This window comes from Mesorhizobium sp. M1322 (genome assembly GCF_040318085.1).
Lineage (GTDB): Bacteria > Pseudomonadota > Alphaproteobacteria > Rhizobiales > Rhizobiaceae > Mesorhizobium.
The window spans coordinates 1-55,756 of record NZ_JAMYLP010000031.1 but is presented as its reverse complement, the minus strand read 5'-3'; the positions used below and the strand labels follow the sequence as shown (position 1 = coordinate 55,756).

The following is a 55,756-nucleotide window of genomic DNA, read 5'->3' as shown; positions in this document are numbered from 1 at the left end:
TGGCCTCGAGGCGATCCATGCTTCTCCCGGAAAATGGAAGGATCGGTTGCAACTATGACATCTACATCCGAAAGATGGAAGGCATTATTTCTTGCGGCTATGGCTCGAAGCTCTGCCGTCAAAGGAGGCTTTCATGAACGCTCACGTCTTCACCAGCGACGTCGCCTTTACGCCAACCGTCAAGGCGATCCAGGCCCGCAAAGGCTCACGTGAGGCCTATGCCCGCGTCGAGCAGCGCGGCGGCTGGCAAGCTGATATCACGCCCGATCTCGCCGCCTTCATCGAGGCGCAGACCAGCGTCTTCCTGTCGACGGCCAATGGTGACGGCCAGCCCTACATCCAGCATCGCGGCGGGCCGGCCGGCTTCCTCAAGGTGCTCGACGAGCGGACGATCGGATTCGCCGATTTCTCCGGCAACAGGCAATTCATCACCCAGGGCAATCTGGACGACAACCCCCGCGCCTTCCTGTTCCTGATCGACTATGCGCACCGGCAGCGCATCAAGATCTGGGGCAGTGCGCGTGTCGTCGAGGACGACGCCGAACTGATGGCGAAGCTGATGCCGGAAGGCTACAAGGCGCGCCCCGAGCAAATCATCCTGTTCACGGTTTCGGCCTGGGATTCCAATTGCCCGCAGCACATTCCACAGCGTTTCGAAGCGGCCGATGTGGCCTCGGCGCTGGCCGAACGGGACAAGCGTATCGAACGTCTCGAACAGGAGATCGCGCGCCTGCGTGGCGGTTCAAGCGCCACGGTCAAGGAATAATAACGACAGGCTCAGTTCGGCGCAGCGGCCTCGGCCAGCGCGATGCCGGTTGGCGTTGGCTTCACCGGCACGATGCCGCGCGCCAGCGCCAGCAGATATTTGTTGTATTCGGTGAACAGCACGCGCAGCGCCCTGGGCTTGATCAGCCAGCCGCCATTGCCAAGATTGCTGTTGACCACCGGATAGGGCTCGAGCTTGGCCTTGTGCAGCAGCCGGCCCATTTCCAGCAGGCTGCGCGGCATGTGATAGTTGTTGGTGACGAGGATCACAGTGCCATAGGCATGGTCTTCCACCCACTTGGCACTTTCCTCGGCATTGCCGATCGTGTCGAGCGCGGCGCGGTCGATGTCGACGCAGCAGGAAAACAATTTCTTGTCGCCGCGGGTCGCGACCTGAAGCTGGCGGCGGCTGGCGGAAGGATGGACGCCGCTGATCAGCAGCCGCTCGCCCTTGCCGGACGCCAGCAGACCCATAGCGGCATCGAGACGCGAATGGCCGCCGGTCAGCACGATGATGGCATCGGCTTTTGCCGGATTGGCGGGCGTCGCGAGACGGCTGACGGTATTGGCGAACCAGCCGAAGCCGCCGGCAAACAGCGTTGCAAGCACGAGCAGAAAGAAAGCGGAGATGCGCAACGCGCCCGCCAATCGGCTGGGCTTGGCGCGCTCGCGAGAAGGCGCAATCACCAAGGGCAATTGTCCAGCCGTTCCGGTCGACTCGCGCGCGTCCATTATCTTATCGTTAACCCTGAAATGCGGCGTTTAGTAGGTCAAAAAGCACACATTACGTTACGCTAATTCTCTATTCGTGATCACCCCGCGTCCGGCTGGCGGACATCGATGTCGCTGAGATAGGTGACGACGGTGACATGGGAGGTTGCCGCCGTCAGCGCACCGATGACCAGCACCATGAGGACGACGCCGAGATAGCCCGCCGAACCGATGGCGAAATTGCCGAACAAGGCGGTCGCCTGATCGGCCTCAGGCGTTGCCATGTTGCGCGACGACCACCATGAGAAGACGATGAAGACGAGCACCGCCGCCGCACCCCCGGCGGCTGCGCCTTTCATGCCGGTGACGAGAAAGTGGTGGCGGAATTCGCGCGCGATGAAGCGCGCTTCGGCGCCGACGAAATGCAGCACCTCGATGATATGGCCGTTGCCGGCCATGGCGCCGCGCGTCGCGAACACCACAGTCAGCACGGTTGCCGACAGCATCAGCGCGAGCACGGCGATGCCGATGATCACCGTGGTGCGGGCCATGGCCACCAGCCGGTCGACCCAGGTGCGATGGTCGTCAAGTGCTGCGCTGGGCAGTTTCGGCGTGATCGCGGCGCGCATGGCGGCGAAGTCGGGCGGGTTGCTCTCGTCTATGGTGACGATGATCAGACGCGGCACCGGCAGGTCGTCGATGTTGAGACCCGAGCCAAGCCACGGCTCCAGCAGCCGCGCCGTGGCGTCGCGGTCGACGATCCTGGCGCTCTTCACGCCAGGAAATTCGCCGGCGATCTGCGAGGCCTGGGCAAGTGCTGCCTCCATGTCGAGACCATCTGCCGGCTTGATCTGGATCGTCGCCTCGCGGGAGATCTGGTTCTCCCAGACCGAGGCGGCGTCGCGCACCAGCGTCACCGCGCCGAAGGTCAGGCAGGACAGGAACGTCATGATGGCAATGACCAGGACCAGCGCCCGGCCGGCGATGTTCTGCGCCGGCACGATCGGCGCCATCTTGCGCTGAACGCGCTGCGTCGCAGCCTTCCCGGCGTGCTGGTCTTCGACGTGTTGAACGGAAAGGTCAGTCATAGATATCCAGTCTTCCGCCGGCCAGGATCATGCGCCGCGCGTCGACCTGTTCCATCAGGCCGAGGTCGTGCGTCGCGATCACCACCGCGGTGCCCAGCCGGTTGAGTTCGATGAACAGGCGCAGCAGGCGTCGCGCCAGCGGCGGATCGACATTGCCGGTCGGCTCGTCGGCAAGCAGGATCTCGGGCTGCTCGATTAGCGCCCTGGCAATTGCGGCACGCTGTTTCTCGCCACCCGACAGCACCGGCGGCAGCACATGCATACGCTCGCCAAGGCCGACCCATTTCAAGAGCTCGGTCACGTCGGTGCGGTAGCTCGCCTCCTCGCGACCGCGCACGCGCAGCGGTAAGGCCACGTTCTCGTAGGTCGTCATGTGGTCGAGCAGGCGAAAGTCCTGGAACACGACGCCGATGCGCCGCCGCAGATGCGGCAGCTCGGTGCGCGAGATGCGCGAGCGGTCCTTGCCGAAGATGGTGATCAGTCCGCGCGTCGGCTTGAGCGACATGAACAAAAGCCGCAGCAGCGTCGTCTTGCCGGCGCCCGAAGGGCCGCTCAGGAACTGGAAGGAGCGCTCCGGTATGTGCAAGGAAATGTCGCGGAGGATTTCCGGACCCATGCCATAGCGGAGGCCGACATTTTCGAAGCGGATCACGTTCGACGACCTGAAACCTGCGGCGGCGAGGAGCCAGCCATCTCTGAGAAAAGACCATCGGCCGGCATGGTTAACCGGCGGTTAATTCTGAGGTTTTTTGGGCGCGTCACAGGGGTACCGATGGGGAAGCGTTAACCATTTCCGTTTACGCAAAAGAAACGAAGAGCGAACAAGTGCCGTAGTGCTGGAGCCATGATGGCTGAGGATCGAACCGCGCGCCCGGTTTCCGGCGAAATCATGACCGGTGCGGCCGCCGCGCCGGAACGCATCATGCGTGATCCGGCCGACGACATCGTCGATGCCGACTACGAGGTGCTGCCGCGCCGCACCGCCAGCATGGACCCGTCACCGCCGCTTTCGCGCGCGATCGCCACGCCATCGCTCGAAGGCATGGACATGCTGCGCAAGCCCAAAGCCGCGATGGAAAGGCTGCGGGCGCGCGGCGGGCCGATCTTCTGGATCGCCGGCCTCAGTGCCGTGTTTGCAGCCTTCTGGGTCTCGGGCGGGCACGCGCTGGTGCGCCAGGCGCCGCTTCTTCTTGCGGCACAGGAAACGGGCGCTGCACTCACCATTTCAGGCGTTACGTCGCGTATCGATGCGTCCGGGCCGAAACCTGTCCTGTTCGTCGGTGGCGAGGCCGCGAATGACGGCGCCAGTCCGTCGCCATTGCCGCCGCTGGAAATCCGGGTCACCGGCAATGACAGGCGCACAACCCGTTATACGCTGGGGACATTCAACCGTTCGCTGGCGCCCGGCGAAAGATTTGGCTTTTCGAGCCGGCTCGACGTGCCTAGAAACGGGGTCAAGACCGTCTCGGTCACCTTCGCCAACTAGGGCGATCATTTCTGGAAAGGCTGCCAATGCCAGTCGTGCGCGGCAAGGATATCGAGGTTCTGTTTTCGGCGTCGGCGATTGCCCGCCGCAATCTGGAGCTCGCCAAGGAGATCGCCGAGCGCGACTATCAGGACCTTCTGGTGATTTCGGTGCTGAAAGGATCGTTCATTTTCGCCGCCGATCTCATCCGCGCCATGCACGATGTCGGCCTGTCGCCCGAGGTCGAGTTCATCTTCATCTCCAGCTACGGCGCCGGAACCACCAGCGGCGAGGTGAGGGTGCTGCGCGACATCGATAATGAGGTCGCCGGCCGCGACGTGCTGTTGATCGACGACATTCTCGAATCCGGCAAGACGCTGTCCTTCACCCGCAACCTGATGCTGTCGCGCGGCGCCAAAAGCTGCGCCATCGCCGTGCTGCTCGACAAGCGCATGCGCCGCCAGACCGCGCTCAACGCCGACTATGTCGGCTTCGACTGCCCCGACTATTTCGTCGTCGGCTATGGCATGGATGTCGCCCACGCCTTTCGCGAGCTGCCGTTTGTCGGTGTCGTCAAGGGCGACGCCTGAGACCTTTTGATAATTCTACTGCGGTGGTTGCCACGCCATCTGACTCGCCGGAGGAGTTCTGAAAGGCCTCACTGATCTCGGCGCCTTCAGAAAAAGTCAACTTTTCCCCGCCAAATGTTCCGCTATGGCAAAGCTCCTGATCGTCGAGGACGAAGAGTCCGTCCGCACCCTCGCCGCCCGCGCGCTCGAACGCGCCGGGCATATGATCGACATCGCCGCCGACGGCGCGCAAGGGCTTGCCCTGATCCGCGCAGCACGTGGCGGCTACGACCTTGTCGTCTCTGATATCCGAATGCCGGAAATGGACGGCATCCAAATGGCCAAGGCGGCGGCGTCGCTTTTCCCGGCGGTGAAGATCTTGCTGATGACCGGCTATGCCGACCAGCGCGAGCGCGCCGAGGAATTGAACGGTGTCATTGTGGACGTCGTGCAAAAGCCGTTCACGCTGGCCGAAATCCGCGCGCGTGTCGAAAAGGCGCTCGCCTGTTTTGCCTAGAATCCAAGCCTGACCGCGGTCAGGCCGGATCGCAGGTCGCCGCGATTGCCGGCGCGCTGCTCCGGTGCCGGCTGGCATGGAGCGCGAACAGACCGGCGCCGATGATGAGGGCGGCGCCGACCACGGTGGTCGATCGCGGCACTTCGGCAAAGAACAGGAAACCCCACAGCGGCGACCAGATGATGCCGGTATATTCGAAGGTGGCGACGCTGTTGGCGGGCGCCAGCCGGTAGGCCTGCGACAACAGGATCATCCCGGCCGAAGCGACGAAGCCGCAGGCGGCCATCGTCAGGAAATCGATCGGCGTCGGCCAGATCCATGGCCTGACCAGGAATTCGAGGCTCGGATGGGTGGCGTGAGCAATTCCTGCCAGCCAGAACAGCCCGGCGACCGCTGCAGCGCCCAGGAGATAGACGCCGTTCTGATAGAACGCCATGACCGTGGATGATTCGGTGTCGCCGATCTTGCGGGCCATCAACTGCGAAAAACCGTACAGCACCGCCGAGGCCAGCGACAGCAGCGCCGCCCAGTCAAACAGCCCGGCACCGGGCCGCAGCATCACCAGCACGCCCAGCATCCCGACCATGACGGTGACCAGCGTCTGCCACGCCACCCTTTCGCCGAGATAAGGGCCGGCAAGCGCCATGATGAACAGCGGTGCCATGAAATAAAGCGCCACCGCGTCGGCAAGCGGCAGGGCGGCGATCGCCAGGTAGTAGACCGTGTAGGAGGTGAACAGGATGAAGGCGCGCATCGTCAGCATGCGAAATCGCTTCGAAAAGATCGCCCTGAGCCCGACATCGGCATGAACCAGCACGAGAAGAATGGGCAGGGCGACGATCGAGCGGATCGCCATCACCTCGGTCACCGGATAAGTGCCCGATACGGCCTTGATCAGCGGATCCTGGAGCGAGAACACCAGAACGCCGAGGCAAAGGCTTGCCATGCCGAGGACGATCCGGTTCTGCATGTTTTCGACGGCTCCTTGCGTGTGCGGCCCGAGAGCCGGGCCCGCGTAATTTTTGTTTTATGCATGTCCCAAAAACCGCTGAGCACTTTTGGGCGACATGCATCAAAAAGAACCCGCCACCGTTTCGGGCAGCGGGTACGAGTGAGGACTGATTGGTCCGCAGCCGATTTCGCAGCCGCATATCCAATGGGTAAAGCGACTATTATCCGCCGTTTGACATGTTGCAAACGAATTGGAATGATGCCAGCAATCAGATTTTCTTATGGCGGACAAATGAAGCCCACGCTCGACAGTGATCTGCTGCGCACCTTCGTCGCGGTTGCGGACACCGGCAATTTCACCAAGGCAGCGGAGCGGGCCGGCCGTACCCAGTCGGCGGTTTCGATGCAGATGAAGAAGCTCGAAGATCTGCTCGGCGACAGTCTGTTCGAGCGCGGCTCGCGTGGCGTGGCGCTGACGCGCCGCGGCGGCGAACTCATCGTCAACGCACGCCGGATCGTATCGCTGCTGGACGAGACGGCGGCCTCGATGGTCGCCGCGCCGCTTGGTGGACCGGTGCGCATCGGCATCCCGGAGGAATATGGCCACGCGATCCTGTCGCGCGCGCTCGGTTCTTTTGCCAAGCGCCATCCTCAGGTCGACGTCACCGTCCGCTATGCGCATTCCGGTGCGCAGATCGCGGCGCTCGCCGCCGGCGAGCTCGATCTGGCGGTGGTGTTCGAATGGCAGGACCTCTCCGGCGGTGAGGTGCTGATGCATGACCCGACCGTATGGGTGACGTCGGAGCTGCATCATATGCATGAGGAGCGGCCGATGCCGATCGCACTCTACAACCGTGCCGGCTGGTGCAAGGATTTCGCCATCAAGTCGCTGGAGCAGCGCGGTCTCGCCTATCGTGTCGCTTATACCAGCGATACCAATGGCGGCCTGCGGCTCGCCGTCACCTCCGGGCTGGCGATCGCGCCGATCTCGCGCAGCAACATCCCGTCCGGCTGCCGCGAACTTACGGCCGCCGACGGGTTCGGCGACATCGATTCCTCGAACGTGGTGCTGCGGCGCAATCCGAACGCGTCCGGCGAGGCCATCGACGGCATGGAGGAGGCGATCCGCGAGGCGTTCACCAACCGCTAAATCCGATGCTCAAACAAAACATAGAGGGCCGGCACGGTTCGACTTGATAGTCCGCCGCTCTGAGCCGACTAACGGAATGTGCAGGTAGCGCCACTTGCCGACCTCAGCACCTCTAAGCGCGAACGCCTGGTGTGATGCCCGATGCGGGCGTTCGTAGGCATCTCGCTGTTACATCGCGGTGACAAAAGCACCGCCACGGTGGCGTCAACCGGTTACACAGAGCAGGAAATATCTCCGGCCTTCTGGGAGTGGTCAGCGTCCCCAGAGGCTGAGTTAGCGTGTCGTCGGTTGGCTGTTAGCGCTGCGACTGGAACGCTTCACGCCTCGCAAGCGGGGATAGCGAAGTCTAGTGAAGGCAAGGTCAAGCTGCGTTCTCCGTTCTGTATCGGCGACGGGCGGCGACTGGGAGAGATGGATACCATGCACGTAGGGCGTCCGGAAGTTGGCAGGACGTGGACGCGGGGCGGCCCGCGTGCAGGCGCTTGGCTGAGCGGTGCAATGACCACACAGCGCCGCCTCGCAGCGATCCTGGCTTGCGACGTGGTCGGCTATTCGCGCCTGACGGAGCGCGACCAGCGCGGCACGCTCGAGCGGCTAAAGATCTACCGCAAGGACCTCCTCGAACCGCTGGTCTCCGAGCACGGGGGTCGGATCGTGAAGCTCACCGGCGACCGCATGCTTTGCGAGTTCGCGAGCGTCGTTAACGCGGTGACCTCGGCGATGGCGATCCAGCAGGCCCTGGCAGAACACGAGGCGGAGACGCCCGAGGAAGAGCGGATTCGCTTCCGCATCGGCGTCAATCTCGGCGACGTGGTCTGCGAGGAGGACGGCGACCTCTACGGCGACGCGGTCAACATCGCCGCCCGCCTCGAAAGCATCGCCGATCCCGGCACCGTGGTCGTCTCGGGCACCGCCTACGACCACCTTCAGGGCAAGCTCGACTGCGGCTTCACGCCGCTCGGCAACCTGCGCCTCAAGAACATCGAGCGGCCTGTGCGCGCCTACCGCGTCGAGACCGACGCCAGCGCCTCGGTGGCTGCACTGCCTCCACTGCCCGAGAAACCCTCGATCGCGGTTCTGCCTTTCACCAACATGAGCGGCGATCCCGACCAGGAATACTTCGCCGACGGGCTGGTGGAGGACATCATTACGGGATTGAGCCGGGTGAACTCCTTCTTCGTCATCGCCCGCAACTCGTCCTTCACCTACAAGGGCCGGGCGGTGGACCTGCGCCAGGTCGGGCGCGAGCTGGGCGTCCGCTACGTGCTCGAAGGCAGCATCCGCAGAGCAGGATCGCGGGTGCGCATCAGCGGGCAGTTGGTGGACGCGATCAGCGGACACCACGTCTGGGCCGACCGCTTCGAGGGCGACGTGAGCGACATCTTCGACCTGCAGGACAAGGTGACCGAGAGCGTCGTCGGCGCTGTCGAACCGACCATCCGGCTGGAGGAGATCAGGCAGGCGCGCATGAGGCCGACCGACTACATCAGCGCCTACGACCTCTACCTTCGCGCGCTGCCGCGCTTCTACAGCATGACGCGCGAAGGCTTTGCCGACGTGCGCCGGCTCACCAACGAGGCGCTCAGCATCGACCCTGGCTTCAACTTGGCGAAGGCACTCGGCGCCTATATCCGCAGCCTATCCGTGAGCCAGTGCTGGCACGAGCCCGACGATATCCGAGTCGCCGCGCGCATGGCGCGCGAGGTACTGGCGGAAGCGCGCGACGACCCCACGAGCCTACGCTTCGCCGCGCAGGTGATCGCCTACAGCGCGAAGGACTACGAGATGGCGCTGGGCACGATCGAACGATCCCTGCTGCTCAACCCCAATTCGGCGCAGGGCCATACGGGCAGCGGCTGGGTGAACGCACATTCCAGCCGCCCGCTCGTCGCGATCGAGCACTTTCACAGGGCAATGCGGCTGAGCCCGGTCGACCCCGAGAAGGGCATCGCGCTCTCCGGCATCGGGATGAGCTACTTGATGCTCGAGCGCTACGAAGAGGCGCTGGCATGGGGAGAACGCGCGCTGCACGAGATGCCGAACTACGGCTCCTCGCACCGGGTGGTGATCATGGCGCTGGTCAAACTCAACCGGCTGGACGAGGCGCAGGCGGCGGCGCGGCGGCTGATGGAGGCATTCCCGACCTACACGCTCACCCTGCAGAGACAGATCAACCCGTGGCGGGACAAGGGGTTCGCCGAGAGTTACGTCGAGGCGCTGGGCATCTCCGGCGTGCCGGAGTGATCGTCGCGGTTGCAAAGATGCCCTCTCCTGCGCATCACGTCCGGCCAGGCGACGTCCCTTGATCCCGCGTCGCTTCTGGAAAGGATTGTTCTCTGGCCGGCTTGTCCGAGGACTCAGCGCGTAGAGCAGCCGTGAACAGCCGGCGAGCTCTCTGTTAGGTTCGCGTCGAACTCCGGTTTCCACCCTGACGGGACCTTCCGACGGTCCAGGCAAATGTCGCCGTTGGGTCGTGGTATCCCCTTCAACCTCTCCGATGGAACGCCAGAAAAGGGTCGAATTCGGTCGTTCAGAGTGATTGGGGTTTGACACTGGAGCATATCGCCCAAAAGTGTGCAGCCCGGCGATGGCGGCCACCTGGATCCGCGCACGGCGATCTTCCTGACATAGAGGGCGGCTTTACTTCAGCTCCAGCAGCCGCTCCAGATAGCTGCGCTCGATGTCGGGGCTGAGCGCGTTGCCGAGCCGCTTGCGGATCGCTTCGAGGATCTGGCGGGCGCGCTGCACGTCGATCTCGTCCGGCACCTTCACCGACTCGCCGAAATCGGGACCCTCGGTGGCGCGTGGCCGGCCGAGCGGATCGCGGTCGGCGTTCTGCTGGCGGCCGCCCCGCTCACCGTCGCCCTCGTCGCCCTGCATGGCCTGCAATTGCTTCATCATGTCCTTGGCGCCCTGGCGCAACGCTTCCAGCGCGCGGCCCTGGTGACCGACGGCCTGGTCGCCATCGCTGTCGCCAAGCGCCTGTTCGGCGTTGCCCATGGATTTGCCGGCCTCGCCAAACCCTTCATTGGGCTCGAGACCCATGCCTTCGAGACCTTTTCTCAGCTGGTCGAGGTCGCCTTGCAGCTTGCCCTGGCCTTCCTGCAACTGCTTCAGCGCGTCGGCGAATTCCTGCGGCGTCATCGGCTTCGGCCGGCCGAGCGGATCGCGGTCTTCACCTGGGCCGGGCTGTTCGCCCTGTTCGCCCATTTGGCCCTGCTCACCGTTCTCGCCGAGCTGCTCTTCACGATTCTGCCCGCGCTGGCGCTGGCCGCGCTGCATCTGGTCCAGGCGGAAGGTCTCGTTCATCATCTCCTGCTGGCGCCGCATGATCTCGCCGAGCTTGTCCATCTGCTGGCGCATTTCGCTGTTCTGCTGGCCACCCTGCTGCTGACGTCCGGCCTGCAGATTGTTCATCATGTCCTGCAGTTGCGAAAGCAATTGCTGCGCGCTGTCGCGGTCGCCGGACTTCGCCAGATTCTCGATCTGGTCCATCATCCGTTCGATGTCGCTCTGGCGCAGTTCCTGGCCGTTCTGCTGCATCTGCGGCGCGTTCGGATTCTGCTGTGCACGCTGGGCGAATTCCTGCAGGAACTGGTTCATCGCCTCGCGCAGTTCCTTCATCGCCTTGTCGATTTCCTCGTCGCTGGCGCCGTTCTTGATCGCGTCCTGCAGCGCCTGCTGCGCCTGGCGCAGCCGCCTCTCGGCTTCGGAAAGATTGCCTTGCTCGATGCCGAGCGCGATCTCCCAGAGGTAGGCGACCTCGTCGCGCAACTTGTCGTCGTTGTCGGCCATCTTCAACCGGGTGCGGGCGCTCATGATGGCAAGGTAGTGCGCCATGTTGTCGAACGTGTCTTCGGGCCTGAGCGTGATCGCGTCCATCAGGTCGAGCACGCGGCTCTTGGCGTTGGCGTCGAGCGCCAGCACGCAGCGCTGCTCGATCACGGCCCTCGCCAGGGGGTTGGAGAAAGGCCGCTCCGGCATCACCAGCGCCTTGGTTTCGCTGGTTGCCGTATGTCCGGCATCGTCGGTGGCGACAAGCCTGAGCTTGATATTGCCGCCGGCCCAGACATGCTCGGTCAGGTCCTTCGTGGTCTTGGCGGCATTACCCTTGGCGCCGCGGCGCGGCAACGTCAGCGGCATTTCGGGCGGGCCATAGAGCGGATGCGCATTCGGCGCCGGTGGGTCGGCCAATACGAAATCCGCCTTGGCGGAGGCCGCGCCATAGTCGTCGTCGATCTGGTAGTTGAGTTCGAAGGAGCCGTTGACGGCGCGTTTCGGCTCGCCGACGAAGCGGATCTGCGGCGGCTTGTCGGGGATCACCGCGAAGGCCCAGTTTCCGAGTTCGTCATTGCCCGATTGCAGCGTCAGCGTGCCGTTGGACGTCAGCTTTCCGCTGAACTGGCGCACCGTGGAAGGCGTTGCCGTGGTGGGCTTTGCCGACGCCGGCTTGGCTGCGTCGGCCTGCTGCCCGGCCGGCGCGATGGGGCGGGCGGTGGCGTCGGCGGCGGCGTAGCTCAGCGTTTCCTCGCCCGAACCGCCGGTGACGCGCAGCGAAACATCGCTGCCTTCCGGAACGGTGAAGGTGGGCGCAGCCTGATTGCCATTGTCGGCGAGGGCTGGGTTGGCGAGGGCTGGGGACGTGAGGAAGACCGGCGGCCTGCCGGTGTAGGCCGGCGGCGTCACCCAGGCGTCGATGCGCGGCGGCACCGCGTCGCGCGCCGCGTGGGCACTGAACCCGTCTGCGATGCGGCCGCCAGACGGCCCGAAGGAGAAGGCAAACGCGGTGACCAACAAAAGCGCCGCCACGGCCCGCAGCCCCCATGGGTCGCGCTCCGGCACCCGTGTGCGCGGCAGGTCGCCACCGAGGTTGCCGAGTTTTTCGGCCATGCGTTTCTGGTGCTCGCGCCACAGCGCTTGCGAAAAAATGCTCTCCCTGCCGCTCGGCCGGTCGGTCTGAACCAGCACCGGACTGTGCAGCAATTGGTTGGCCGCCTCGATGCGCCGGTCGATCTCGGCACTGGACGGCACCCGGAAGAAACGCAGGGGATAGAGCGCGGCAAGGGCTGCGATGCCGAACACTGCCATGAGGCCGATGCGCGCCGTGTCGGGCAGCAGAAGGAAGAGGCCGAGCCACGAGACGCTGAGGAACAGGCTGGCGACAATGACCAGCGGAAGCAGCAACGGCCAGCCACGCTCGACCGTCATCGAAACCCGCGTCGCCAGCCGGCTCAGGGCAAGGCGCCCGGCCAGGCTGTGATCGCTGGTGAAGGTGGGTCGTTGCGTCATCGGCCCTTCCTGATTCAGGCGGGATAACCCGAACCTCACAAATCTATCGCACCGGCCCGAAAATCGGATGCGAAGGACTCAAAGTCTTAGATGCACTTCACTCGAAGCATATCAACAAACACGGCGAAGGCGAGGCGGTTCCCGAAAACGTGAACAGGACTGCCCCGTTATCGTCAGAATTTAGCCGGATTGGCGTTTGCACCGCAGACCAGCACGGCGACACGCTCGCCCGCGGCCGGCGCGTAGCGGCCGGACAGGATCGCCGCGAAGGCCGCGGCGCCGCCCGGCTCGGAGATGATTCGCACCCGGTCCCAAAGCGCCGCCTGCGCGGCGATGATCTCGTTATCGCTGACCAGTATGGAACGCTCGACGAAGGCTTCGGCGATTGGAAACATCATTTCGCCGACGCGCTTCGGCGCCAGCGAATCGGCGGCGATGCCCTCAGTCGGCGCATCGACGGGCCGGCCGGCCTCGAAGGCGCGATGAAGCGTCGGCGCACCCTCGGGCTCGACGGCGATGATCCTGATGCGGCCGGCAAACCAGGCGGCGATGCCGCCAATCAGGCCGCCGCCGCCGACGGCGACCAGCAGCGTGTCGAGCTCAGGCAGGTCGGCCTCGATCTCGAGGCCAAGCGTGCCTTGCCCGACCAGCGTCTCCTCCTGGTTGAAGGCGTGGATCTGCAGGGCGCCGGACTTTTCGGCGAAGCTTTCGCTCGCGGCCAGCGCCTCGGCATAGCGCGCGCCGCCGACAACCAGTTCGGCGCCGTAGCCGCGGATGCGTTCCAGCTTGGCCGGCGGGCTCACTTCGGGAACGAAAATTGTTGCCTTATGGCCGAGCCGCATGGCGGCATAGGCGACCGCGGCACCATGATTGCCGCCCGATGCGGCGACGACGCCGGCCGCGGGAACCGGCCGTTCGAGAAGATTGGTGAATGCGCCGCGAGCCTTGAACGAGCCGGAATGCTGCAGACATTCGAGCTTCAGGTTGACGGCAAGAGGCGGACGGCCGAAATCGGCCATGTCGACGCGCAGCACCGGCGTGTGGCGCACGAATGGCCGGATGCGCGGCTCCATTGCGGCGATGCGTTCGCGTGTGATCCTATTGCCGTTCAGCATGGTCTGCTCCCAGGGTTGACATCTCTTAGTAACTTAGCAAAATGGCTAAATGCAAGAGGTTGATGTCTTCAAGGCGATCGCCAACGAGCGCAGGCTGCAAATCCTCGATTGGCTGAAGGACCCGCGCGCGCATTTTCCACGCCAAGCGGATGGCGATCTGGTCGAGGATGGCGTCTGCGCGCTGCTGATCGCGGAAAAGCTGGGGATCACCCAGGCGACGCTCAGCGAGCATATGCGGGTGCTGACCCAAGCCGGCCTTCTGCGCAGCAAGCGCATCAAGCAGTGGACATTCTATCGCCGCGACGAGGATAGGATCGCCGAGATGAGGGCGCTGATTCAGCACCGGCTGTAGCGCTGCAGGCGCTCTATTCTTGCTTGACCATGATCTTTTCCGAAAACCGGTTCCCACTTTTCGGGATCATGGTCTATTCCAGCCAGTCCGGCAGCGAATCCAGCCCGATCAGCTCGTCATACGTCTGGCGCCGGCGCACGATATGGAAACGGTCGCCGTCGACCAGCACTTCGGGCACCAGCGGCCTGGTGTTGTAGGTGCCGGCCTGCACCGCACCATAGGCGCCGGCGGTGGCGACAGCGATCAGATCGCCGGCCTTGAGCCGCGGCAGGTCGCGGTCGAGGCCGAGATAATCGCCGGTCTCGCAGACCGGGCCGACGACGTCGACCGTCATGCGCGGCGCCGCGGCCGGCTGCTGCACCACCGGTTTGATGTCATGGAAGGCGTCGTAGAGTGTCGGCCGGATCAGATCGTTCATCGCGGCGTCGACGACCAGGAAGTTCTTGGCGTCGCCCTCCTTCACGAAGATCACTTGCGAGACAAGGATGCCGGCATTGCCTGATATCAGCCGGCCCGGCTCGAACATAACCTTTAGCCCGAGCTTGGTGACGTGCTTCTTGACGATCTGGGCATAAGCGTCCGGCAACGGGGGCGGGCTGTTGTCGACCCGGTAGGGAATACCGAGGCCGCCGCCGAGATCGATATGCTCGATGGCGTGCCCGTCGGCGCGCAGCACGCCGACCAGTTCCACCAGCAGCGCGAAGGCATCATCGAACGGCTGCAATTCGGTGATCTGGCTGCCGATATGGGTGTCGATACCGGTGACCTTGATGGCAGGCAGTTCAGCTGCGCGAGCATAGACCTGGCGCGCCTTCTGCCAGGGAATGCCGAACTTGTTCTCGGCCTTGCCGGTGGAGATCTTCTTGTGGGTCTTGGCATCGACATCGGGATTGATGCGCAGCGAGACCGGCGCCACCTTGCCAAGCGCCGTGGCGCGGGCCGACAGCAATTCCAGTTCCGGTTCGGATTCGACGTTGAAACAGAGAATGCCGGCCGAGAGTGCAAAATCCATTTCGCGCGCGGTCTTGCCGACGCCGGAAAACAGGATCTTGTTGGCCGGAATGCCGGCGGCCAGCGCGCGGCGCAATTCGCCTTCCGAGACCACGTCGGCGCCGGCGCCGAGTTTTGCCAGGATCTTCAGCACCGCCTGGTTGGAATTCGCCTTCATGGCGTAGCAGACCAGCGCGTCGAGCCCGGCAAAGGCCTGTGCAAACACGCGGAAATGTCGGGTCAGCGTCGCCGTCGAATAGCAATAGAACGGCGTGCCGACGCTTGCGGCGATATCTGATAGCGCCACGTCCTCGGCATGCAGCACGCCGTCGCGGTAGTCGAAATGGTTCACAACAGAGATTCCGGAAGTTGGAGCACGATGAGATCGGCCGATCTCATCGGCTCTAGATCAACGGGTCGAGAATGAACTTCTTGTCCTTGACCGGTTTTTCCGGCTCGGGCGGCACGGGCTGCTCGGCCTTTTGTGCGTCCTTGCGCGCCTGCACAGCCGCCTCATAGGGCGTCTCGAGCCCGGCTTTCCTGCCGCAGGCCGTTACGGTTGCCAGCGCCGCCAGCAGCGTCAGCGTCACCAAAATCCTGCTTGCGGTCATCGATCCATCCGTCTGAAACTTTTGCCCGCCGCTTCTAGCCGAGTTTTTCTGGCATTGCACCTAATCACGCCTTGGCGATGTGCTTTTTCCAGTATCGGATCTGCTTTCTCACTTCCGACGGCGCGGTGCCGCCGAAGCTCGTGCGGCTCTTCACCGAATTCTGCACGGCAAGCACGGAAAACACGCCCGCCGTGATGCCGGGGTGAATGGACCGCAAGTCTTCCAGCGGCAGCCTGTCGAGCCCGATCTTCTTCTCTTCGGCCAGCGCCACCGCGCGGCCGGTGACATGATGCGCCTCGCGGAACGGCAGGCCGAGGGTGCGCACCAGCCAGTCGGCAAGATCGGTCGCGGTCGCATAGCCTGACCCGGCGGCCTTCTTCATGGCGGCGGCGTTCACCGTCATGTCGCGCACCATGCCGGTCATCGCCGCCAGCATCAGGTCGAGCGTCTCGGCGGCGTCGAACACCGATTCCTTGTCCTCCTGCATGTCCTTGCCGTAGGTCAGCGGCATGCCCTTCATGACAGTCAGCAGGCCGACGAGATGGCCGGTGACGCGGCCGGTCTTGCCGCGCACCAGTTCGGCGGCGTCGGGGTTCTTCTTCTGCGGCATGATCGAGGAGCCGGTGGAGAATGAGTCCGACAGCCTGACGAAGCCGAATTGCGGCGTCGACCAGATGATGATCTCTTCGGCCAGCCGCGACAGATGCGTCGCGCAGATCGCCGCCAGCCCCAAAAACTCCAGTGCGAAATCGCGGTCCGAAACGCTGTCCAGGGAATTGCGCATCGGCTCGCGGAAGCCGAGCGTCTTGGCCGTCTGGTGCCGGTCGATCGGAAAGCTGGTGCCGGCAAGGGCGGCCGCACCGAGCGGGCTTTCGTCCATCCGCTCGATGGCGTCGCGAACACGCGACAGGTCGCGCGAAAACATCTCGACATAGGCCATGCAGTGGTGGCCGAAGGTCACGGGCTGCGCCGCCTGCATATGGGTGAAGCCCGGCATCACCGTCGCCGCATGCTCCTCGGCCCGTTCCAGGAACGCCGTGATCAGGCCCTTCAGCGCCTCGGCGACGCGAAAGCATTCGTCCTTCACCCATAGCCTGAGATCGACCGCCACCTGGTCGTTGCGGGAACGGGCGGTGTGCAGGCGACCGGCGGCCGGCCCGATCAGCTCGGCAAGGCGGGCCTCGACATTCATGTGGATGTCTTCGAGCCTGGTCGAGAACACGAACGTGCCGGCTTCGATCTCTGCCAGGATCGTGTTCAGCCCGTGAGCGATTTGTCCTTGATCAGCCGCCGAAATAATGCCCGTTTGCGCCAGCATCTCGCTATGGGCGATCGAGCCTCTGATATCCTGCGCGTAGAGTTTGCGGTCGAACGAGATCGACGCGTTGATCGCTTCCATGATCGCGGCCGGACCCGAGGCAAAACGTCCGCCCCACATCTGGTTGCTGGCCTTCTTGTCGCTCATCGCTATAACCCGTGCTCCGGAGCAGTTTTTAGAAAAATGGCAGACGGCAATAAATTTTTTCCGGCCCCGCGCCTCATCCTCGCCGCTTTGGTGGCGGGCGTGCTGGCCGGCGCGGTCGCGGTATATGTCAGGGAGAGCGGTTCTGGCAACAACGCGCCCGCTCAAGTCGCCGTTGACGAAAGCAAGGACGATGTCGCCTGCGCCGCCAAGGCTGATCGCGCCAAGACGGTCGCGGCGGCTGCCACCGGCCAGGTCGCCGCGCTTTTGCCGGCCGATCCGCCGCAATCGCTGAAAAGCCTTGCCTTCAACGACCCTGGCGGCAAGCCGATGACGCTCGCCGACCATGCCGGCAAGACGGTGCTGCTCAATCTGTGGGCGACATGGTGCGCGCCCTGCCGTGCCGAAATGCCGGCGCTCGACGCGCTGCAGAAAGAAATGGGCAGCGACGCCTTCGAGGTCGTCGCGGTCAATGTCGATGTCGGCGACGACACCAAGCCGAAGAAGTTCCTCGAGGAAACCGGCGTCGAGGCGCTCGGCTATTACCGTGATTCGACGATGGCGCTGTTCAACGATCTCAAGACGCGCGGCCTGGCGCTCGGCCTGCCGGTCACCATGCTGATCGACGGTGAAGGCTGCCTGATCGCTCACATGAACGGCCCTGCCGAGTGGTCGAGCCAGGACGCCAAGCGGCTGCTAGAAACGGCGCTTGGCAAGTCGGACTAGGCGCCGGCGATTTTTGCCGGTCTCCGCCTTTGTTCGAGTGATAAGCCGGCTTGGCAAATTCCTTTCCATCGGCTCTCATGCGGAAGCGTGCACAACTTTGAGCCGAGATCAGTTCATCGATCCGCAACAAAACCGTTGTCCAATTGTCACGAGCGACACATATTGCCTTTGCGAGAGTGCCCTTTCGCCAATGACAAAACGGGAGATGAAACATGAATTTCTTCGGCTTCGCGGCCGGTGTCGCCGCCACCATGACCCTGCTTTCCACCACCTCCGCTTTCGCCGTCACGCAGATCAGCTGGTGGCACGCCATGACCGGCGCTAATGCGGAGGTTGTCGACAAGATTTCCAAGGATTTCAACGCCAGCCAGAGCGACTATGAGCTCGTTCCGGTGTTCAAGGGCACCTATCCGGAGACGCTGAATGCCGGCATCGCTGCCTTCCGCGCCGGACAGGCACCCGATATCCTCCAGGTGTTCGACGTCGGCACCGGTGTGATGATGGCGGCCGAGGGTGCGATCAAGCCGGTGGCCGAGGTGATGACCGGTGCCGGGATGACCTTCGACAAGAGCCAGTACCTGCCCGGCATCGTCGGCTATTATTCGAAGCCGGACGGCACCATGCTGTCCTTCCCCTACAACTCCTCCTCGCCGATCCTCTACTACAACAAGGACATCTTCCAGAAGGCGGGCCTCGACGTGAACAGCCCGCCCAAGACCTGGAACGAGGTGTGGGAAGCTGCCAAGAAGATCAAGGCAAGCGGCGCCTCATGCGGCTACACCTCGACCTGGCTGACCTGGATCCATCTGGAGAATTTTGCGGCGTGGAATGATGTGCCCTGGGCCACCCAGCAGAACGGCCTGGCCGGCGGTGATGTCGAACTCAAGATCAACGCGCCGATTTTCGTCAACCACTTCCAGGCGCTCGCGAATCTCGCCAAGGACGGCACCTTCAAATATGGCGGGCGCACCTCCGAAGCCAAGCAGATCTTCCTTGCCGGCGAATGCGGCATCTTCACCGAATCCTCGGGCGGCCTCGGCGACATCGTCAAGTCCGGCATGAATTATGGCATCGGCCAGCTTCCCTACGACAGCGATGCCAAGGGCGCGCCGCAGAACACCACGCCGGGCGGCGCCAGCCTGTGGGTGTTCGGCAACAAGTCGGACGAGCAATACAAGGGCGTCGCGGCCTTCTTCGCCTACCTGTCCAAGACCGATGTGCAGGAATATCTGCACCAGAAGTCGGGGTACCTGCCGGTGACCCTCGCCGCCTACGAGGCGACCAAGAAATCGGGGTTCTATGAAAAGAACCCCGGCCGCGAGACACCCATCCTGCAGATGACGGGCAAGGCGCCGACCGATAACTCGAAGGGCGTGCGCCTGCCGAATCTGCCGCAGGTGCGCGATATCCAGAACGAGGAGTTGGAGAAGATGCTGGCCGGCCAGCAGACCGCTCAGCAGGCGCTTGACAATGCGGTCACGCGCGGCAACGCCGCGATCGAGGAAGCTCTGGAGAACTGACGAGATTATCCCGGTTGGTATCGGTTTGAATATCGCCCACGCGAGCTCGCGTGGGCGTCTCCTGAGGTAGCGAGGGAAATCAGCCTGTCTCCACGCATCGTCTTTCCCCACAAGATCCTGCCCTACCTGCTGGTGGCGCCACAACTCGCGATAACACTGGTTTTCTTCTACTGGCCGGCCGGTCAGGCGCTTTACCAGTCGATGCTCAGGCAAGATCCGTTCGGGCTGAGGACCAAGTTCGTCTGGTTCGCCAATTTCCGGAAGGTGCTGGCTGATCCGGCCTACCTCAACTCGATCAAAGTCACGGTGGTGTTCTCGCTTGCGACTGCGATCGTTGCCATGGGTGTGGCCCTTTTGCTTGCGGTCATGGCCGAGAAGGCGGTGCGCGGCAAAGGCCTTTACCGCACACTGCTGATATGGCCTTATGCCGTGGCGCCGGCGATTGCCGGCATGCTGTGGCTTTTTCTGTTCAATCCTTCGATCGGCTCGTTGGCCTATTTGCTGAGAAGCCTCGGCATCGCCTGGGATCCGCTGCTCAACGGCACCCACGCCATGATCCTGCTGGTGTCGGCGGCTGCCTGGAAGCAGATCAGCTACAATTTCCTGTTCTTCGTCGCCGGGCTGCAGGCGGTGCCGAAAACGCTGATCGAGGCGGCGGCCATGGATGGCGCCGGCGAGACCAAACGCTTCTGGACCATCGTCTTCCCGCTTCTTGCGCCGACCACCTTTTTCCTGCTGGTCGTCAACACCGTCTATGCCCTGTTCGACACTTTCGGCATCGTTCATGCCGTCACCGGTGGCGGGCCGGGCAAGACCACCGAGACGCTGGTCTACAAGGTCTACAACGACGGCTTCGTCAATCTGATCCTGGGTGACTCGGCGGCGCAGTCGGTCATCCTGATGGTCATCGTTATTGCGCTTACCGCCATCCAGTTCCGCTACGTGGAACGCAAAGTCCACTACGGTTGAGGGCAGCGATGATCGGCCAATCCCCGCTCCGCACCTTCATCGCCCATGCCGTGCTCATCCTTGGCATATTGATCGTGGCTTTTCCGATCTACTACACTTTCGTTGCCTCGACACACACGTTGCAAACGATCCTTAGGCCGCCGCTGCCGCTGTTGCCCGGCGGCCAGCTCTGGAACAATTACAGCGAGGCGCTGTTCGGCGGTATTGGCCGCATCGGCGGTGTCAGCGTCGGCAGACTGCTCCTCAACACCACGGTCATGGCGCTCGGCGTTGCGGTGGGAAAGATCTTGATCTCGATCCTATCGGCCTACGCGATCGTGTTCTTCCGCTTTCCCCTGCGCATGACCTTCTTCTGGCTGATCTTCATCACCTTGATGCTTCCCGTGGAGGTGCGCATCCTGCCGACCTACAAGGTGATGGTTGATCTCGGCATGATCGACACCTATGCCGGCCTGATCATCCCGCTGATCGCCTCGGCCACCGCGACGCTGCTGTTCCGCCAGTTCTTCATGACCATACCGGGCGAATTGGTCGAGGCGGCGCGTGTCGACGGTGCCGGGCCATGGCGCTTTTTCTTCGATATCCTTTTGCCACTGTCGCGCACCAACATCGCGGCGCTGTTCGTGATCCTCTTCATCTATGGCTGGACGCAGTATCTCTGGCCGCTGCTCGTCACCAACAGCAATGATATGAACACCATCGTTATCGCGCTGAGGAAGATGGTTTCCTTCGCCGATGCCGATACCGAATGGCACCTGGTCATGGTCACGGCGATGCTGGCCATCGTGCCACCGATCCTGGTGGTCGTGCTGATGCAGCGCTGGTTCGTGCGCGGCCTGGTCGAATCCGAAAAGTGAGAAGCCGATGGCGACCGTCGATCTGAAGGACGTGAAGAAGGTCTATCCCAGCGGCGTCGAAGCGGTGAAGGGGGTCTCCATCGCCATTCCCGACAAGGAGCTTTGCGTTCTCGTCGGCCCCTCCGGCTGCGGCAAGTCCACGCTGCTGAGGATGATCGCCGGGTTGGAGACCATTTCTGCCGGTACGGTCGCCATCGACGGCAAGGTGGTCAATGCCATCGGCCCGACCGAGCGCGACATCGCCATGGTGTTCCAGAACTACGCGCTTTACCCGCATATGAAGGTCTACGACAACATGGCCTATGGCCTGCGCAATCGCGGCACGCCGAAGGACGAGATCGACAGCAGAGTGCGCTCGACCGCCAAGGTGCTGGAGCTTTCGGCGCTGCTCGACCGGCGCCCGCGCGAGCTTTCCGGCGGCCAGCGGCAGCGTGTCGCCATGGGCCGCGCCATCGTGCGCAATCCGAAAGTGTTCCTGTTCGACGAGCCGCTCAGCAATCTCGATGCCAAACTGCGCGGCCAGATGCGGGTCGAGATCAAGAATTTGCAGCGCACGCTCGGCGTCACCTCGGTCTATGTCACCCACGACCAGCTCGAGGCGATGACGCTGGCCGACATCCTTGTTGTCATGAACGCCGGACTGGTCGAGCAAACGGGCGCGCCGCTCGACATCTACGAAAAGCCGGCCTCGATCTTCGTCGCTTCCTTCATCGGCGCGCCGCCGATGAACCTTCTGGCGCTGACCGGAAGTTCCTCAGGCCCGATACTGGCCGACGGCACGGCGATCGGCTTCGCGGCCCCCGAAACACCAGCCGTGACGCTGGGGTTTCGCCCTGAAGATGCCGACGTCACCTTCAATGCGGAGGCGCTGCCCGGTGCGCTGGTCCTGCCGGCGTCAGTCGAAGCGGTCGAACCGGTCGGTGCTGAAAGCTTTCTCCACTGCGCCGCAGCCGGCAGCCGTATCATCGTGCGCGTCTCAGGGCGCGCCACCGCAAAGCCCGGTGACCAGTTGCGCGTCGTGGCCAAGGCCGAAAAGCTGCATTGGTTCGATCAGGCCGGAAAGCGGGTCGATTGAAGCCAGCCTGTCGTCCTGACCAGCGAACTGCGAGAGACCCGAGAGCGTTCAGGCGAACACATGCGCCTTGCCCGACACCGTCAGCCGGACGATCTCGCCAACCACCGGTGTATCCATGCCCGGCTTTCGCAGGACCAACGGCGTGTTGCCGATGGCTGCCGCGTCCGGCGGATCGGGACTGTTTAAGAGCCGCACTGCGATGGTGCACATCGAGCCGGCGAATTCGGACTCCGTGACCTCGCCGAACAGCATGTCCGGCGTGCCCGACATGCCTTCACGCGATGTCCGTTTCAGCAGCACCTGTTCCGGCCGCAGCATGATGCGGGCGATATCGCGCCGCTCGGTGCTGTCGACGGCGATGCGGCCGAGCGGCGAGCTGGCGAAACCGTCCGCGATCTTTGCCGGCAGGATGATGGCATCGCCGAGGAACTCGGCGACCATCCTGTCCTTCGGTTTGAGATAGAGCTCGTGTGGCGTGCCGACCTGCGAGAATTTGCCATCGCGCATCACCGCCACCTGACTGGCAAAGGACAGCGCCTCGGCCTGGTCGTGCGTGACAAGGATCGTGGTGATGCCGGCGGTCTCCAGAAGTTCGGCCACCGCCTTGCGCATCGAGGCGCGCAGCCCGGTGTCGAGCGCCGAGAACGGCTCGTCGAGCAGCATCAGCCGCGGCTTCATGGCCATGGCGCGGGCCAGCGCCACACGCTGCTGCTGGCCGCCGGAAAGCTCGTGCGGCCGCCGTTTCAGGATCGCCTTGTCGAGCCCGACGATATAGGCGAGCTCGACGATGCGCTCGGTGCGCTTGTCCTCGTGATGTCGCATGCCGAAACCGATATTGGCGGCGATGCTCAGATGCGGGAACAGGGCGCCGTCCTGCGCCACCACGCCGATGCCGCGCCGATATGCGGGCACCGCGGCGCCGCCATTGGCCAGCACCTCGCCGTCGAGCACGATACGGCCCTGGTCCGGCGCCTCGAAGCCGGCGATCAGCCGCAGCAAGGTCGTCTTGCCGCAGCCGGACGGCCCGACGATCGCGGTGCGGCTGCCGCTGGCGACGCTGAGATCGACGCCGGCCAGTGCGGCCACCGGGCCGTAGTGCTTGTGCACATCGGTGAGTTCGAGGAAGCTCATCGTCCGGCCATCCGCTTCGACTGGACATAGAGCAGCCAGGTCAACGGCAGCGACATCGTCACCATGATAAGGGCGTAAGGTGCCGCGGATGCATAATCGATCTCGCCGCTGTGCGCCCAGAACGCCATCGCCAGCGTGCGGGTGCCGTTGGGCGCCAGCATCTGCGTGGCGGTCAATTCGTTCATGATGCCGAGCGCCACCAGCGCCATGCCCGCCGCGGCACCCGGCGCCGACAGGCGGATCGTCGTCGACCACAGCGCCTTGAGCGGTGACCGGCCGAGACTGGCGGCAGCGCGTTCGAGTTCGACCGGCGCCTGCGCGATCGACGCCCGCAGGCTGATCAGGGCGCGCGGTAGGAACATCAGCGTATAGGCAACGAGGATTGTGAACAGGGTCTGGTAGAGCGGCAGAGCGATGCGCACGATGATGGTGACCAGCGCCAGCGCCACGACGACGCCGGGCAGCGAGCCGACGATGTAGTTGCAGCCCTCCAGAAGCCGCTGCAGCGGTCCCGGCGCGCGGATCGAGATCCAGGCCATCGGCATGGCGGCGACGGTGGCGAGCAGGGCACCGGCGAGCGCCAGGAACAAGGTCTGGCCGAGCGCCAGGCCGATCTCATCGAGGCGCCAGACATCGGCACCGCCGGCGGTAAGCCAGCGGCTGATGGTAACGAACGGCACGCCCAGCGCCAGCAGCGCCGTGACGACCGGCAGCAGCAGGCACGGGATCGTGGCGCGGCCAAGCCTTGTGCGTTGCTGCTGGCGCGCGGCGCCCGAGCCGACTCGGGCATAGCGCTCCTCGCCGCGCACCAGCACTTCGATCCCGAGCAGCACGAAACAGCATGTCACCAGCACCGCAGCCAGCATGTTGGCGGCGGGGCCGTTGAAGGTCGACTGGAACTGGTCGACGATCGCCGTGGTGAAGGTGTCGAAGCGGATGAACACGTAAAGGCCGTATTCCGCCAGGAGATGCAGGCCGACCAGCAGAGAGCCGCCGCAGATGGCGAGCCTGAGCTGCGGCAGCACGACACGCCGGAACACGCGCCACGGCCCGAGGCCGACGGCTGCCGCGGCATCTTCCAGAGCAGGATCGAGCCGGCGCAAAGCTGCCGCAACCGGCAGATAGAGGAACGGGAAATAGGCGAGGACGGAAACCAGCACGCCGGCCCACAGGCCATGCAGTCCCGGCACCAGGGTGATCCAGGCGTAGCTGTGGACGAAGGCGGGGATCGCGAGCGGCGCCACCGACAGCCAGGCCCACAAGCGGGCGCCGGGAAGACTGGTGCGTTCCGTCAGCCAGGCCAGCGCCACCGAGAGCACGATGCAGATCGGTAAGGCCAGCACCACCAGAAGCAAGGTGTTGACCAGCAGCTCGCCGACGCGCGGCCGGAAGACCAGTGCCGATACGGTTTCCCAGCCGGTTTGCACGGCAATCCAGATGATGAAGGCGAGCGGCAGCAGGGAGAAAAGTGAGATCAGGATGGCGGCGAGCGAAATCCAGGAGATGGCCCGCCGGCGCGCCCATTGCCCAGCCACCATGCCGGTCGGCAAGCCTGAACGTGCAAGGTCGGCCGCAGACTGCATCAGCTCAGGCGCCGCGCCGCTGCCGCCCGGTGGCGGAAACGGTCGAAGGGCCGTAAAAATGGCCAAAAACGCAGTCTGTCGTCATCGACGAATGCCATCTCGAAAAACAGAGCGCTCCTGCCGAAAGCGAAATCCCGCAGGAGCGCAGTCGGTTGCCCTTTTAGGACGAACGCCGACTAAAGCAAGCCGGCTGCCGTCATCAGATCGGTCACCTTCTTGGAGTTCAGCGTCGTGGCGTCGATCTTAGGCGCCTGCAGATCGGCCAACGGCACCAGCGCCGGATTGGATTCCGCGCCCTTGCCGACAGCGTATTCAAAGGAATTGCCGGTCTTCAGCACATCCTGGCCACCCTTGCCGGTCACCCATTTCAGGAAGGCCTGGGCCTCCTTCGGGTGCTTGCTGGAGGCCAGCACGCCACCGCCTGAAACCGAGACGAACGCGCCAGGATCCTGGTTCTTGAAATAGTGGAGCCCGATGTTCTTGCTGTTCTCGCCGGTCTTGGCCTGGTCGCCGTAGTAGTAGTAATGATAGATTACGCCACCTTCGACCTCGCCGGCATTGACCGCCTTCATCACCGTGCTGTTGCCCTTGTAGGCCGTGAAGTTCTCTTTCATCGCCTTCAGCCAGTCGGCCGTTGCGGCCTCACCCTTGAGCTGCAACAGGGCGCTGACGATCGCCTTGAAATCGGCGCCGGAGGGCGAAGCGGCCCAGCGTCCCTTCCAGCTCGGATCGGCGAGATCAAGCAGCGACTTGGGCAACTGCTCGGCGGTCAGCTTGGTCTTGTTGTACACAAAGACGGTGCTGCGCGCGGCGATTCCCACCCATTTGCCGCTGGATGGCTGGTACTCCTGCGGAACCTGGGCCAGCGTCTCGGCATCGACCGGGGCGAACAGGCTGGCGGATTCGACCAGCACCATGGCCGGGGAGTTTTCTGTCAGGAACACGTCGGCCGGCGAGGCGGCGCCTTCGGCGACGATCTGGTTGGAGAAATCGCTGTCGCCGCCGTGGCGAACCGTGACCTTGATGCCGGTTTCCTTGGTGAAACCTTCAACCCAGGCATCGGTCAGGCTTTCGTGCTGGGCATTGTAGACGACGATGCCGCCGTCCTGGGCCATTGCCGGGCCGGCGATCAGGCTGATTGCCAGTGCCGTGGCACCGGCAAGGGCGGAAAGAGCATATTTCATGGACGTTATCCCTCTCGGTCTCGATGGTCTTTGATTTAGCAAGGCTGCACCTATCAATTCCTGATCGGTCTAGTCAAGATTGATGAGCGGCGTAATCGGGCGCCGGAGGTGAAACCTTCGTGATATTCCCATATTCTGGCTTGGACATTATTCGCCGGCCACGTAACAAATCAGCGCCGAGGCGCGAATATCGGGGAGTGAACTCTTGTGACCGGCAACGACGAGGCCGAGCTTTCCCGGCTGATGCGGGCCGCGATCGCAGGAGATGAAAGGGCTTACGCCGACTTTCTGCGCCGGACGGCTGCTCTCGTTCGCGGCTTTATCAGGCGCAAGATCGTTCAGGGCGGGGTCGATCCCGAGGATGTCGTGCAGGAAACCTTGCTGGCCATTCATGTGAAACGGCATACCTGGCGCCAGGATTTACCTATGCTGCCCTGGGTCTACGCCATAGCGCGTTTCAAGCTGATCGACGCCTTCCGGCGGCGCGGGCGGCGCATCGAGATCGACGAGATCGCCGAGACCTTCGCCGAACCGGAGGCCGAGACGGTCAGCGAGCGCGATATCAATCGGGCCCTGGACGGCCTGCCGCCGGCGCAGCGTTCCGTGGTCTCGTCGGTGTCGGTCGAAGGCCGTTCCATCGGCGAGACGGCGGTGAAGTTCGGCATCAGCGAGACGGCGGTGCGCGTGTCGCTGCATCGTGGGCTCGCAGCCATTACCAAACGGTTCGGGGCCAAACAGTTCAAGCGGGAATGACATGAGGACCGACGATCTCATCAAGGCGCTCGACGCCGATGCCCGCAGCACGGCGATGCCGCTTGGCTCGGCCTGGTGGGCAGGCGCCGGTGCTGCTACGATTATCGCGGCTGTGGTTTTCTGGCTGGCGATCGGTCCACGCACCGACATCGCCACCGCCGTGCATACGATGCGCTTCCTTGCCAAGTTCGTCTTCACGATGGCTCTGGCCATCTGCGCCTTCGCCTTGATCCGCGCCCTGTCGACACCCGGTGCATCGACGAGCAGGGCAGCGGCCTGGATGATTGCCGCGCCGCTGCTGGTGCTCATTGCGGTGATGCTGGAACTCCTTTCCGTGCCTGCAGCCGACTGGGGCACGCGTCTGATCGGCAGCAATCTGGTTGTCTGCCTGACGTTCATTCCGCTGATCGGCATCGGTCCGCTTGCCGTCTTCCTGGCGGTGCTGCGCTATGGCGCGCCGACGCGGCCGGTGCTTGCCGGAACGGTGGCCGGGCTGCTCGCCGGTGGGCTGGCGGCAACTTTCTATGCCGCACACTGCTTCGACGACTCACCGCTTTTCGTCGCCACCTGGTACACGATCGCGATTGCCATCCTCGCCGCGCTCGGCGCGCTCGGCGCCCGGATTTTCGTGCGCTGGTAGCGACGGCCCGCGATCGGAGACCGTGATGCTCTAACGTCAAAACTCATTCATTTCTGAACGACCTGGTTCGACCCTTCTCGGCCTTTCGTTCGGAGAACTTCTACGGCAAGCCCTGACCCAATCGAGACTTTACCCGAGGGTAGACGATGGGCAAATCCTGACTCCAATCCGGACCTTGAAGCGGTCTTAAGCGACCTCGGAACCGGACCTTTGCCGCTGGTCGAGAACGGTCGCAGCCTGATAGCCGAGCCCAACAACGGACATGGCGGTGGCTAAGATCGTTCCGGTTCGATCCGCCTTTCCCCTTTATTTCTACGCGGCCAAGGGAGCGGCCGCGGGCGCGAATGCAATGCTAACTGGCCCCGCTGGCCGCCTCCGTCCCGGGGGCTGGTATGGCTGCGATGCGGGAAACCACATTAATAGTGTCGCCTAGAGATCGAACACGTGTTGCCGTGCCCGATGGTTCTCGCCACCACTGGCCCGAATTCGACGCCGATTCGAATCTTTGCGTTCTTCATCTACGACCGCTCACAAGATTGTCAACAATCTTTAAAAGTTTTGTTGACAGGTGATTGATTTGAGCCTTCACTCACAAAAGTCCGCGTATCGGTCGAGTTCTGTCGCAACAATGCGCGGCCTCTAAGGGGAAGAACAATGATCAACAGACGTACAATAATCACATTCGCCGCGCTCGGCGCCGTCTCCGCGCTGGCAATCATGGCCGGCGGCACAATCACGGTGCACGCCGCCAACAAGGAGCTCAAGATCGGCTTTGTCGGCGTGACGAGTGGCGCGGCCGCTGCGTGGGGCACATCCAACGTCCGCTCGATGCAGACACGCGCCGCCTGGATCAACGAAACCGGCGGTGTGAAGATTGGTGACGAGACCTATGACATCAAAATCGTCACCTTCGACGACCAGAAGGACCCGAAGCGGGCGATCGCCGGCATGGAGAAGATGGCCCAGGAGGGCATCCACTATGTCGTCGGTCCGAATGTCGACGACGGCGCGGCGGCGGTGCGTCCCGTGGCAGAATCCAAGGGCATCATCTATTTTCCCTACGCATTCCCGAAGGAACTCTACACCCCGCCGGCGTCCAACGCCGTGCTCGGCATGATCGCCAACTACCAGTCGGCTCCGGCGATCTACAAATATCTCATGGAAAACAGAGGCGTGAAAAAAGTTGCCTTTGTCGCCGCCAACGAATCCGATCCGCTGAGCCAGCGGGATGGCGGTGTTGCCGCGGCAAAGGCGCTCGGGCTCGAGATTGTGGCTGCCACGGATGTCTACCAAAACGATACCCGCGATTTCACGCCGGTACTGACGCCGATCGTTTTGCAAAAACCGGACCTGCTGGTGCTTTCGGGTGTCGCGCCCGGCAATGCGCCGTTGCTGATCCGCGCCGCGCGCGAGCTCGGCTACGAAGGTCTGATCTCCACCGAAACGGCGCAGGATGCCAAGGTGCTGGAAGAGGGCGCGGGCGAGTTGGCCAACGGCTTCATCTCGGTCGGCGGCGCATCGACGCCCGAAATCGCGTCCGACACGATGAAGGAGTTCGTCGACCGCTATACGAAAATGTTCGGCGAATACAATGACGAGTCCAACACCAAGGTCTACGCGCTCGAATACATCATCGAGACGTTGAAGGCGAACCCGGCCGCGATCGACAATGTCGAGGAGTTCAAGAAGACGATCGACACTTTCTCGGCGCCCAATCCCTATCTGAAGGGCGATGCCAAGCTGACCTATGTCGGAATGACGTCGTTTGGCCAGAAGCGCCAGCTTTCGGTCCCGATGGTGGTCACGGAATACCGCGACGGCAAGTTCGAGACGCTGTTCGTCGCTCAAGTCGATTGACGCAACTGCACTGAAGCGGATTGCCGCAGAGGCTCGTGCATTCGCCTTGAGCCTCTGAATGGCCGGGAACCATCCTGATGGAACAAGTCATCGCCAACGGGCTTTATCTTGGCGCGCAATACGCCTTGATCGCGCTCGGCCTGACCCTGATCTTCGCGCTGATGAATGTGCTTAACTTTGCCCATGGGCAGATGTACGTTCTCGGCGGCTTCGTCACCTACACCGTCTATGGCCAGCTCGGCATGCCTTTCGTCGTCGCGCTCGTCGCGTCCGGGATCACGCTGCTGGTCATTGGAGCGCTGGTCGAGAAATTCCTTTTCAGAACGGTGATTAGGCGAAGCGTGCGGGAGGAAAGTACGATGCTTCTCGCGGCGGCGGTCGCATTCTTCCTCGACGCGGTGATCCTCCTCCTGTTCGGTGAAAAGCAGCGCGGCGTGCCGAAGATCGTCAACGGCGTCTTCGTCTCCGACAGCCTCATAATGCCTTACGACCGGCTGCTGGTCGGCGCACTCGCCATACTGTTCATCGCCTCCTTCGTGCTTTTCATGCAGTACAGCAAGCCGGGACGCGCCATGCGGGCGCTGGCGCAGGACCGGGTCGCGGCGCAGCTGATGGGCGTCGAGGTCGACCGCTATTCGATGATCGGCTTTGCGCTCGGCGCCATGCTTGCCGGCATAGTCGGCGGGCTGCTGGTCGCCATCACCGGCGTCAATTCGGGCATCGGCGGGCCGATCTCGATCAAGGCGTTCTTGATGGTGATGATCGGCGGGGCCGGCGTGGTCAGCGGAGCGATCGCCGGCGGCTTCATCCTCGGCATGATGGAATCGGTCGGCCTGACGGTCCTACGCCAATATGGCGACGTCACTTATCTCGTCATCTTCGCCGCGCTGATGGTGTTCCTGAGCATCCGCCCGAACGGGCTCATGGGTAAGCCGTGGGGATGATGGACATGAAGCGTACACGCAACATCCTCGCCGTCGCTATCTTCCTGCTGGTCGTACTCGTCGGCGTGCCCTGGCTGATCGAGGCGACCGGTCGGCTCGACCTCTACTACACGCTGACCTCGGTCGCGCTGCTCAGCATCGCCAGCGCCGGGGTGTGGGTGACTTTCTACATCGGCCGCATCAATATCGGCCAGGGAGCCTTCGCGCTTATGGGCGGCTATGTTTCGGCCATTCTTGTCGTCCAGTACGGTGTGTCGTTCTGGCTGACACTGCCGCTGGCTGGGCTATTCTGCGCCGCTGCAAGCGTGCTGATCGGACTGCCCATCCTCAGGCTTCGCGGCGTCTATTTCGCCATGGTCACGCTGGTTTTGACCGAAGTGGCGCGGCTGCTCGCGCTGGCACTGCCGATCACCAACGGAGCCAAGGGTATGGTCAGCATTCCGCTCCCCGGCGGCATCTCGATCTTCGGGCTGACCATCCTTCCAGATTTCGCGACGCTCGCTAATCCGCGTCCCGCCTTCTATCTGGTGTCGGTTGTGCTGATGGTGCTGTGCTTTGCGGCGCTCTACCGCCTAGTCCATTCGCGCATCGGCAAACTCTGCCAGTCGTTGCAGCAGAACGAGGAACTGGCCTCCTCGATCGGCGTCAACATCGCCTATCTGCGCGTTATCGCCTACGCCATCTCCTCATTCCTCGGCGGTCTCGGCGGTGCGATGTTCGTCGCCATCTCGCAGTCGATCTATCCGTCGAGCTTCACCGTCACCGACTCGGTGAACTTCATGCTGAACTGCTTCCTCGGCGGGCTCGGCCACGTCTTCGGGCCGATGATCGGGACCTTTGTGCTCTATTTCGGCTGGGATTTCCTGTTCGAGACCGGCGAGTTCCAGTTGCTGATCTTCTCTTCGGTGCTGATCGCGCTGATGCTGTTCCTTCCCAACGGCCTACTCAGCCTCAGGCTGTTCGGCAAGAAGCAGGGCTAGGACCATGACCGAGCTTCTCCAGATCAAGGCCGTGACCAAACGCTTCGGCGGACTGGTCGCGGTCAACAATGTTTCCTTCGCGGTCCGCGAACGCGAAATCCTCTCCGTCATCGGCCCCAACGGCGCCGGCAAGTCGACGCTGTTCAAGCTGATTTCCTCTTTCCTCAATCCGACCTCGGGCGAAGTGCTGTTCCGAGGAGAGCGGATTTCAGGCCTGGCGCCGCATATCGTCGCCCGGAAGGGCGTGGTGCGCACGTTCCAGGAGACGACGATCTTCAAGGGCATGACGGTGCGCGACAATGTCATCATCGCGCATCACCTGCGTTCCAATGCCAGCCTTGCCGGCTTCTATCTCGGCACGAATACCGCACGGCGCGACGAGGATGAATTCGGCCGCTCGGCCGACGAGATCATCGACTTCCTCGATCTCGGCGCGCAACGGCATGGGATAGCCAGCACGCTGCCGCACGGCCATCTGCGCGCGCTCGGGATTGCCATCGGGCTCGCCACGAACCCGACCGTGCTTCTGCTCGACGAGCCCTTCGCCGGCATGAACCATGACGAAACCGTGCGCGCGGTGGAGATGGTGCGCGGCGTGCGGAAGCGCGGCGTGACTGTCCTGCTGGTCGAGCACGATATGCCCGCCGTCATGAACATTTCCGACCGCATCGTCGTCCTGAACTTCGGTGTGAAAATCGCCGAGGGAACGCCAAAGGAAATCCAGGAGAACGAAAAGGTCATCGAGGCCTATCTCGGCGCCGAAGATGAGACGATCGGATTTTAGCCATGGGCGAACTGCTGAAAATCTCCGACGTCGAACTCTACTACGATCATGTCTATGCACTGAAGGGCGTGTCGCTCAACGTCAACGAGGGCGAGACCGTCGCGCTGATCGGCGCGAACGGCGCGGGCAAATCCTCGATCCTGCGCGCCATCACCGGCCTGAAGAAGGTCCGCAGCGGCGAGATTCATTTCCAGGGCCACCGCATCGACGGAACGCGCCCGGACGAGCTGGTCAGGATGGGCATCGCCATGGTGCCTGAGGGTCGGCGCGTCTTTTCCTACATGACAGTGCGCGACAATCTGATGATGGGTGCCTTCACCCGCACCGACAAGGCCGAAATCGCGATGACGCTGGACATGGTGCTCGGGCGATTTCCGCGCCTGAAGGAACGCTATTCCCAGACGGCGGGCACGATGAGCGGCGGCGAACAGCAGATGCTGGTGATCGGGCGGGCGCTGATGGCCAAACCGAAGCTTCTGCTGCTCGATGAACCCTCGCTCGGCGTCGCGCCGAAGCTCGTCCAGGACATCGCCCGCTCCATCGTGGCGATCAATCGCGACGAAAAGGTCAGCGTTCTCTTGGTCGAGCAGAATTCGCGCATGGCGCTGCGCATCTCGCAGCGCGCCTACGCACTGACGACCGGAAAGATCGCGCTGGCCGGACATTCGGCTGAGCTGCTTGGCGACGACCGGGTCAAGAAACTCTATCTCGGCGGCGAAATATGAAAGCGCAAATGGACATACTCGTCGTCAATCCCAACACCACCGCGTCCATGACCGAGAAGATCGGCGAGGCGGCACGCGGCGCGGCTTCCGCCGGCACCAGGATCATCGCGATCAATCCGAAGGATGGGCCGCCGAGCGTCGAAGGCTATTTCGACGAGGTCTTCGCCATCCCGGGAATGATCGGCGAGATCCAGAGACACCCGGCGGCGAGCGCCTGCGTCATCGCCTGCTTCGACGACACCGGCCTAGACGCAGCGCGCTGCGTCGGGGAGATGCCGGTGGTCGGCATCGGCGAAGCGGCGTTTCACATGGCGAGCCTGATTGCCGGCAGGTTCAGCGTCGTGACGACGCTGTCGCGTTCGGTGCCGGCGATCGAGCACAACCTGGTGCGCTACGGCCTCGCCAGCCGTTGCGCCAGGGTGCGGGCAAGCGACGTTCCCGTTCTGGAGCTCGAAGTGCCCGGCTCCAACGCCCGCCATAGAATTTCTGAGGAGATCGAGTGCGCCATCCGCGACGACCGGGCCGAAGCGATTGTGCTGGGATGCGCCGGCATGGCCGATCTCGCCGCCGCGCTCAGCCGCGAACATGGCCTTCCCGTGCTCGACGGCGTCGCCTGCGCGGTTAAACTCTGCGAGAGCCTCGTCGGCCTTGGCCTGTCGACCTCGAAGCGCGGAGGTTACCAGGTTCCACTCGAAAAATCCTTCGCCGGAATCTTTGCGCCCTTCTCGCCCTCCGGCCGTGCATCCTGATGCGTGCAAATTGTTGACATTCCCGCACAGGATGTTCGATGTCCAGCCCGAAGCGCGGTGTTCGCGCCGCTATGCGATCCGGCCGCCGGGACAATGAGACGATGGACCTGCTTCGACCAAAGACACGGGACAGCAAGCCGGCGATGCGCTGGTTTCCGGTCTATGCCGGCCTGCGCGACGCCATCGTCAGCCACCGCCTCGCACCGGGCACAAAACTACCCGAGGACGAACTCGCCTCAATCTATTCGGTGAGCCGCGCGGTGATACGCGCGGCGCTGCAGGCGCTGTCGCATGACCGCTTGGCCCGGCTCGAGCCGAACCGCGGCGCGTTCGTCGCCCAGCCGACCAAGCAGGAAGCGCGCGAGGTGTTCGAAGCGCGGGCGCTGATCGAGCCCAAGGTCGCGGCGCTTGCCGCCGACGTGGCAAAGCCGGCCGAGATCGCGCAACTGCGGCTTCATCTCGAAAAAGAGCATGAGGCCCTGCATGCCGGCCGCGACAGCGACGCCATCATGCTGTCGGCAAAATTCCACGTCGGGATCGCCGAAATCGCCGGCCATTCGATCCTTACCGGCTTCGTCAAAGACCTGCTGTCGCGGTCGTCGCTGATCATCGCGCTTTACTGGCGCCGCCGCGACACCACCTGCGAAAGCCAGGCCCATCACGCCCTTGTCGATGCCATCGAAAAACACGACGCAAAAGACGCGTCCGACCTGATGCGAAGTCATCTCGTCGACCTGCTGTCGGGCCTTGATCTGTCGCTTGGTGAGAAGAAGCCCGAGAGCCTGTCGGACATCTTGCGCTGATCTCCGCTGGCAAACTCTTCGCCGGAGTTCGCCGATGTCCGCCATGCTGGGCGTGATTGAAGGCATAGATTCGGCCCATGCCTGCTGCTTCTTCGTTCCTGCCGTCATAACGGTAGCGCTCGTAGAGTTCGCGGCGCTGCCCTCCAGCCGCAACTGCTCCTGCTGGGCCATAGAGTCAATATCAGTCCCTCCCGCACAACGAGCCGGTCGGGCAACGCGCCCGGATCAGAGCTTGAAGCGGCAATCCTAAAGCGTGTGTATGCCAACCAACCCGCGAAAAACAAAGCAGATCGCTACGAAGATCCGCTCACCCACCCGTAACGAGACCTCCGCTGCTGTGTCGGCGAATGCCCGGAAATGGCGCTGCCTGCTCGTTCCGATTGGCGAGGCGGATAGTGTCCTGAAGGTTCTGCAAAAAGCTTTGGAGAGAGAACAGCCCTTGCTCTGAGACTAGGGGCGGCCATGGCACGCTGGTGAGGTTGCGATCACCGATTCCCGTGGAAAGGGAAGTGCCATGACCAACCGAGAAGTTAGACTGAGCAGAAGCGAGTTGAAAGCGTTGCTGTTGTCGGATGAGGACGGCTTCCGCAGAGTTTTGCAGACTGTCGTGCAGGAGGCTTTGGAAGCCGAGATGACGGAGGCTATCGGGGCCGAGAAAGGCGAGCGGACGGCGGAGCGGGTTGGTTAGCGGTCCGGCTATTATGAGCGCAAGCTTGTGACGCGGGTTGGGGTCCTGGAACTTCGCGTTCCGCAGGATCGGGCCGGCCGGTTCTCGACGGAATTGTTCGAGCGTTATCAGCGCTCGGAGAAGGCACTGGTATCGGCGCTGGTCGAGATGTACGTGCAAGGCGTGTCGACGCGCAAGGTGAAGGCGATCACCGAGGAGCTGTGCGGCCACGCCTTCTCGGCCTCGACGGTGAGCGAGGCGACGGCGCGGCTGGATGACGCCCTGAAGGCGTTCTTTGAGCAGCGGCTTGCCGAACCTTACCCGTACCTCATTCTGGACGCGCGCTATGATCGGGCGCGCGAGGCTGGCGTGATCGCCAGCCATGCGGTCTTGGTGGCGATCGGCGTGGACTGGGAGGGCCGGCGCCAGGTGCCGGGCGTGGAACTGGCCAACCGGGAGAGCCATTCGAGCTGGCGCGCGTTCGTGGCAGGGCTCAAGCAGCGCGGGCTCGCCGGCGTCGAGTTCGTCGTCTCCGACGACCATCCGGGGCTCAGGGCGGCGATCCGCGAAGTCCTGCCCGAGGCAGTCTGGCAGCGCTGTTACGTGCACTTCCTCAGAAACGCGCTCGACTACGTGCCGCGCAAGGTCGATGACGACTGCCTGATGGAGCTCAGATGGTTCTATGACCGGCGCGACCTAGCCGAGGTCAAGCGCGACCTGGCGCAGTGGATCGCCAAATGGCAGGCCAAATACCCGAAGCTGGTGGATTGGGTGGAGAACCACATCGAGGAGACGCTGAGCTTCTACCGGCTGCCGCTGCCGCATCACAAGCACATGAAGTCGACGAACATGCTGGAGCGGCTAAACCAGGAGATCAAGCGGCGCACCCTAGTCGTTTGCATCTTCCCCAACCCGCAGAGCTGTTTGCGGCCGGTTCGGGCATTGGCGGTGGAGATCCACGAGAACTGGCTCGAGGCGACCCGCTACCTCAACATGGATCATCTGCGCGAGCACAAGAAGGAGAACCTGAGGGCATTGGCCGCCTGAGACGCAGCCCGCCATGTCCGCCGCTCCGCTAAACACGGGGGCTGCGCGGCGGACACGCCAACGTCACCGCTGAATGCCACGCCATTTTGCAGAACTTGACGCACACAACTGTCGCAGCGCCCAGTCCCGCTCGGCGAACCGGGTACTAAGCCGCGCCACCCTGTCCATACGGACTTGCCCGTCAAAGTCATCTACGAGACGGCGCCCGAGTAACTTGCGCCGTGTGGCGCTGCGCAACAGCGGCAGTAGCTTAACTCCTTGATGGAGCTTGCCGTTGGGACTGGAGCAAGATGAGATTCTCCGCCACCGAGCATGACCGCGGGCTGTAGGCGCCGGATCAGATCACGAAAAAATCGTCGGCCAGCAGCGTCGGCCTGTTCGTCAGCGTCGCGAGCTGTGTCATGCCGCCTGCGACGTCTCCGTTGGAATCGTAAAACAACGCACCCGTAACGTTGTCATAGACGATGTGGTCGTCGGCGTCGTGCGCGCTAGTCCCAGCGAAGAAGTACCTTGGCTCGAGGGCTCCCGTGGTGGCTCCAAGCCCCTGCATTACCGAATTCTGGAGCCTGAATGCATCGGCCGTATGGTCGAAATCCGTGATGATGTCGCGGTTGGCCACTGAGAGCGGCGCGCTGAAAACGAAGGAATCGTTGCCGGCGCCACCAGTAAGCCAGTCAATGCCCAGGCCGCCCGTTAGTGTATCGTTGCCACCCCACCCAAACACGGTATCATTGCCTCGGCCGCCGTCCAGTTTGTTGTCGCTGTCGTTGCCGTCGAGCACGTTGTCGAGGGAATTTCCCGTGGCTCCGACGTTGGCGTTTCCGGTCAGACGCAGATTTTCTACCAGCCGGCGATCGACCGCCAGTGAATACGTGACCAAGCTGAAAATCTGGTCGAGGCCCGCTTCGTCGATGATGTTGTCCAGTACATTGTCCACATAATAGGTATCGTTGCCGGCTCCGCCATTCATCTGGTCGGCCCCGGTCCCGCCATCGAGAAGGTCGGCGCCATCATGGCCCGCTAACCGGTCGCTACCCGCCCCGCCCCTTATGGTGTCGTTGCCGGCAAGGCCGTCCAGCGTGTTGTTCCCATTGTTCCCGGTCAGCTCATTATCGGAAGAATTGCCGCGACCATTGATAGCGCCAAGGCCGATGAGAGTCAGATTTTCGACATAGCTTGGCAGTGAATAGGTGATCGAGCTGAATATCCGGTCGTTGCCCGCCGCGTCGCCCTCGACCACGCGGTCGAGCGCATTGTCAACATAGTAGGTATCGTTGCCTGCGCCGCCCTCCATCTTGTCGATTCCGATCCCGCCGTCGAGCAGGTTGCTGCCAGCGTTGCCGACCAGCGTGTTGTCGAGTTCGTTACCAATCGCATGGATGTCGGCAACGCCGGTGAGTGTGAGCTGCTCTATTTGCTGGCCGGACAGCGAATACGTCATCGAGGTGATGACCAGATCGATTCCGGCGCCATCAGCCTCAATGACTACGTCGAATGCGTCATCGACGCTGTAGGAGTCGTTGCCGAAACCGCCGGACATTTTGTCAGCACCAGCTCCGCCGTCCAGAACGTCATCAAAGCTGCCGCCGTTCAGGATATCCGCCGCATCCGTCCCGGTCAGGTGCTGCTCCATCACGTCCGGCGCGGCATAGGCGCGCACGTAGTCGATGACCATCTTGTAGGTGCCGGACGCCCGCTCGACCTCAAGGGGATTCATGGCAAGCGAGGCCAACATATAGAGCGGCGTGCGGAAGGACTCGCTCATTGGAAAGCGGCTCAGCTCCTTGCCGTCATAGTATACGGTGATCCAGTCCGTCGTGATCCTCGCGCCGTAGGTGTGAAACGCCCCGTCGAACATCGAACCGGGGAGGCCCGTATAGTTGCTTTCCCAAGCGTGGCTTTCCTTATTGCTCAAGTGCACCGCCTGGTGATGACCATCGGGATCGCCCCCATACGCTTCAACGATGTCGATCTCGACGCGTGGCACAGTCTGATCGGGCGACAGCATCCAGAAAGCCGGCCAGGCTCCCGCCCCGCCGTGAAAGGCTGCACGCATCTCGAAGTACCCGTACTCTTGCGCGAAACCCTGACCGGCGCTGTTAACCGTTTGCATCGTTCCAGACTGCCAGACGCCGTCCACCTGCTTCATGGTAATGGTCAGCATCCCGTCAGAGACGGAGAACGGATTCGTTGCCCCCACCGGCGACATGAACGTGGCGGCCCCATAGGGGGCGTGCACAGGCGCGAACCACTTGCCGGTGCCGTTGTTCGGCACGACATCCATCGTATTGAACTCGTCAGAAAAGGAGAGGTTGAAACCGGAGAGGTTCAGCTCCGATCCCTTGTACTGTCCGGTCCAATCGCCAGGAAGAGCAATCGCAGCCATTGATGGGCTCCTCGTTCGCGCAACATTTTCGCGGTGACCCCCACCAGATCTAATCGTTAATTTGTTAACGGAACGGTAATGGACACCGATTCCGCCGCAAATGGGTCAGTGCGGTTATCCCAACGCTTCACGAGAAATTTGGGAGAAGTCGCAAATCGGTTGACGTAGCCGGCACACGATACCGCGAATCCTCCGATACCGTGACGCCGGGCTCGAACGTCGCCGCAACCAATCGCTCCTTCTCCGCCCGCGACCGGCGCCGCCGGCGCTGCACCGAGGTGATCACGTCCACGCGCGCAATCGTCATAGGACTCCTCCCAGGATTATTCCCCGGACTTGCAATGTTCGTCCTAAGGCGACAAGGCGGCCTTCACCGTAGGGTTACGGTTGTTGGCCGGCGGAGGCGGCCTTCCGTCGGGTTTCAAGAGGCTCACGGCGTCTCGCCGGCGGGGTGGCGCAGATAGGATGGCCGAACGTCCGTTTTCTCAATCCGATTCGGACCTGCAATCTCGCCTCGGAATGACCATTAGGGGTCAGGTCACGGCAATACTGACACCGGACTGAATGTTCGCTCTTGAAGATCGGCGGCTGGAAGCTGCCAGTCCGCTGTCGGCCCGAACGCGGTCTTCGATCCGCGGCCACGAAGCTGTCGCCGGAACAGCCGCATGGTGTTCACTCAGCGCGACCGCGATGTCCGTTGGCTCGTATCGCCGGTCAGCGGGTCGGAACCGGATGCTCGCCGCGATAGTCGTAGAAGCCGCGCCCGGTCTTGCGGCCGAGCCAGCCGGCCTCGACATATTTCACCAGCAGCGGGCAGGGGCGGTATTTCGAATCCGACAGGCCGTCATGCAGCACCTGCATGATCGACAGGCAGGTGTCGAGGCCGATGAAATCAGCGAGCTGCAGCGGTCCCATCGGATGGTTGGCGCCGAGCCGCATGGCGGTGTCGATCGCGTCGACCGAGCCGACGCCCTCGTAGAGCGTGTAGATCGCCTCGTTGATCATCGGCAGCAGGATGCGGTTGACGATGAAGGCCGGAAAATCCTCCGAGACGGTGATCGTCTTGTCGAGATGGTTCACATAGGCCTTCGCCGCTTCGAAGGTCTGGTCCTCGGTGGCGATGCCGCGCACCAGTTCGACCAGCTTCATCACTGGAACCGGATTCATGAAATGGATGCCGATGAAACGCTCCGGCCTATCGGTCTGCGCGGCGAGACGGGTAATCGAGATCGACGAGGTGTTCGTCGCCAGGATGGCTTCCGGATTGAGCTGCGGGCAGAGCTGGGCGTAGATCTTGCGCTTGACCGTCTCGTCCTCGGTGGCTGCTTCGATCACCAGATCGGCAGCGGCAAGGTCTGCCATGGTGGGCGCTGCCGAAATGCGCGCCATCGCCTCGTTGCGCAGCTTTTCCTCGAGTTTGCCGGAGCCGACCTGGCGGGCCATGTTGCCGCTGATCGTGGCGATGCCCTTTTCAATGCGGTCGGGTGAGATGTCATAGACCAACACCTTGTAGCCCGCAAGCGCGGACACATGGGCAATGCCGCCGCCCATCTGGCCCGCGCCGATGATGCCGATCGTCTCGATCTTGTTCATTACACCGATCCCGTCAAAAGGCCTTTGCGGCCTGCTTTTTGTGCGGTGCAAACTAAAAGGGCGGGGCGACTTCGTCTACCCCGCCCTTCACAATTTAATACGCTTTGGCAGAAGGCGTCAAAGCGCCTTTTGCAGTTCCGGCAGAATGACGAATAGGTCGCCGACTAGGCCGTAGTCGGCGACCTGGAAGATCGGCGCTTCCTCGTCCTTGTTGATGGCGACGATGACCTTCGAATCCTTCATGCCGGCAAGATGCTGGATGGCGCCGGATATGCCGACGGCGATGTAGAGATCGGGTGCCACGACCTTCCCGGTCTGGCCGACCTGCCAGTCGTTCGGCGCGTAGCCGGCATCGACGGCGGCACGCGAGGCGCCGACGGCCGCACCGAGCTTGTCGGCGATCGGCAGGATGACTTCCTGGAATTTCTCCGAAGAGCCCAGCGCGCGGCCGCCCGAGATGACGATCTTGGCCGAAGTCAGCTCCGGACGATCGGTCTCGGAAAGCTTGTTCTCGACGAAGCTCGACAGGCCGGGATTGACTGCTGCCTGAACCGTCTCGACCGCGGCAGAACCGCCCTCGGGTGCGGCCTGGAAGGAGGCGGTGCGCACGGTGATGACCTTCTTGGCATCGCTCGACTGCACCGTCTGGATGGCGTTGCCGGCATAGATCGGGCGCTTGAAGGTGTCTGATGACACCACTTCGATGATCTCGGACACCTGCGCGACATCGAGCAGGGCTGCCACGCGCGGCGCGACATTCTTGCCCGACGAGGTCGCCGGCGCGATGATCGTGTCATAGGCGCCGGCTATGCCGACGACGAGCGCGGCCAGCGGCTCGGCGAGACGCTCGGTGAGCTCGTCGGCTTCGGCGAGCAGCACCTTGGTGACGCCCTTGAGCTTGGCGGCGGCGTCCGCTGCCGGCTTGGCGCCCTTGCCGGCGACCAGCACATGCACGTCCGAGCCGATCTGCAATGCCGCCGAAAGCGCCTTGGCGGTCTGGTCGGAAAGCGTCGCATTGTCGTGTTCGGCAATCAGAAGAATAGCCATTATGATGTCCCTGACTTTCGTTTTCGAGACACCCTGAAATCCGGTCAGGCCGAGTCGAAAACGGTTGGTTTCGACAACCGGAGCGGAGCGTACTTCAGTACGTGAGCACCGGAAGCGGAGAAACCGGCCCTTTGCAGGCCGGCCTCATCGGATTTCCTTAGAGCACGCCGGCTTCGTTCTTCAGCTTGTCGATCAATTCGGCGACGCTCTTGACCTTGACGCCCGCCTTGCGGCCGCCCGGCTCCTCGGTCTTGAGCACCTTCAGCCGCGGCTTGACGTCGGCGCCGTAGTCGGCCGGGCTCTTCTCGTCGAGCGGCTTCTTCTTGGCTTTCATGATGTTGGGCAGCGAAGCGTAGCGCGGCTGGTTGAGGCGAAGATCCGCGGTGACAATCGCCGGCATCTTCAGCTCCACCGTCTGCAGGCCGCCATCGACCTCGCGCGTCACCTTGGCCTTGTCGCCATCGATAACGACCTTGGAAGCAAAGGTGCCTTGCGCCCAGCCCAGAAGTGCGGCCAGCATCTGGCCGGTCTGGTTCGAATCGTCGTCGATCGCCTGCTTGCCGAGGATGACGAGACCGGGCTTTTCCGCCTCGACCACGCCCTTCAGCACCTTGGCGACGCCCAGCGGCTCGGTCTGCTCGTCGGTCTTGACCAGGATGGCGCGGTCGGCGCCCATGGCGAGGGCGGTGCGCAAGGTCTCCTGCGCCTGCTGCGGCCCGATCGAGACTACGATGATCTCTTCCGCCTTGCCGGCCTCCTTCAGCCGGATCGCCTCTTCGACCGCGATCTCGTCGAACGGGTTCATCGCCATCTTGACGTTGGCGAGTTCCACCGCTGAACCGTCAGCTTTGACACGAACCTTCACATTCGCATCCACAACCCGCTTCACGGGCACAAGGATCTTCATTTGCCTGTCACCTCTTTCACGATAGCCACCTCTTTCAAGATAGTCGGGCGCGCTATAGCAGGGTGCGCCTCTTCAGAGTTGTCGAAAGCCGACATTCCGGACGGAATTCTAGTCTCCGACCGCCTAAAGCGCGTCGCATTTGACCGGTCACACGCGACGCGCTTTAGGTTGTGTGTTTCATGCATGTCGTTATCGCAAGACCGCTGCACACTTTTGCGCGACATGCATTAGTGTGGGAAAGCTTCCGTAGTTGCGGCGACCCCGCGCGTCAATATCCGGGGCGCACCCCAAATCATCCGTGACGCACTCAAATCGGTTCAGTCCGGGCTGGAGGCGCTTCCCCGTCCCCAGCGCGGCGCTGGCTGCGCTAGCGGGTCACTTGCCGTGGGTTCTGCAGCAGCGGGTGCCGGGCCGACGACCAGCGCGGTCTCTTCCTCAGGACCGGCAAGCAGTGGCACGGCGCGGTTGCGCAAGATGAGCACCAGCACGGCCCCGGCGATGATGCCGCCGACATGGCAGGCCCAGGAGATTTGATCCTCGCCACCGGCGGCGAACATCACGATCTGGAACAGGATCCACAGGATGAGCGGGATGAAGGCCGGGATGCGCAGCGGAATGCGGGCGAAGGCCAGCACCCACACCTTCACCCGGGGATAGAGGATCAGATAGGCGGCGACCACGCCGGCAATGGCGCCTGAGGCGCCGATCAGCGGAACCTGCGAGTCCCACGCGATCAGACCCTGGAAGAAGGCGCCGGCGATGGCGCACAGCAGGTAGAAGATGAGAAAGCGGATATGACCGAGCGCGTCCTCGACATTGTCGCCGAACACCCAGAGGAACAGCATGTTGCCGCCGAGGTGGAAAATATCGGCATGCAGGAAGGAATAGGTGACGTAGCTCAGGCTCTCCGGGATCATGACAAACTGCGGAGCCAGCTCGACGCTGTCGTGGACCACCGACGGGATGAAGCCGAGGCCCAGCACAGCGGCGTTGGTGAACTGCTCGCCGCCAAGCGCGGTGGCGAAGTAGATGAGCGTGTTGAACGCGATCAGGCCGATCGTCACATATTGCTGCTTGATGTGGCGCAGCCGGTTGGTGTCATAAAGCGGGATGAACATCGGACCCCCTCCCGCCTCGGCAGATTCAGCGGTTCTTGCCGGGAACCCATAGCACGTCGGCGTTTCCATTGTCATTGACCGCGCGTGCGGCGACGAACAGAAAGTCCGACACGCGGTTGATGTATCTTATCGCCTCGCGGTTGACATGCTCGCCTGGGTCCTGATTCAAAGCCACCATGATGCGCTCGGCCCGCCGTGCCACCGTGCGGGCAAGGTGAAGGGCCGCCGCCGCCGCCGTGCCGCCGTTGAGCACGAAGGATTTGAGCGGCTGCAGGTCCTTGTTGAGCAGGTCGATGTCCATTTCGACACGTTCGGTCTGCGAGGCAATGACGCGCAGCGGCTCATAGCCGAGCGGCTTGCCGTCGTCAGGCACGGCCAGGTCGGCGCCGAGGTCGAAAAGGTCGTTCTGGATGCGGCCGAGCATCGCGTCGATCGCCGGATGTGTTGCCGCGGTGTGGATGCGGGCCATGCCGATGCAGGCATTGGCTTCGTCGATCGTGCCATAGGCGTCGATGCGCAGATCGGATTTCAGCCGCCGTTCACCGGTGCCAAGGCCGGTGGTGCCGTCGTCGCCGGTGCGGGTGTAGATCTTGTTGAGCTTGACCACGCTCTGCCTCCCGAAATCGCCGTCACTTGCGGGTGAAATACACCGCCAGCATGATCAGCACCAATGCCACGAACTGCAGCAGCACGCGCGTCTGCATCAGCTTGTTGGAGGTCATGGCGGAACCGCCGCGCATCATGTTGATGAGGCCGCGGATCAGCACGATCACCACGGCGACCATGACGAGGACAGCGAGGATGTTGAAGACGGTTGCCATAGTGTGTTTCCAGTCGATTGCGTTCAGGCGCGTTTGGCAAGCAGGCGGTAGAGCATCTCCGCCGGCAGGATGCGTTTGAGAACAACGCCGATCCTGGCCGGCACCGTTACCACATAATGCGGACGCGGGCGCCGCGACAGAAGCGCATGGCGCAAGGCCGCATGAACCACCTCCGGCCCGGGCTTCAGCCGTGACGTGCTGCCGCCGGCCTGCAGCCGTTGCAGCTGCGCCTCGTAGGCAAGGCGGTGGACGGAATTCTCACGGTCGATATTCCTGAGGAACCACACAAGGCCGTTGCTGGCGATCTTCGACGTCACCGGCCCCGGCTCGATCAGCGAGACGTGGATGCCGCTGCCCTGGAGTTCCTGATGCATGCACAGCATCAGCCCTTCGATCGCATGCTTCGACGCCGAATAGGCGCCGCGAAAGGGCAGCGGCGCCAGGCCAAGGATCGAGGAGCAATGGACGAGACGGCCATGGCCCTGGCGGCGCATCACCGGCACGACACGGCGGGTAAGGTCATGCCAGCCGAAGACATTCGCCTCGAATTGCTCCCTGAGTGCTGCGACCGGCAGGTCCTCGACCGCGCCGGGCTGGGCGTAGGCGCCGTTGTTGAACAGGGCATCGAGCCGTCCGCCGGTCCGCTCCAGCACCGACGCCACCAGCGTCTCGATGGATCCGGACTCGCGGTAGTCCAGATAGAAAGTCTCGATGCCATCGGCCTCGAGGGCGGCGATGTCCTCCGGCTTGCGCGCCGTCGCGAACACCTGCCAGCCTTCCGCCTTCAGCGCCCGGGCGCAATAGGCGCCTATCCCGGAAGAAGCACCGGTGACGATGATGGTGCGCAACTCTTCTCCAGGAGGAGGCGTGCTTTGACCTAGGCTTGCCATTTGCCGCAATCCCTTCCCATATTCGCGGCGTCGAGACAATCGAAGGGAACGCGGTTCGTGTTGCGGAAGATCGTAGCCGTCAAACGCGTGCTCTATGACGCGTTCGGCCATTTCGATGCAGACGATGGCTGGGCGATGGCCAGTCATCTGGCGATCACGGCGCTGATGGCGCTATTCCCCTTTCTGATTTTCGCCACGACGCTGGCCAGCTTCCTCGGCGCGCAGGCTTTTGCCGACACCGCCGTGCATCTCGTCTTCGACACCTGGCCAGAGCAGATCGCCAATCCGATCGCGCGCGAAGTGCTCAACGTGCTCACCGTGCAGCGCACCGATCTGTTGACCTATGGCGTGCTGCTTGCCGCCTTCTTCGCCTCGAATGGGATCGAGGCGCTGCGCACCTCGCTCAATCGCGCCTACCGCGTCTCCGAAACGCGCGGCATCATCTATCGCCGGGTGCAGAGCATCGCCTTCGTGCTGATCGCCACGGCAGGTTTTCTGGTGATCAGCGTGCTCGTGGTTTTCGCGCCCATACTGGGACGGCTGGCCGAGGCCAATTTCGAATGGGTAAAACCCTATATGGGGACGATCACGCTGTGGCGTTACATCATCGCCTCCGCCGTCATCGTCGGTGGGCTGTTCGCGGTGCATTACTGGCTGCCCGCGGGCAAGCGCCGCTTCGTCTCGATCATCCCGGGCATCATCTTTACACTGATTGCCTGGCTCATCGGGTCGACCATCTTTGCCGCCTATCTCGACCGTTTCTCGTCCTATGTGACGACCTATGCCGGCCTTGCCTCGATCATGGTCGCGGTCGTCTTCCTCTATATCGTCTCGGCGATCTTCATCCTCGGGGGCGAGCTCAACGCCGCGATCAGCCGCTATTTGGAGGCACGCGCCCGCGTTGGCTGATTCTTAGTGAGCATGATCTTTTCCGAAAACCGGTTCCCACTTTTCGGGATCATGCTTTGGTCGGCTGAGCGGTTGCCAGCTCGACGCCGAGCGTCGCGATCGCCATGCCGACGATCTGGACCAGGTTCAACTGTTCGCCGAACAATAGCCAGGCGATGACCGCGGTGACGGCCGGGACCAGATAGAACAGCGAAGCGACCTTCGACATCTCGCCGTCGCGGATCATCACCATCAACAGGAAGATGGCGCCGATCGACAGCACCAGCACCAGCCATGCCATGGCAAAGATCAGCTCGCCGTTTATAACGACGGTTCGCGTCTCGAAAGCGAGCGAGGCCAGGAGCATCAGCGATGCGCCGCCGACATATTGCCACATGGTGGCCGCCACGAGATCGCCGCCGGAGGCGAAGCGCTTCTGCCAGATCGTGCCGGCGCTCATGCCGAGCACCGAGACAAGCGAGGCGGCCAGCGTCTCGGCCGTCACGCCGCCGCCGAGCGCTCCGAGCTTCGGCCAAAGCACAATGACCACGCCGGCAAGTCCTACGGCAAGACCGGCCCAATGGCGCGGCAGGATGGCCTCGCCGAGAAACCGGCCGGCCATCACCGCCGTGATCAGCGGCTGCAGCCCGACGATCAAGGCCGAAAGCCCGGCCGGCATGCCTCGATGGATGGCCCAGAACACGCCGCCGAGATAGACGCCATGCATCAGGATGCCGGCGCCGGTCGCGTGGAGCGCTTCCACGCGGGTCGCCCGCCTGGAACCGAGTGCTGCCATCAAGGCGGCCAACAGGACGGCGGCCAGAACGAAGCGCGCGGCCAGGAAGGTGAAGGGCTCGGCCCATGGCATGGCGTAACGCGCGCCAATGAACCCGGTCGCCCACAGGACGACGAAAGAGGCGGGGATGAACCCCTTGATGCTGTGCATTTCGGGAAGCCGCGTGTTCGGTGAGGGTTGACTGCCGCGACTGCTGTAAAGTGGTTCAACCTGGCAAGCAAAACCAAACGGTTGATCCATAGGCTCATCCGAATTGAAGGTTGCGCGCCTTCGTCATCCTAGGGCGGAGCAAGGAGCGAAGCGACGCGGCGCAGACCCTGGGATCCATTCCGTGACACCAGCCGAAGAATGCAGCGCCTCAGAACGGCCCTTGCATCCCCAACGGTGCCAGCTACCTTTTCATCATGACCGGCTATGCCTATATGACCGCGAGCCAGAAGCGCGGCACGATCTGCATCGGTGTCACCAATGATCTTGGCCACCGACGGCTCGCGCTTCGCCCGCGGGTGGTAGGTGTTCGGTTCTGGTCCGCTGGAGCACTGCCGCAAGGTAACGGCATGGATCCTAGGGTCTGCGCCACGTCGCTGCGCTCCTTGCTCCGCCCTAGGATGACGAAGTGGAGGGATGGATCGGCTAATCCTAGAGGTTGGTGATTTGCCACTGGACGGAATTGTCGACGTTCGCTGCCGATCGGCTCGCCCTGTCAAATCTACTGTGTCGAGGAATTAGAACCCAATCAGCCGCCTGACATCGGCCGGTGACGCGCCGGCGTCGCGCAAGGCGGCAAGGCCGGTATCCCTAAGACTCTTCGACAGCTTTCGTCCGTCCGGGCCGAGGACGAGACGATGGTGGAAGTAGCTTGGTTGCGGCAGGCCAAGGATCTCCTGGAGCAGGCGCTGCACGCCGGTGGCGGAATAGAGGTCCTGGCCGCGCACGACGTGGCTGATGCCCTGCAGGGCGTCATCGACGACGACGGCGAGATGATAGCTGGTCGGGATTTCACGGCGCGCCACGATCACGTCGCCCCAGTCCTGCGGCTGCGCGTCTACCGTGCGTGTTTCGGAAAGCCTCTCATCCGAAAATTCAAGCCATGACACGTCTGTGCCGATGCGCGCCATCGCAGCATCGACGTCCAGCCGCCAGGCGAAGGGCGCATTTTCGGCAATCCGACGCTGGCGTTCGTTTATAGGCAACGCCCTGTCGACGGCGGGATACAGCGGCACCCCGTCCGGGTCCCGCGGCCAGTCGCGGCCGCGCTTTTCGCTAGCGGCAATGAAGGCGCGGATTTCGCCACGGCTCATGAACGACGGGTAGACGAGCTCTTCGCGGATCAGCCGGTCGAGCACCGCCTGATAGTCGGCGAAATGCTCGGACTGACGGCGCACCGGCTCTTCCCAGCCAAGCCCGAGCCATTTCAGATCGCGAAAAATGCCGACCTCGAATTCCGGCGTGCAGCGCGTCGTGTCGATGTCCTCGATGCGCAGCAAAAGGCGCCCGCCCGTTGCCCTCGCCAATTGCTGGTTGAGCAGTGCCGAATAGGCATGGCCGAGATGCAGTTCGCCATTCGGGCTTGGCGCGAAGCGGAATGTCAGGAGTGTGATCCTTCGGCGGCAATCGGGTTGTGCGGCGCTTTCGCCAATTGCTACTTTGCGCCGGATTACATCTGCCATTTTGCGCTGGGAACAAGCAGACATGCAACGCATCGCCACGCTCGACGACATCTCACAAGGGCTGGACGCGCTCTGCCTGCTCGACCCGCGCCTCACAAAGGTGCGCGGCATGGCCGGCGAGGTGCCGCTTCGGCTCTCCGAGCCGGGGTTCAGAAGCCTTGCCTCGATCATCGTCTCGCAGCAGGTTTCCCGCGCCAGCGCCGACGCCATCTTCGGGCGGCTGACAAAACTCGTCGATCCGTTGACGCCGCAAGCCATCCTTGCCGCCGACGAAGCCATCTTTCGCGAGGTTGGACTGTCGCGGCCGAAGCAGCGCGGCCTGATCGCCGTCGCCCAGGCTGTGGTCGATGGCCTCGACCTCGATCATCTCTGCTTGCTCGATGCCACGGATGCGATCACGGCGATGACCAAGGTCTCAGGCATCGGCCCGTGGACGGCGGAAGTCTATCTTTTGTTCGCCGCCGGCCACCCCGATGTCTTCCCGGCACGCGATGTTGCCCTGCAGAGCGCGGTCGGTCACGCGCTCGGCATCGACCCGCGTCCGCCCGAAAAAACACTGATCCAGCTCGCCGAATCATGGAGCCCGTGGCGAGGTGTCGCATCGCGGCTTTTTTGGGCCTATTATCGCGAATTGAAGGGCAGGGACGCAGCGCCTCCGGCCTGAATTCACAAAAAAGCATTGAAATCAGGCCCTTTTGGCGTGGCGTTTGATCGACAAGCCGCTTCACATCCCTGTCATGTCGGGCTTACAGTATCCACGCCGATCGGTTCTAGAACCAAGGAGGTCAAGGACGTGACGGTTGCCGTATCTCCGGATGGGCTTCCAGCACTGGTGCTGAACGCGGATTACCGTCCGCTCAGCTATTACCCCCTGTCGCTCTGGTCGTGGCAGGACGCCATCAAGGCGGTGTTCCTCGAGCGGGTGAACATCGTCGCCGAATACGAGCACGCCGTGTCGTCGCCGACCTTCTCGATGAAGCTGCCGAGCGTCGTCAGCCTGAAAGCCTATGTGAAGCCATCGCGGCATCCGGCCTTCACCCGCTTCAACGTGTTCCTGCGCGACCGTTTCCAGTGCCAGTATTGCGGCACGCCGGAGGATCTGACCTTCGACCATGTCGTTCCCCGCCATCGCGGCGGCGCGACGACGTGGGAGAATGTCGTCGCCGCCTGCTCGCCCTGCAATCTGAGGAAGGGCGGCATGATGCCGGCGCATGCCAAGATGTGGCCGCTGCAGAAGCCCTACCAGCCGACGGTGCATGATCTGCACAACAACGGCCGCCTGTTTCCGCCCAACCATTTGCATGAAAGCTGGATGGATTATCTCTACTGGGATGTCGAGCTTGAACCGTAGAGTTCGGCAGAAATCCGCCATGCCGGTCGCCTGACGCAGCTTTCTGCGCTTCCGGTGCTCACGTACTTGAGTACGCTCCGCTCCGGTTCTCGAAAGCCACGTCATGCGCTCCGGCCTGACGAATTTCTGGACGAACTCTGCGCTGTGCCGCTCAGGCCCGGGCAAAGGCGCCGCGGAACGCTATGACCGCCAAGACAAGGCTGGCGATGGCGTTCCAGCCGGCCAGCGACAGGCCGAGGATACGCACAGCCGCCTTGTCGCAGGAGGGTGGGACGAATTTGTCGAGCGCGTCGAGCACGCCCTTGCCGCCGGTGTCCACCGGTCCTGTAGCCGCCGCACAATCGGTCGGCCCCGGCCACCACGCCCATTCGACGCCGGAATGATAGACGCCGAGATAGACGCCGTAGACCATCAGCAGGCCACCGACGGCCAGCAGGCCGCGTGTCAGCCAAGTAGGCCAGCGCAGCGCCGACGACAGCGCCGCAACCAGCATCAGCGGCACGCCGATGTAGTAGGGGGTGCGCTGCTCCAGGCAGAGCTTGCACGGGATGTAGCCGCCCAGGTGCTGGAAGGCCAGCGCCGAGCCGACGGTGGCGGCCATGGCGACGGCGAGAAACAGGGCCGTCCGCATGCGTTGGCGTCCAGTGTCGGCACTCACGGTCGCTGTCATCGATCTACCGTCCATTCCCGTCAGAGCAAAGGATGGGTCAATTTCAACATCCTTGCTCTAGCTCGGACTTCTCACCCTAACCCGGACTTCTCATACTAGAAGGCGTATTTGACGACGATATAGAGCGAAATCAGGGCAGCGGCGCCGGCACCCGCGATCATGCCAAGGCGCTTTTCGATGAACTCGCGAATCGGTTCGCCATAGCGGCGCAGCAGCCACGCCAGGAACAGGAAGCGGGCGCCGCGCGCCAAGATCGCCAGCACGATGAACAGCAGGAGATTGACGCCGATGACACCGGACAGGATCGTCACCACCTTGATCGGCGGCAGATGGGCGAGGCCGGAGGTGATCAGCATCAGGATGATGAAGCCGACGCCTGACGAGACGCGCAGCGTCTCGAAGTCGTCATACTTGCCGTAGAATTCGAGGATCGGCCGCGCCACCGAGTCGTAGGCATAGTGGCCGATGTACCAGCCGGCGATGCCGCCCAGAACGGATGCCAGCGTGGCGACCAGCGCGTAGCGATAGGCGCGATCCGGCCGCGACAGCGCCATCGGCAGAAAAAGCACGTCGGCCGGCACCAGGAACACCGAGCTTTCGACGAAAGCGATGAAGGCCAGCCACCACTCGGCGGATTTCTTTGCCGCCAGCGACAAGGTCCAGTCGTAAAGTCCGCGAAGCATCGGCACCCCTAATGTATGTCGCCCAAATGCGCAGCGGTTTTGGGATAACGACATGCATAAAAACAAAGACCAACGCGCGCCACATGAATCTCTCCAGCCGCGACGCGCTTTAATGCGCCGCTTGTCTAGAAAGATTTTTCGCGCCGCACAATGGCCACGGCTTCACGAAATCGAAAGGCTGGGTCGAGCGAAGGCCGCATGCCGGGAATTGGCCAGTTGACGAACAGGCCTCCAACCGTATAGTCCGCGCCCATCCAGGCCGCCCGGCCTGAGCCCCTATGGCGGAATTGGTAGACGCGCTCGACTCAAAATCGAGTTCCGCAAGGAGTGCTGGTTCGATCCCGGCTAGGGGCACCACCACCTTTATGGAGGTGTTGATTTGCCGGAGCTTTTTCTGATTTTTGTCCCACTCTTTGTCATCGACTTTCTCGGTGGGACAATTTCGTCCTGATTTTGTTCCGGAATAACCAAGAGATGGGCGGCCTGTCCGGCCATCCGGCGGCGTTGCGCCTTCCTCGTGTAGTGCGTGGTTTGCTGCTTGGTGGTCCAACCGAAAATCGCCATGAGTTGCTCGTCCGTGGCGCCGTTCTCGGCTGCTATAGTGGCTCCAGCTTTTCGGAGGCCGTGAAGGGTGCAGTGGGGCAACGCTGCTTGATCACACCAGTCCCGCATTTTGTTACCAAGTGAATTAACGGTGAAGGGTTTTCCCCACTCCGACGTCAAGAAGGTCAGGTCACCGCAAGCACTGGCGTCGATTGTCGCCCTCAACTGAGGAAGAATGGGGAGCTCCACCTCCACTCCTGACGAGTTGCTGGTCTTCTGGGGCCGGATGTGTAGCCACCCATTCCTGACGTGCTGGCGCCCAAGGATCGCAAGATCCTGGCGACGCAGTCCTGTGAACAGTCCCAGATGCAGTGCCAGACGTGCCTTGCTGCCATGTGGATGGCGTGCCTCGAACTGACGCACCTCTGCGACGGACCATGTGTGAAATCCATCGCCAGATTTCAGGCGCTTGATCCCGAGAGCTGGATTGCTCCGGACGATCTCGTTCTCAATCGCCCAACCGTACATGGCCGAGATGACCTTCACGACCTCATTCTGGGCACCTGGCGTCGAACGGAGATCATCTCGAATTTCGAGGACGTGCTTCCGCTCCAGGAGGTCGAAGGGGAGTGTCCCCCGCTTGCTGCCGCTTTTGTGCTCGCTGTTGCAGATTTCATCGAGAACCGATGACCGTCGAGCCAAGATTTTGGGTGAGAGCCTTACACGTCGCTTGTACTCCTGGCATAGCCAGCGAAAGGACCTCTGGGACACCGGTTCATTTCGGTCCGCGGTGCCGCTGAGCTTCTGAGGCGCGTAGGGAACGTTTAGCCGAGCACAAGCCACCTCGGCCTCAAACTCCTTTGTCCCCGGCTTCTCTCGTAGTCGGACTTTGGACCGGCCGAGGGCGCGAAAGTACAGGCGCACATTTCCATGTCGGTCACGATCAGGGGAAACGCCCTTTGGTAGCTTTCTAGGCATCAGTTCCAGGGGTTGTTTGATGGGGACGATATGCCCAATCTATTGGACTCGCCCCGATGTGGGATCGCGCGAAAGGCGGCAACTACCTCCTCCACGTCCCAAAGAAGGCGTGAAGCAATTGGCCTTGGTTCTGGCATTTGGCCCGCAGCCACTAGCTGGGTGAACAGAGACGAGCCGATCCCGATGAGCGCGGCAGCTTGGTCAAGATTAACCGCAACAGGTGCGAGGTTGTCTGGCAATCGGCTTGACGGTCGCTTCATCCGATGTCGGCTCAAATCATGTGGAACTTGCCCGAGATCTAGTTCCGTGATCGCAGCGGTTCCATGGGTCTCCTGCGTGGTACTATAGGGGAAGTGGGTTTTCACAGCTAAGCGACCTGTGGCGGCGCATGCTATTACTTGAAAAAGCAAAATTTTACGCGGGCCGTGTTCGGGACCATACCCGCCACAACCCGATCCTTTCTCCCGAAAAAAGGTCTACCCCTTCCGCTTCCTGCCCCAGGTGCGCGGGTGATCGAAAGATCCCGCCGCCGAGCCAGTTCAAAAACTTCCCAGCTACTGGCGAAGTTGCAGGCCAGAAATGCCGCCCGAAAATCCACGGGGCCGTGTCGCTCCTCTTCGCGCAGTTGGATGGCTTGACCGAAGGCGAGCCTCTGACGGAGGAGACGGCACGCCCTGTAGGCTCCAGGAGGGCGCCGTTGTCGATCAGCAGATGAAAAGAACGTGGCGAGTGCGGTGGCCGGACGTGGGCGATGGGGAGGATCATTGAACGATCGAATGCTTGTTTGAGGGAGGAGGGAGGCCAGCGCGCTCGTGATCTCATCGGGCGCAGAGCGGGGGACGATCCTCCAAGATCATTCTTTGGGGACGATACGCTCGACGGCCTCCCGAAGCCTCGCGGCCGTCCGTCGTTCGCGCTCCTGGATCAGCTCCTGCAGCCGATCAGGCGGAATGGTTGGCACGAAGTCCGCTGCGGTTACTTCGCCATCCCGATAGGTGAAGTTGAGCGCCATTGCTCCGACCAGGTTCACGTGCCGGGCGAGAAAGGACGCAAGTTCTTTGAGGCGGGCGGCATGGGCATACAAGAGAGCAGTAGCTGCTGGTGATCGCCGAAGAATGACGTCGCCGACCAGCAGCTCATATCCCCTCCACCACATCAGTTCCCCAAGTCCTCGCCATGGGACCGAGTGGGAGGATCGGGCGGAGTTCGCATACCGGGTCAAAAAATCTTCGTCATACAGGATGTCGAAATCACCGCCTGCCCAGTTAATCTCCGCGTTTCCCCTTTGATTGACCCGGGAATCCAAAAAAACCCGGGGTTTCTTGTTCTCATCACGTACGGCGGCGCTCCAGTTGCTGGGGTCAATCAGGATGTCGACGTGCTCCTTATTGAGGCCGCAGTCGTAGGCCGCGTCATCCAGCATCCGGGCCAGCTCCTCGCTCAGTCTAGATATCCCGGTCCGGTGACGCTCGCGCGCCAGCGCCAGGTAGTGGGAGCTTGAGATGGAAAGATCGAATGGAGTCATTTTGAAAAGTCCTGTGGAGGAGGGCGATTGGGCGCCGTGGAATTTTGATGTCGGATCGCTATGTTAGGGACGAGTCACCCGTTCGAAGCGCGACAGGACGTGGTGGTACGCGTCAGGGGCTGGGTAGCCGGCTTCCTCCATCATTTTGGCGGCACGTCGCATGGACTTGATCGTTGATTTGCAGACGCGGAGATGTGCGTCATCGTGGTGCAGATCTAGCTCCGAGGACAGTTCGCGCAGGAGATCCGTCAGCACGTTTGCCGTTGTCTGGTCCATGGTCATGGTTCCTAACTGAGTTTGAGGAAGTTATGTATCGAAATCAGTATATTTATACTGAATACGATAGATAAACACTAAAAAGGTGGTTTCAATGGGCCGCGCAAGATTTTTTTGGCGGAGGATGTTCGGATGACCGAGACCGAGTGGGAGCGGCTGGTGAGCGGGCTCCTGAAGGCCGAGCTCAAGCTTCAGGGCCTGAGCTATGCAGATCTGGTCGAAAAGCTGGCTGCCATCGGCGTGGAGGAGAAAGAGGCCAACATCAGCAATAAGCTGTCACGCGGACGCTTCAGCGCCGTGTTCTTCGCTCAGGTCCTCAAAGCGGTCGGGTCGCAGAGGCTTAAGCTCGACTGACCTTATGAGGGGCGCCAGCGCCTCGTCCGTGCAGTGATCGCAGCTCTGGTTGAGCAGTCCGGGTTTGGGCCTTGGACCTTGCTCGAGTTTTGGCGCAGGCGGGGTCGAGTCCGGCTCGAGACGATCGCAGCGGAAGGAATTGTCTTCCCCTATAGTATTGCGAAGAACGCACCTAGTGGATCGAGCGCCACGGGACCAAATGCGCGTCGGACGAACCTAACGAAAGGAACCCTATGTCCGACAAATATCTGACCGTAACAGAAGTCGCCGACCTGCTCGGCATTCGCGAAGAAAATGTCCTGCGGATGGCTCAGCACGGCGTGCTGCCACAGCCGGTTACAATTGACGGCAAACCACACTTTGCTGAAGAGCCAATCTTGCGCAGACGCGAGGAAGAGGACTACGCTGTCCCCTCCGCCGGCGTTTACCTCTCAGCGGGAGAGGACTTTTGCTACTTTAAGGTGGTAAAGGCCACCCACACGGTCCTCTACAAAAATTGGCCATTCGCCGCTTTTACTCTCTGGGATGGGAGCCTTCACATCCGCCCCTGGCTCACCCACGTTGTTGACGATGTTCCAGATCACGAAAACATTTTGCTTTCGTGTGAGGACGCGAATGTCCCTGAGGTCAGGTTGGAGGATTTGCCTGAGCCCACTTCAATCGTGTGGGGATACCGGTGGGTCGGGCAACACGATCTGGCAGACGTGGCGGTAGCTCCCACTGCGAAGCATTAACGCCCGGCAACTTTGCCCCCCTTTGCCTATGCCAGAATGCTAGGCTGGCTTGGAGTTATTGCGGACCTGTTGTCCTTTTGGACTCCGAAGTGGTTGCTACCCCCGTCACTTTGCACCTGAGCAAAGAGCGTGCCTACTTCGGGCATTAAAGGAGGAGTGAGGCACAGCGCCTCCTCCTCAATCTCGACGCTCAGTTCATCTACATCGGTCAGGGCACTGTATGCAGCACGACGCATCGCGCGTCGGTTGTTGGCTTCTTGAGCGGTTCACATCTGTTCGACGCTGGCAGCAGCCAGGTTGTACAGAAGGATGAACCACATGAACGAGCAATATCCGATCGACCTCTACAAATACTTGGCTAGGTACGAAAAAGATCTAATGGTTGACACCAGGGCCGCTCTAAGTGTCCGATCCAAAAAGGAGTGAGTGATTTCAGCAGGTTGTGATTCTGTCGGATTGCTGAGATTCGACGGAGATCACGATGCCTTGGACCGAAA

55 protein-coding genes, 1 tRNA gene and 1 pseudogene (1 of these 57 cut by a window edge) are annotated in these 55,756 nt (G+C 62.5%); 28 read left to right on the top strand and 29 right to left on the bottom strand.

Features of this window, described 5'->3' with window-relative positions:
- On the bottom strand, positions 1 to 19 hold the beginning of the coding sequence (locus tag NKH12_RS14260; protein WP_352953698.1) for a LysR family transcriptional regulator. Its footprint begins 893 nt before the window's first position; 19 of the gene's 912 nt are visible here — the first part of the coding sequence; its start codon is at positions 17 to 19; its stop codon lies off the left edge, out of view.
- Between the two features lie 114 nt (positions 20 to 133).
- Between NKH12_RS14260 and NKH12_RS14255 the strand changes: the two genes are divergently transcribed.
- Complete coding sequence (locus NKH12_RS14255) at positions 134 to 766, top strand: pyridoxamine 5'-phosphate oxidase family protein (protein WP_352953697.1); 633 nt, start codon at positions 134 to 136, stop codon at positions 764 to 766.
- A gap of 11 nt (positions 767 to 777) precedes the next feature.
- On the opposite strand, the gene NKH12_RS14250 is transcribed toward NKH12_RS14255, so the two are convergent.
- The 3 genes from NKH12_RS14250 to ftsE all read right to left on the bottom strand — a co-directional run bounded on the left by NKH12_RS14250 (position 778) and on the right by ftsE (position 3,216).
- On the bottom strand, positions 778 to 1,497 hold the full coding sequence (locus tag NKH12_RS14250) for a YdcF family protein (RefSeq protein ID WP_352953696.1): 720 nt from the start codon (positions 1,495 to 1,497) through the stop codon (positions 778 to 780).
- An 80-nt stretch (positions 1,498 to 1,577) separates the two neighbouring features.
- Positions 1,578 to 2,564 (bottom strand): cell division protein FtsX, encoded by a 987-nt coding sequence (locus tag NKH12_RS14245; RefSeq protein WP_352953695.1) that lies wholly within the window; start codon positions 2,562 to 2,564, stop codon positions 1,578 to 1,580.
- Positions 2,557 to 3,216 carry a cell division ATP-binding protein FtsE gene (gene ftsE / locus NKH12_RS14240; RefSeq protein ID WP_010911739.1) on the bottom strand — a complete coding sequence of 220 codons (660 nt, stop codon included), beginning with the start codon at positions 3,214 to 3,216 and terminating at the stop codon, positions 2,557 to 2,559. The genes NKH12_RS14245 and ftsE overlap by 8 nt, the downstream gene beginning before the upstream one ends.
- 192 nt (positions 3,217 to 3,408) lie before the next feature.
- Here ftsE and NKH12_RS14235 point away from each other — a divergent pair, with 192 nt between their 5' ends.
- The 3 genes from NKH12_RS14235 to NKH12_RS14225 all read left to right on the top strand — a co-directional run bounded on the left by NKH12_RS14235 (position 3,409) and on the right by NKH12_RS14225 (position 5,115).
- Positions 3,409 to 4,050 carry a hypothetical protein gene (locus NKH12_RS14235; RefSeq protein ID WP_352953694.1) on the top strand — a complete coding sequence of 214 codons (642 nt, stop codon included), beginning with the start codon at positions 3,409 to 3,411 and terminating at the stop codon, positions 4,048 to 4,050.
- A 26-nt stretch (positions 4,051 to 4,076) separates the two neighbouring features.
- The gene (gene hpt / locus NKH12_RS14230) at positions 4,077 to 4,619 is read left to right on the top strand and encodes a hypoxanthine phosphoribosyltransferase (RefSeq protein WP_352953693.1); all 543 of its coding nucleotides are present in this window, start codon (positions 4,077 to 4,079) and stop codon (positions 4,617 to 4,619) included.
- Between the two features lie 124 nt (positions 4,620 to 4,743).
- Positions 4,744 to 5,115 (top strand): response regulator, encoded by a 372-nt coding sequence (locus NKH12_RS14225; RefSeq protein WP_352953692.1) that lies wholly within the window; start codon positions 4,744 to 4,746, stop codon positions 5,113 to 5,115.
- Between the two features lie 19 nt (positions 5,116 to 5,134).
- On the opposite strand, the gene NKH12_RS14220 is transcribed toward NKH12_RS14225, so the two are convergent.
- Complete coding sequence (locus NKH12_RS14220; RefSeq protein WP_352953691.1) at positions 5,135 to 6,085, bottom strand: DMT family transporter; 951 nt, start codon at positions 6,083 to 6,085, stop codon at positions 5,135 to 5,137.
- A 273-nt stretch (positions 6,086 to 6,358) separates the two neighbouring features.
- Here NKH12_RS14220 and NKH12_RS14215 point away from each other — a divergent pair, with 273 nt between their 5' ends.
- Together NKH12_RS14215 and NKH12_RS14210 are read left to right on the top strand one after the other, a co-directional pair.
- Positions 6,359 to 7,216 (top strand): LysR family transcriptional regulator, encoded by an 858-nt coding sequence (locus tag NKH12_RS14215; protein WP_352953690.1) that lies wholly within the window; start codon positions 6,359 to 6,361, stop codon positions 7,214 to 7,216.
- A 498-nt stretch (positions 7,217 to 7,714) separates the two neighbouring features.
- Entirely contained in the window at positions 7,715 to 9,460 is a 1,746-nt protein-coding gene (locus NKH12_RS14210) for an adenylate/guanylate cyclase domain-containing protein (protein WP_352953689.1), read from the top strand.
- 396 nt (positions 9,461 to 9,856) lie between these two features.
- On the opposite strand, the gene NKH12_RS14205 is transcribed toward NKH12_RS14210, so the two are convergent.
- Together NKH12_RS14205 and NKH12_RS14200 are read right to left on the bottom strand one after the other, a co-directional pair.
- Positions 9,857 to 12,505, bottom strand: a complete 2,649-nt coding sequence (locus NKH12_RS14205; RefSeq protein ID WP_352953688.1) for a TIGR02302 family protein — start codon at positions 12,503 to 12,505, stop codon at positions 9,857 to 9,859.
- A 173-nt stretch (positions 12,506 to 12,678) separates the two neighbouring features.
- Complete coding sequence (locus NKH12_RS14200; RefSeq protein WP_352953687.1) at positions 12,679 to 13,620, bottom strand: threonine/serine dehydratase; 942 nt, start codon at positions 13,618 to 13,620, stop codon at positions 12,679 to 12,681.
- A 49-nt stretch (positions 13,621 to 13,669) separates the two neighbouring features.
- On the opposite strand from NKH12_RS14200, the gene NKH12_RS14195 reads away from it, so the two are divergent.
- Positions 13,670 to 13,972 carry an ArsR/SmtB family transcription factor gene (locus NKH12_RS14195; protein ID WP_352953686.1) on the top strand — a complete coding sequence of 101 codons (303 nt, stop codon included), beginning with the start codon at positions 13,670 to 13,672 and terminating at the stop codon, positions 13,970 to 13,972.
- Positions 13,973 to 14,045: 73 nt separating this feature from the next.
- On the opposite strand, the gene lysA is transcribed toward NKH12_RS14195, so the two are convergent.
- The 3 genes from lysA to argH form a co-directional block, all read right to left on the bottom strand.
- A complete protein-coding gene (gene lysA / locus NKH12_RS14190) occupies positions 14,046 to 15,314 on the bottom strand; it encodes a diaminopimelate decarboxylase (protein WP_352953685.1) in 1,269 nt (422 codons plus the stop codon).
- Between the two features lie 52 nt (positions 15,315 to 15,366).
- Entirely contained in the window at positions 15,367 to 15,573 is a 207-nt protein-coding gene (locus tag NKH12_RS14185; protein ID WP_127316026.1) for a hypothetical protein, read from the bottom strand.
- Positions 15,574 to 15,637: 64 nt separating this feature from the next.
- Positions 15,638 to 17,038 (bottom strand): argininosuccinate lyase, encoded by a 1,401-nt coding sequence (gene argH, locus NKH12_RS14180; RefSeq protein ID WP_352953684.1) that lies wholly within the window; start codon positions 17,036 to 17,038, stop codon positions 15,638 to 15,640.
- A gap of 36 nt (positions 17,039 to 17,074) precedes the next feature.
- On the opposite strand from argH, the gene tlpA reads away from it, so the two are divergent.
- The 5 genes from tlpA (at position 17,075) to NKH12_RS14155 (ending at position 22,182) form a co-directional block, all read left to right on the top strand.
- On the top strand, positions 17,075 to 17,761 hold the full coding sequence (gene tlpA, locus NKH12_RS14175) for a thiol:disulfide interchange protein TlpA (RefSeq protein ID WP_352953683.1): 687 nt from the start codon (positions 17,075 to 17,077) through the stop codon (positions 17,759 to 17,761).
- 212 nt (positions 17,762 to 17,973) lie between these two features.
- Positions 17,974 to 19,281, top strand: a complete 1,308-nt coding sequence (gene ugpB / locus NKH12_RS14170; RefSeq protein ID WP_352953682.1) for a sn-glycerol-3-phosphate ABC transporter substrate-binding protein UgpB — start codon at positions 17,974 to 17,976, stop codon at positions 19,279 to 19,281.
- A gap of 84 nt (positions 19,282 to 19,365) precedes the next feature.
- Positions 19,366 to 20,250 carry a sn-glycerol-3-phosphate ABC transporter permease UgpA gene (gene ugpA / locus NKH12_RS14165; RefSeq protein ID WP_352953703.1) on the top strand — a complete coding sequence of 295 codons (885 nt, stop codon included), beginning with the start codon at positions 19,366 to 19,368 and terminating at the stop codon, positions 20,248 to 20,250.
- Positions 20,251 to 20,258: 8 nt separating this feature from the next.
- A complete protein-coding gene (gene ugpE / locus NKH12_RS14160; RefSeq protein WP_352953681.1) occupies positions 20,259 to 21,107 on the top strand; it encodes a sn-glycerol-3-phosphate ABC transporter permease UgpE in 849 nt (282 codons plus the stop codon).
- Positions 21,108 to 21,114: 7 nt separating this feature from the next.
- Positions 21,115 to 22,182, top strand: a complete 1,068-nt coding sequence (locus tag NKH12_RS14155; protein ID WP_352953680.1) for a sn-glycerol-3-phosphate import ATP-binding protein UgpC — start codon at positions 21,115 to 21,117, stop codon at positions 22,180 to 22,182.
- Positions 22,183 to 22,230: 48 nt separating this feature from the next.
- On the opposite strand, the gene NKH12_RS14150 is transcribed toward NKH12_RS14155, so the two are convergent.
- From NKH12_RS14150 to NKH12_RS14140, 3 genes are all read right to left on the bottom strand, one after another.
- Positions 22,231 to 23,313, bottom strand: coding sequence for an ABC transporter ATP-binding protein (locus NKH12_RS14150; protein ID WP_352953679.1), 1,083 nt, complete (start codon positions 23,311 to 23,313; stop codon positions 22,231 to 22,233).
- The gene (locus tag NKH12_RS14145) at positions 23,310 to 24,896 is read right to left on the bottom strand and encodes an ABC transporter permease (protein ID WP_352953678.1); all 1,587 of its coding nucleotides are present in this window, start codon (positions 24,894 to 24,896) and stop codon (positions 23,310 to 23,312) included. The genes NKH12_RS14150 and NKH12_RS14145 overlap by 4 nt, the downstream gene beginning before the upstream one ends.
- A gap of 176 nt (positions 24,897 to 25,072) precedes the next feature.
- Positions 25,073 to 26,080, bottom strand: a complete 1,008-nt coding sequence (locus NKH12_RS14140) for an iron ABC transporter substrate-binding protein (RefSeq protein ID WP_352953677.1) — start codon at positions 26,078 to 26,080, stop codon at positions 25,073 to 25,075.
- Between the two features lie 207 nt (positions 26,081 to 26,287).
- Here NKH12_RS14140 and NKH12_RS14135 point away from each other — a divergent pair, with 207 nt between their 5' ends.
- The 10 genes and pseudogenes from NKH12_RS14135 to NKH12_RS14090 all read left to right on the top strand — a co-directional run bounded on the left by NKH12_RS14135 (position 26,288) and on the right by NKH12_RS14090 (position 36,029).
- Entirely contained in the window at positions 26,288 to 26,833 is a 546-nt protein-coding gene (locus NKH12_RS14135) for a sigma-70 family RNA polymerase sigma factor (RefSeq protein WP_352953676.1), read from the top strand.
- Position 26,834: 1 nt separating this feature from the next.
- On the top strand, positions 26,835 to 27,473 hold the full coding sequence (locus tag NKH12_RS14130; RefSeq protein WP_352953675.1) for an NrsF family protein: 639 nt from the start codon (positions 26,835 to 26,837) through the stop codon (positions 27,471 to 27,473).
- A gap of 654 nt (positions 27,474 to 28,127) precedes the next feature.
- Positions 28,128 to 29,330: an ABC transporter substrate-binding protein gene (locus NKH12_RS14125; protein WP_352953674.1), complete on the top strand. Its 1,203-nt coding sequence runs from the start codon at positions 28,128 to 28,130 to the stop codon at positions 29,328 to 29,330.
- A 77-nt stretch (positions 29,331 to 29,407) separates the two neighbouring features.
- Positions 29,408 to 30,274, top strand: coding sequence for a branched-chain amino acid ABC transporter permease (locus NKH12_RS14120; RefSeq protein WP_091600116.1), 867 nt, complete (start codon positions 29,408 to 29,410; stop codon positions 30,272 to 30,274).
- Positions 30,275 to 30,279: 5 nt separating this feature from the next.
- Positions 30,280 to 31,254: a branched-chain amino acid ABC transporter permease gene (locus NKH12_RS14115; RefSeq protein WP_352953673.1), complete on the top strand. Its 975-nt coding sequence runs from the start codon at positions 30,280 to 30,282 to the stop codon at positions 31,252 to 31,254.
- Positions 31,255 to 31,258: 4 nt separating this feature from the next.
- Entirely contained in the window at positions 31,259 to 32,038 is a 780-nt protein-coding gene (locus tag NKH12_RS14110) for an ABC transporter ATP-binding protein (RefSeq protein ID WP_352953672.1), read from the top strand.
- 2 nt (positions 32,039 to 32,040) lie between these two features.
- The gene (locus tag NKH12_RS14105; RefSeq protein ID WP_352953671.1) at positions 32,041 to 32,763 is read left to right on the top strand and encodes an ABC transporter ATP-binding protein; all 723 of its coding nucleotides are present in this window, start codon (positions 32,041 to 32,043) and stop codon (positions 32,761 to 32,763) included.
- 8 nt (positions 32,764 to 32,771) lie between these two features.
- A complete protein-coding gene (locus NKH12_RS14100; protein ID WP_352953670.1) occupies positions 32,772 to 33,512 on the top strand; it encodes an aspartate/glutamate racemase family protein in 741 nt (246 codons plus the stop codon).
- Positions 33,513 to 33,613: 101 nt separating this feature from the next.
- Entirely contained in the window at positions 33,614 to 34,315 is a 702-nt protein-coding gene (locus NKH12_RS14095) for a GntR family transcriptional regulator (protein WP_352953702.1), read from the top strand.
- Positions 34,316 to 34,829: 514 nt separating this feature from the next.
- A pseudogene (locus tag NKH12_RS14090) lies at positions 34,830 to 36,029 on the top strand (IS256 family transposase).
- 337 nt (positions 36,030 to 36,366) lie between these two features.
- Here NKH12_RS14090 and NKH12_RS14085 read toward each other — a convergent pair.
- From NKH12_RS14085 to NKH12_RS14045, 9 genes are all read right to left on the bottom strand, one after another.
- Positions 36,367 to 38,415 (bottom strand): family 16 glycosylhydrolase, encoded by a 2,049-nt coding sequence (locus NKH12_RS14085; protein WP_352953669.1) that lies wholly within the window; start codon positions 38,413 to 38,415, stop codon positions 36,367 to 36,369.
- A gap of 127 nt (positions 38,416 to 38,542) precedes the next feature.
- Positions 38,543 to 38,722: a hypothetical protein gene (locus NKH12_RS14080; protein WP_352953668.1), complete on the bottom strand. Its 180-nt coding sequence runs from the start codon at positions 38,720 to 38,722 to the stop codon at positions 38,543 to 38,545.
- A 407-nt stretch (positions 38,723 to 39,129) separates the two neighbouring features.
- Complete coding sequence (locus NKH12_RS14075; RefSeq protein WP_352953667.1) at positions 39,130 to 40,008, bottom strand: 3-hydroxybutyryl-CoA dehydrogenase; 879 nt, start codon at positions 40,006 to 40,008, stop codon at positions 39,130 to 39,132.
- A gap of 117 nt (positions 40,009 to 40,125) precedes the next feature.
- Positions 40,126 to 41,055, bottom strand: coding sequence for an electron transfer flavoprotein subunit alpha/FixB family protein (locus NKH12_RS14070; protein ID WP_352953666.1), 930 nt, complete (start codon positions 41,053 to 41,055; stop codon positions 40,126 to 40,128).
- 157 nt (positions 41,056 to 41,212) lie between these two features.
- Positions 41,213 to 41,962, bottom strand: a complete 750-nt coding sequence (locus tag NKH12_RS14065) for an electron transfer flavoprotein subunit beta/FixA family protein (RefSeq protein ID WP_352953665.1) — start codon at positions 41,960 to 41,962, stop codon at positions 41,213 to 41,215.
- Between the two features lie 317 nt (positions 41,963 to 42,279).
- On the bottom strand, positions 42,280 to 43,080 hold the full coding sequence (locus tag NKH12_RS14060) for a rhomboid family intramembrane serine protease (RefSeq protein WP_352953664.1): 801 nt from the start codon (positions 43,078 to 43,080) through the stop codon (positions 42,280 to 42,282).
- Between the two features lie 25 nt (positions 43,081 to 43,105).
- Positions 43,106 to 43,687, bottom strand: coding sequence for a cob(I)yrinic acid a,c-diamide adenosyltransferase (locus NKH12_RS14055; RefSeq protein ID WP_352953663.1), 582 nt, complete (start codon positions 43,685 to 43,687; stop codon positions 43,106 to 43,108).
- Between the two features lie 22 nt (positions 43,688 to 43,709).
- A complete protein-coding gene (locus NKH12_RS14050; RefSeq protein WP_029348580.1) occupies positions 43,710 to 43,901 on the bottom strand; it encodes a twin transmembrane helix small protein in 192 nt (63 codons plus the stop codon).
- 23 nt (positions 43,902 to 43,924) lie between these two features.
- Positions 43,925 to 44,791: an SDR family oxidoreductase gene (locus tag NKH12_RS14045; RefSeq protein WP_352953662.1), complete on the bottom strand. Its 867-nt coding sequence runs from the start codon at positions 44,789 to 44,791 to the stop codon at positions 43,925 to 43,927.
- Between the two features lie 57 nt (positions 44,792 to 44,848).
- On the opposite strand from NKH12_RS14045, the gene NKH12_RS14040 reads away from it, so the two are divergent.
- A complete protein-coding gene (locus tag NKH12_RS14040) occupies positions 44,849 to 45,700 on the top strand; it encodes a YihY/virulence factor BrkB family protein (RefSeq protein ID WP_352953661.1) in 852 nt (283 codons plus the stop codon).
- A 49-nt stretch (positions 45,701 to 45,749) separates the two neighbouring features.
- On the opposite strand, the gene NKH12_RS14035 is transcribed toward NKH12_RS14040, so the two are convergent.
- Positions 45,750 to 46,625 carry a DMT family transporter gene (locus NKH12_RS14035; RefSeq protein ID WP_352953660.1) on the bottom strand — a complete coding sequence of 292 codons (876 nt, stop codon included), beginning with the start codon at positions 46,623 to 46,625 and terminating at the stop codon, positions 45,750 to 45,752.
- 575 nt (positions 46,626 to 47,200) lie between these two features.
- Positions 47,201 to 48,076, bottom strand: a complete 876-nt coding sequence (gene gluQRS, locus NKH12_RS14030; protein WP_352953701.1) for a tRNA glutamyl-Q(34) synthetase GluQRS — start codon at positions 48,074 to 48,076, stop codon at positions 47,201 to 47,203.
- Between the two features lie 91 nt (positions 48,077 to 48,167).
- Here gluQRS and NKH12_RS14025 point away from each other — a divergent pair, with 91 nt between their 5' ends.
- Positions 48,168 to 48,809, top strand: a complete 642-nt coding sequence (locus NKH12_RS14025; RefSeq protein ID WP_352953659.1) for a DNA-3-methyladenine glycosylase family protein — start codon at positions 48,168 to 48,170, stop codon at positions 48,807 to 48,809.
- Between the two features lie 129 nt (positions 48,810 to 48,938).
- Positions 48,939 to 49,496 carry an HNH endonuclease gene (locus NKH12_RS14020; protein WP_029348574.1) on the top strand — a complete coding sequence of 186 codons (558 nt, stop codon included), beginning with the start codon at positions 48,939 to 48,941 and terminating at the stop codon, positions 49,494 to 49,496.
- Between the two features lie 151 nt (positions 49,497 to 49,647).
- Here the strand turns inward: NKH12_RS14020 and NKH12_RS14015 are convergent, their stop codons facing one another.
- Entirely contained in the window at positions 49,648 to 50,166 is a 519-nt protein-coding gene (locus NKH12_RS14015) for a disulfide bond formation protein B (protein WP_352953658.1), read from the bottom strand.
- Between the two features lie 95 nt (positions 50,167 to 50,261).
- Positions 50,262 to 50,849, bottom strand: coding sequence for a YqaA family protein (locus NKH12_RS14010; protein ID WP_352953657.1), 588 nt, complete (start codon positions 50,847 to 50,849; stop codon positions 50,262 to 50,264).
- A 272-nt stretch (positions 50,850 to 51,121) separates the two neighbouring features.
- Here NKH12_RS14010 and NKH12_RS14005 point away from each other — a divergent pair.
- Positions 51,122 to 51,206, top strand: a tRNA-Leu gene (locus NKH12_RS14005).
- A gap of 6 nt (positions 51,207 to 51,212) precedes the next feature.
- Here the strand turns inward: NKH12_RS14005 and NKH12_RS14000 are convergent.
- The 3 genes from NKH12_RS14000 to NKH12_RS13990 all read right to left on the bottom strand — a co-directional run bounded on the left by NKH12_RS14000 (position 51,213) and on the right by NKH12_RS13990 (position 54,171).
- Positions 51,213 to 51,938, bottom strand: a complete 726-nt coding sequence (locus NKH12_RS14000) for a tyrosine-type recombinase/integrase (RefSeq protein WP_352953656.1) — start codon at positions 51,936 to 51,938, stop codon at positions 51,213 to 51,215.
- A 1,285-nt stretch (positions 51,939 to 53,223) separates the two neighbouring features.
- Positions 53,224 to 53,895 carry a hypothetical protein gene (locus NKH12_RS13995; RefSeq protein WP_352953655.1) on the bottom strand — a complete coding sequence of 224 codons (672 nt, stop codon included), beginning with the start codon at positions 53,893 to 53,895 and terminating at the stop codon, positions 53,224 to 53,226.
- A 63-nt stretch (positions 53,896 to 53,958) separates the two neighbouring features.
- Positions 53,959 to 54,171: a hypothetical protein gene (locus tag NKH12_RS13990; protein WP_352953654.1), complete on the bottom strand. Its 213-nt coding sequence runs from the start codon at positions 54,169 to 54,171 to the stop codon at positions 53,959 to 53,961.
- Positions 54,172 to 54,303: 132 nt separating this feature from the next.
- Here NKH12_RS13990 and NKH12_RS13985 point away from each other — a divergent pair, with 132 nt between their 5' ends.
- Complete coding sequence (locus NKH12_RS13985; RefSeq protein WP_352953653.1) at positions 54,304 to 54,525, top strand: DUF6471 domain-containing protein; 222 nt, start codon at positions 54,304 to 54,306, stop codon at positions 54,523 to 54,525.
- A 233-nt stretch (positions 54,526 to 54,758) separates the two neighbouring features.
- Positions 54,759 to 55,259, top strand: coding sequence for a helix-turn-helix domain-containing protein (locus tag NKH12_RS13980; RefSeq protein ID WP_352953652.1), 501 nt, complete (start codon positions 54,759 to 54,761; stop codon positions 55,257 to 55,259).
- Positions 55,260 to 55,756 lie beyond the last annotated feature (497 nt).

Coding starts and splice junctions, on each gene's coding strand:
- NKH12_RS14255 (WP_352953697.1), top strand. CDS start 134: ATGAACGCTCACGTCTTCACCAGCGACGTCGCCTTTACGCCAACCGTC.
- NKH12_RS14250 (WP_352953696.1), bottom strand. CDS start 1,497: ATGGACGCGCGCGAGTCGACCGGAACGGCTGGACAATTGCCCTTGGTG.
- NKH12_RS14245 (WP_352953695.1), bottom strand. CDS start 2,564: ATGACTGACCTTTCCGTTCAACACGTCGAAGACCAGCACGCCGGGAAG.
- NKH12_RS14235 (WP_352953694.1), top strand. CDS start 3,409: ATGATGGCTGAGGATCGAACCGCGCGCCCGGTTTCCGGCGAAATCATG.
- hpt (WP_352953693.1), top strand. CDS start 4,077: ATGCCAGTCGTGCGCGGCAAGGATATCGAGGTTCTGTTTTCGGCGTCG.
- NKH12_RS14225 (WP_352953692.1), top strand. CDS start 4,744: ATGGCAAAGCTCCTGATCGTCGAGGACGAAGAGTCCGTCCGCACCCTC.
- NKH12_RS14220 (WP_352953691.1), bottom strand. CDS start 6,085: ATGCAGAACCGGATCGTCCTCGGCATGGCAAGCCTTTGCCTCGGCGTT.
- NKH12_RS14215 (WP_352953690.1), top strand. CDS start 6,359: ATGAAGCCCACGCTCGACAGTGATCTGCTGCGCACCTTCGTCGCGGTT.
- NKH12_RS14210 (WP_352953689.1), top strand. CDS start 7,715: ATGACCACACAGCGCCGCCTCGCAGCGATCCTGGCTTGCGACGTGGTC.
- NKH12_RS14205 (WP_352953688.1), bottom strand. CDS start 12,505: ATGACGCAACGACCCACCTTCACCAGCGATCACAGCCTGGCCGGGCGC.
- NKH12_RS14200 (WP_352953687.1), bottom strand. CDS start 13,620: ATGCTGAACGGCAATAGGATCACACGCGAACGCATCGCCGCAATGGAG.
- NKH12_RS14195 (WP_352953686.1), top strand. CDS start 13,670: ATGCAAGAGGTTGATGTCTTCAAGGCGATCGCCAACGAGCGCAGGCTG.
- NKH12_RS14185 (WP_127316026.1), bottom strand. CDS start 15,573: ATGACCGCAAGCAGGATTTTGGTGACGCTGACGCTGCTGGCGGCGCTG.
- argH (WP_352953684.1), bottom strand. CDS start 17,038: ATGAGCGACAAGAAGGCCAGCAACCAGATGTGGGGCGGACGTTTTGCC.
- tlpA (WP_352953683.1), top strand. CDS start 17,075: ATGGCAGACGGCAATAAATTTTTTCCGGCCCCGCGCCTCATCCTCGCC.
- ugpB (WP_352953682.1), top strand. CDS start 17,974: ATGAATTTCTTCGGCTTCGCGGCCGGTGTCGCCGCCACCATGACCCTG.
- ugpE (WP_352953681.1), top strand. CDS start 20,259: ATGATCGGCCAATCCCCGCTCCGCACCTTCATCGCCCATGCCGTGCTC.
- NKH12_RS14155 (WP_352953680.1), top strand. CDS start 21,115: ATGGCGACCGTCGATCTGAAGGACGTGAAGAAGGTCTATCCCAGCGGC.
- NKH12_RS14150 (WP_352953679.1), bottom strand. CDS start 23,313: ATGAGCTTCCTCGAACTCACCGATGTGCACAAGCACTACGGCCCGGTG.
- NKH12_RS14145 (WP_352953678.1), bottom strand. CDS start 24,896: ATGCAGTCTGCGGCCGACCTTGCACGTTCAGGCTTGCCGACCGGCATG.
- NKH12_RS14140 (WP_352953677.1), bottom strand. CDS start 26,080: ATGAAATATGCTCTTTCCGCCCTTGCCGGTGCCACGGCACTGGCAATC.
- NKH12_RS14130 (WP_352953675.1), top strand. CDS start 26,835: ATGAGGACCGACGATCTCATCAAGGCGCTCGACGCCGATGCCCGCAGC.
- NKH12_RS14125 (WP_352953674.1), top strand. CDS start 28,128: ATGATCAACAGACGTACAATAATCACATTCGCCGCGCTCGGCGCCGTC.
- NKH12_RS14120 (WP_091600116.1), top strand. CDS start 29,408: ATGGAACAAGTCATCGCCAACGGGCTTTATCTTGGCGCGCAATACGCC.
- NKH12_RS14115 (WP_352953673.1), top strand. CDS start 30,280: ATGAAGCGTACACGCAACATCCTCGCCGTCGCTATCTTCCTGCTGGTC.
- NKH12_RS14110 (WP_352953672.1), top strand. CDS start 31,259: ATGACCGAGCTTCTCCAGATCAAGGCCGTGACCAAACGCTTCGGCGGA.
- NKH12_RS14105 (WP_352953671.1), top strand. CDS start 32,041: ATGGGCGAACTGCTGAAAATCTCCGACGTCGAACTCTACTACGATCAT.
- NKH12_RS14100 (WP_352953670.1), top strand. CDS start 32,772: ATGGACATACTCGTCGTCAATCCCAACACCACCGCGTCCATGACCGAG.
- NKH12_RS14095 (WP_352953702.1), top strand. CDS start 33,614: ATGGACCTGCTTCGACCAAAGACACGGGACAGCAAGCCGGCGATGCGC.
- NKH12_RS14085 (WP_352953669.1), bottom strand. CDS start 38,415: ATGGCTGCGATTGCTCTTCCTGGCGATTGGACCGGACAGTACAAGGGA.
- NKH12_RS14080 (WP_352953668.1), bottom strand. CDS start 38,722: ATGACGATTGCGCGCGTGGACGTGATCACCTCGGTGCAGCGCCGGCGG.
- NKH12_RS14075 (WP_352953667.1), bottom strand. CDS start 40,008: ATGAACAAGATCGAGACGATCGGCATCATCGGCGCGGGCCAGATGGGC.
- NKH12_RS14070 (WP_352953666.1), bottom strand. CDS start 41,055: ATGGCTATTCTTCTGATTGCCGAACACGACAATGCGACGCTTTCCGAC.
- NKH12_RS14065 (WP_352953665.1), bottom strand. CDS start 41,962: ATGAAGATCCTTGTGCCCGTGAAGCGGGTTGTGGATGCGAATGTGAAG.
- NKH12_RS14060 (WP_352953664.1), bottom strand. CDS start 43,080: ATGTTCATCCCGCTTTATGACACCAACCGGCTGCGCCACATCAAGCAG.
- NKH12_RS14050 (WP_029348580.1), bottom strand. CDS start 43,901: ATGGCAACCGTCTTCAACATCCTCGCTGTCCTCGTCATGGTCGCCGTG.
- NKH12_RS14045 (WP_352953662.1), bottom strand. CDS start 44,791: ATGGCAAGCCTAGGTCAAAGCACGCCTCCTCCTGGAGAAGAGTTGCGC.
- NKH12_RS14035 (WP_352953660.1), bottom strand. CDS start 46,625: ATGCACAGCATCAAGGGGTTCATCCCCGCCTCTTTCGTCGTCCTGTGG.
- NKH12_RS14025 (WP_352953659.1), top strand. CDS start 48,168: ATGCAACGCATCGCCACGCTCGACGACATCTCACAAGGGCTGGACGCG.
- NKH12_RS14015 (WP_352953658.1), bottom strand. CDS start 50,166: ATGACAGCGACCGTGAGTGCCGACACTGGACGCCAACGCATGCGGACG.
- NKH12_RS14010 (WP_352953657.1), bottom strand. CDS start 50,849: ATGCTTCGCGGACTTTACGACTGGACCTTGTCGCTGGCGGCAAAGAAA.
- NKH12_RS13995 (WP_352953655.1), bottom strand. CDS start 53,895: ATGACTCCATTCGATCTTTCCATCTCAAGCTCCCACTACCTGGCGCTG.
- NKH12_RS13990 (WP_352953654.1), bottom strand. CDS start 54,171: ATGGACCAGACAACGGCAAACGTGCTGACGGATCTCCTGCGCGAACTG.
- NKH12_RS13985 (WP_352953653.1), top strand. CDS start 54,304: ATGACCGAGACCGAGTGGGAGCGGCTGGTGAGCGGGCTCCTGAAGGCC.
- NKH12_RS13980 (WP_352953652.1), top strand. CDS start 54,759: ATGTCCGACAAATATCTGACCGTAACAGAAGTCGCCGACCTGCTCGGC.